The 57,671-nt window shown below is 69.4% G+C and carries 44 protein-coding genes (1 of these 44 cut by a window edge); 10 read left to right on the top strand and 34 right to left on the bottom strand.

Annotation, left to right across the window (positions count from 1 at the left end):
- The 5 genes from ABD134_RS02890 to ABD134_RS02870 form a co-directional block, all read left to right on the top strand.
- Positions 1-737 carry the 3' portion of an ABC transporter permease gene (locus ABD134_RS02890; protein ID WP_344226551.1) on the top strand. It extends 148 nt beyond the left edge of the window, so only the last 737 of its 885 coding nucleotides appear in the window; the start codon falls outside the window, past its left edge; the stop codon is at positions 735-737.
- Positions 737-1,639, top strand: coding sequence for an ABC transporter ATP-binding protein (locus tag ABD134_RS02885; protein WP_344226549.1), 903 nt, complete (start codon positions 737-739; stop codon positions 1,637-1,639). Before ABD134_RS02890 ends, ABD134_RS02885 begins: the two co-directional genes overlap by 1 nt.
- Positions 1,640-1,649: 10 nt before the next feature.
- Positions 1,650-3,467, top strand: coding sequence for a glycosyltransferase family protein (locus ABD134_RS02880; RefSeq protein WP_344226547.1), 1,818 nt, complete (start codon positions 1,650-1,652; stop codon positions 3,465-3,467).
- Positions 3,464-5,935, top strand: a complete 2,472-nt coding sequence (locus ABD134_RS02875; protein WP_344226545.1) for a glycosyltransferase — start codon at positions 3,464-3,466, stop codon at positions 5,933-5,935. The genes ABD134_RS02880 and ABD134_RS02875 overlap by 4 nt, the downstream gene beginning before the upstream one ends.
- Before the next feature lie 92 nt (positions 5,936-6,027).
- Positions 6,028-8,529 carry a glycosyltransferase family 4 protein gene (locus ABD134_RS02870; RefSeq protein ID WP_344226544.1) on the top strand — a complete coding sequence of 834 codons (2,502 nt, stop codon included), beginning with the start codon at positions 6,028-6,030 and terminating at the stop codon, positions 8,527-8,529.
- 68 nt (positions 8,530-8,597) lie between these two features.
- On the opposite strand, the gene ABD134_RS02865 is transcribed toward ABD134_RS02870, so the two are convergent.
- From ABD134_RS02865 to ABD134_RS02815, 11 genes are all read right to left on the bottom strand, one after another.
- On the bottom strand, positions 8,598-10,703 hold the full coding sequence (locus ABD134_RS02865) for a hypothetical protein (RefSeq protein WP_344226543.1): 2,106 nt from the start codon (positions 10,701-10,703) through the stop codon (positions 8,598-8,600).
- The gene (locus tag ABD134_RS02860) at positions 10,700-12,283 is read right to left on the bottom strand and encodes a glycosyltransferase family 4 protein (protein ID WP_344226542.1); all 1,584 of its coding nucleotides are present in this window, start codon (positions 12,281-12,283) and stop codon (positions 10,700-10,702) included. Before ABD134_RS02860 ends, ABD134_RS02865 begins: the two co-directional genes overlap by 4 nt.
- Positions 12,280-13,281, bottom strand: coding sequence for a Gfo/Idh/MocA family oxidoreductase (locus ABD134_RS02855; protein WP_344226541.1), 1,002 nt, complete (start codon positions 13,279-13,281; stop codon positions 12,280-12,282). Before ABD134_RS02855 ends, ABD134_RS02860 begins: the two co-directional genes overlap by 4 nt.
- Positions 13,278-14,393: a DegT/DnrJ/EryC1/StrS family aminotransferase gene (locus ABD134_RS02850; RefSeq protein ID WP_344226540.1), complete on the bottom strand. Its 1,116-nt coding sequence runs from the start codon at positions 14,391-14,393 to the stop codon at positions 13,278-13,280. Before ABD134_RS02850 ends, ABD134_RS02855 begins: the two co-directional genes overlap by 4 nt.
- The gene (locus tag ABD134_RS02845) at positions 14,390-15,034 is read right to left on the bottom strand and encodes an acyltransferase (RefSeq protein WP_344226539.1); all 645 of its coding nucleotides are present in this window, start codon (positions 15,032-15,034) and stop codon (positions 14,390-14,392) included. Before ABD134_RS02845 ends, ABD134_RS02850 begins: the two co-directional genes overlap by 4 nt.
- A 1-nt stretch (position 15,035) precedes the next feature.
- Positions 15,036-16,349, bottom strand: a complete 1,314-nt coding sequence (locus ABD134_RS02840; protein ID WP_344226537.1) for a nucleotide sugar dehydrogenase — start codon at positions 16,347-16,349, stop codon at positions 15,036-15,038.
- A gap of 169 nt (positions 16,350-16,518) precedes the next feature.
- Positions 16,519-18,789, bottom strand: coding sequence for a glycosyltransferase (locus tag ABD134_RS02835; RefSeq protein ID WP_344226535.1), 2,271 nt, complete (start codon positions 18,787-18,789; stop codon positions 16,519-16,521).
- The gene (locus tag ABD134_RS02830) at positions 18,786-19,550 is read right to left on the bottom strand and encodes a hypothetical protein (RefSeq protein WP_344226533.1); all 765 of its coding nucleotides are present in this window, start codon (positions 19,548-19,550) and stop codon (positions 18,786-18,788) included. Before ABD134_RS02830 ends, ABD134_RS02835 begins: the two co-directional genes overlap by 4 nt.
- A gap of 178 nt (positions 19,551-19,728) precedes the next feature.
- On the bottom strand, positions 19,729-21,510 hold the full coding sequence (locus ABD134_RS02825) for a glycosyltransferase family 4 protein (protein ID WP_344226531.1): 1,782 nt from the start codon (positions 21,508-21,510) through the stop codon (positions 19,729-19,731).
- On the bottom strand, positions 21,507-24,128 hold the full coding sequence (locus ABD134_RS02820; protein WP_344226529.1) for a CgeB family protein: 2,622 nt from the start codon (positions 24,126-24,128) through the stop codon (positions 21,507-21,509). The genes ABD134_RS02825 and ABD134_RS02820 overlap by 4 nt, the downstream gene beginning before the upstream one ends.
- Positions 24,125-24,997: a hypothetical protein gene (locus ABD134_RS02815; protein WP_344226527.1), complete on the bottom strand. Its 873-nt coding sequence runs from the start codon at positions 24,995-24,997 to the stop codon at positions 24,125-24,127. Before ABD134_RS02815 ends, ABD134_RS02820 begins: the two co-directional genes overlap by 4 nt.
- A 187-nt stretch (positions 24,998-25,184) precedes the next feature.
- Here ABD134_RS02815 and ABD134_RS02810 point away from each other — a divergent pair, with 187 nt between their 5' ends.
- Positions 25,185-27,086, top strand: a complete 1,902-nt coding sequence (locus ABD134_RS02810; protein WP_344226525.1) for a polysaccharide pyruvyl transferase family protein — start codon at positions 25,185-25,187, stop codon at positions 27,084-27,086.
- Between the two features lie 75 nt (positions 27,087-27,161).
- Here ABD134_RS02810 and wecC read toward each other — a convergent pair whose 3' ends face one another.
- The 9 genes from wecC to coaD all read right to left on the bottom strand — a co-directional run bounded on the left by wecC (position 27,162) and on the right by coaD (position 35,313).
- A complete protein-coding gene (gene wecC, locus ABD134_RS02805; protein ID WP_344226523.1) occupies positions 27,162-28,421 on the bottom strand; it encodes a UDP-N-acetyl-D-mannosamine dehydrogenase in 1,260 nt (419 codons plus the stop codon).
- A gap of 108 nt (positions 28,422-28,529) precedes the next feature.
- On the bottom strand, positions 28,530-29,765 hold the full coding sequence (locus ABD134_RS02800) for a glycosyltransferase family 4 protein (RefSeq protein ID WP_344226521.1): 1,236 nt from the start codon (positions 29,763-29,765) through the stop codon (positions 28,530-28,532).
- Between the two features lie 3 nt (positions 29,766-29,768).
- Positions 29,769-31,037, bottom strand: coding sequence for an LCP family protein (locus ABD134_RS02795; RefSeq protein WP_344226519.1), 1,269 nt, complete (start codon positions 31,035-31,037; stop codon positions 29,769-29,771).
- Between the two features lie 81 nt (positions 31,038-31,118).
- Complete coding sequence (gene mutM / locus ABD134_RS02790) at positions 31,119-32,066, bottom strand: bifunctional DNA-formamidopyrimidine glycosylase/DNA-(apurinic or apyrimidinic site) lyase (protein ID WP_344226517.1); 948 nt, start codon at positions 32,064-32,066, stop codon at positions 31,119-31,121.
- The gene (rnc, locus tag ABD134_RS02785) at positions 32,059-32,856 is read right to left on the bottom strand and encodes a ribonuclease III (RefSeq protein ID WP_378108377.1); all 798 of its coding nucleotides are present in this window, start codon (positions 32,854-32,856) and stop codon (positions 32,059-32,061) included. Before rnc ends, mutM begins: the two co-directional genes overlap by 8 nt.
- A gap of 1 nt (position 32,857) precedes the next feature.
- A complete protein-coding gene (rpmF, locus tag ABD134_RS02780) occupies positions 32,858-33,061 on the bottom strand; it encodes a 50S ribosomal protein L32 (RefSeq protein WP_115930987.1) in 204 nt (67 codons plus the stop codon).
- Positions 33,062-33,063: 2 nt separating this feature from the next.
- On the bottom strand, positions 33,064-33,672 hold the full coding sequence (locus tag ABD134_RS02775) for a YceD family protein (protein WP_344226511.1): 609 nt from the start codon (positions 33,670-33,672) through the stop codon (positions 33,064-33,066).
- 167 nt (positions 33,673-33,839) lie between these two features.
- Positions 33,840-34,751, bottom strand: a complete 912-nt coding sequence (gene galU, locus ABD134_RS02770) for a UTP--glucose-1-phosphate uridylyltransferase GalU (protein WP_344226510.1) — start codon at positions 34,749-34,751, stop codon at positions 33,840-33,842.
- 91 nt (positions 34,752-34,842) lie between these two features.
- A complete protein-coding gene (coaD, locus tag ABD134_RS02765) occupies positions 34,843-35,313 on the bottom strand; it encodes a pantetheine-phosphate adenylyltransferase (RefSeq protein WP_115930985.1) in 471 nt (156 codons plus the stop codon).
- A gap of 23 nt (positions 35,314-35,336) precedes the next feature.
- On the opposite strand from coaD, the gene ABD134_RS02760 reads away from it, so the two are divergent.
- On the top strand, positions 35,337-36,587 hold the full coding sequence (locus tag ABD134_RS02760; protein WP_344226505.1) for an aminotransferase class I/II-fold pyridoxal phosphate-dependent enzyme: 1,251 nt from the start codon (positions 35,337-35,339) through the stop codon (positions 36,585-36,587).
- Here the strand turns inward: ABD134_RS02760 and rsmD are convergent.
- Genes rsmD through ABD134_RS02735 form a run of 5 tightly spaced genes read right to left on the bottom strand, consistent with a single transcriptional unit; the run spans position 36,555 to position 43,079 of the window.
- On the bottom strand, positions 36,555-37,229 hold the full coding sequence (gene rsmD, locus ABD134_RS02755; protein ID WP_344226503.1) for a 16S rRNA (guanine(966)-N(2))-methyltransferase RsmD: 675 nt from the start codon (positions 37,227-37,229) through the stop codon (positions 36,555-36,557). The two genes, ABD134_RS02760 and rsmD, sit on opposite strands and share 33 nt — an antisense overlap.
- Before the next feature lie 19 nt (positions 37,230-37,248).
- On the bottom strand, positions 37,249-39,471 hold the full coding sequence (locus ABD134_RS02750) for an ATP-dependent DNA helicase RecG (protein ID WP_344226502.1): 2,223 nt from the start codon (positions 39,469-39,471) through the stop codon (positions 37,249-37,251).
- Positions 39,468-40,475 (bottom strand): DAK2 domain-containing protein, encoded by a 1,008-nt coding sequence (locus tag ABD134_RS02745; protein ID WP_344226501.1) that lies wholly within the window; start codon positions 40,473-40,475, stop codon positions 39,468-39,470. The genes ABD134_RS02750 and ABD134_RS02745 overlap by 4 nt, the downstream gene beginning before the upstream one ends.
- A gap of 10 nt (positions 40,476-40,485) precedes the next feature.
- Positions 40,486-41,964 (bottom strand): tyrosine-protein kinase domain-containing protein, encoded by a 1,479-nt coding sequence (locus tag ABD134_RS02740; protein ID WP_344226499.1) that lies wholly within the window; start codon positions 41,962-41,964, stop codon positions 40,486-40,488.
- Between the two features lie 29 nt (positions 41,965-41,993).
- On the bottom strand, positions 41,994-43,079 hold the full coding sequence (locus tag ABD134_RS02735; protein ID WP_344226497.1) for an LCP family protein: 1,086 nt from the start codon (positions 43,077-43,079) through the stop codon (positions 41,994-41,996).
- A gap of 173 nt (positions 43,080-43,252) precedes the next feature.
- Here ABD134_RS02735 and ABD134_RS02730 point away from each other — a divergent pair, with 173 nt between their 5' ends.
- A complete protein-coding gene (locus tag ABD134_RS02730) occupies positions 43,253-43,858 on the top strand; it encodes a DUF3515 family protein (RefSeq protein WP_344226495.1) in 606 nt (201 codons plus the stop codon).
- Positions 43,859-43,900: 42 nt separating this feature from the next.
- On the opposite strand, the gene ABD134_RS02725 is transcribed toward ABD134_RS02730, so the two are convergent.
- The 6 genes from ABD134_RS02725 to leuC form a co-directional block, all read right to left on the bottom strand.
- The gene (locus ABD134_RS02725) at positions 43,901-45,055 is read right to left on the bottom strand and encodes a D-alanine--D-alanine ligase family protein (protein ID WP_344226493.1); all 1,155 of its coding nucleotides are present in this window, start codon (positions 45,053-45,055) and stop codon (positions 43,901-43,903) included.
- Complete coding sequence (locus ABD134_RS02720) at positions 45,052-46,089, bottom strand: NAD(P)H-dependent glycerol-3-phosphate dehydrogenase (protein ID WP_344226491.1); 1,038 nt, start codon at positions 46,087-46,089, stop codon at positions 45,052-45,054. Before ABD134_RS02720 ends, ABD134_RS02725 begins: the two co-directional genes overlap by 4 nt.
- Complete coding sequence (locus tag ABD134_RS02715) at positions 46,086-46,823, bottom strand: lysophospholipid acyltransferase family protein (RefSeq protein WP_344226489.1); 738 nt, start codon at positions 46,821-46,823, stop codon at positions 46,086-46,088. Before ABD134_RS02715 ends, ABD134_RS02720 begins: the two co-directional genes overlap by 4 nt.
- Before the next feature lie 10 nt (positions 46,824-46,833).
- Positions 46,834-48,162: a UDP-N-acetylglucosamine 1-carboxyvinyltransferase gene (murA, locus tag ABD134_RS02710; protein ID WP_344226487.1), complete on the bottom strand. Its 1,329-nt coding sequence runs from the start codon at positions 48,160-48,162 to the stop codon at positions 46,834-46,836.
- A 120-nt stretch (positions 48,163-48,282) separates the two neighbouring features.
- Positions 48,283-48,885: a 3-isopropylmalate dehydratase small subunit gene (leuD, locus tag ABD134_RS02705; RefSeq protein WP_344226485.1), complete on the bottom strand. Its 603-nt coding sequence runs from the start codon at positions 48,883-48,885 to the stop codon at positions 48,283-48,285.
- A 1-nt stretch (position 48,886) separates the two neighbouring features.
- Positions 48,887-50,392, bottom strand: coding sequence for a 3-isopropylmalate dehydratase large subunit (gene leuC / locus ABD134_RS02700; protein WP_344226483.1), 1,506 nt, complete (start codon positions 50,390-50,392; stop codon positions 48,887-48,889).
- A 103-nt stretch (positions 50,393-50,495) separates the two neighbouring features.
- Here leuC and ABD134_RS02695 point away from each other — a divergent pair, with 103 nt between their 5' ends.
- Both ABD134_RS02695 and ABD134_RS02690 read left to right on the top strand, forming a co-directional pair.
- Positions 50,496-51,257 carry an IclR family transcriptional regulator gene (locus ABD134_RS02695; protein WP_344226481.1) on the top strand — a complete coding sequence of 254 codons (762 nt, stop codon included), beginning with the start codon at positions 50,496-50,498 and terminating at the stop codon, positions 51,255-51,257.
- 226 nt (positions 51,258-51,483) lie between these two features.
- Positions 51,484-52,902, top strand: a complete 1,419-nt coding sequence (locus ABD134_RS02690) for a UDP-glucose dehydrogenase family protein (protein ID WP_344227625.1) — start codon at positions 51,484-51,486, stop codon at positions 52,900-52,902.
- A 25-nt stretch (positions 52,903-52,927) separates the two neighbouring features.
- On the opposite strand, the gene ABD134_RS02685 is transcribed toward ABD134_RS02690, so the two are convergent.
- The 3 genes from ABD134_RS02685 to ABD134_RS02675 are packed head-to-tail and all read right to left on the bottom strand — an operon-like array spanning position 52,928 to position 57,621.
- Positions 52,928-54,103, bottom strand: coding sequence for a thiamine-phosphate kinase (locus tag ABD134_RS02685; protein ID WP_344226479.1), 1,176 nt, complete (start codon positions 54,101-54,103; stop codon positions 52,928-52,930).
- Positions 54,100-55,842, bottom strand: coding sequence for a GTPase (locus tag ABD134_RS02680; RefSeq protein ID WP_344226477.1), 1,743 nt, complete (start codon positions 55,840-55,842; stop codon positions 54,100-54,102). Before ABD134_RS02680 ends, ABD134_RS02685 begins: the two co-directional genes overlap by 4 nt.
- A 3-nt stretch (positions 55,843-55,845) precedes the next feature.
- Positions 55,846-57,621, bottom strand: a complete 1,776-nt coding sequence (locus tag ABD134_RS02675; protein WP_344226475.1) for a dynamin family protein — start codon at positions 57,619-57,621, stop codon at positions 55,846-55,848.
- Between the last annotated feature and the right edge of the window lie 50 nt (positions 57,622-57,671).

The following is a 57,671-nucleotide window of genomic DNA, read 5'->3' as shown; positions in this document are numbered from 1 at the left end:
AATCACGGATCGCCGGGGGCAACAGCACCAATTCGCTGGGCCAGATCTGGCTGGTGCTGAACCCGATCCTCAACGGCGCCACGTACTTCTTCGTCTTCGGCCTGCTCCTGGGGACCGGCCGCGGCATCGAGAACTTCATCGCCTACCTGATCATCGGCGTGTTCATGTTCCGCTTCACCTCCTCGGCGATCACCAGCGGATCCAAGGCGATCATCAGCAACCGCTCCGTCGTTCGAGCCTTCTCCTTTCCCCGGGCGACGCTGGCCCTGGCCGTGAACGTCCGGGAACTCATGGTGCAGATACCTGCGTTCATCACGATGTTCGTGTTGATCCTCGCCTTCCCCCCGCTCGAAATAGTGTCCTGGAAGTGGCTGCTCTTCATCCCGCTGGTAGGGGTGCAGTTCCTGTTCAACCTCGGTCTGAGTCTGATCCTGGCCCGCCTGGTCACCCGCTTCAACGACGTGACCAACCTCATCACCTTCGGCACCAGGATCTGGCTGTACCTGTCCGCCGTCTTCTTCAGCATCGACCGTTTCGCCGACCACCCCACGATCCTCTTCATCATGCATTTGAACCCGATGTACTGCATCCTGGAGATCGCCCGCGACAGTCTGTTGTATGACACCTGGCCGGACCCGAACCGATGGCTCGTCCTCGGCGCGTGGACCCTGGTTCTGCTGGTCGTCGGGACCGTGTTGTTCTGGCAGGCCGAGGAAAGCTACGGACAGGAGAAGTGATGACGGCAGCAGAGGTCGCCTCCAGTGCGGTCACCTCGCCCTCGGTCCAGGCGGCCGTGGTGATCGACTCCGCCGCCATGACCTATGTGGTGCGGTCGATCCGGCCGGCCCCACGGCACCAGACCTTGCGGGACCGGCTCAGTCGCGCCGGGTCCGGAGTCGAGATCTCCCATCTCGAAGCACTCAAGCCCCTGTCCCTGGTGGTGGAGCACGGCGAGAGCGTGGGGGTGATCGGCACCAACGGTTCGGGCAAGTCCACACTGATGAAACTGGTCACCGGCCAGCTCGCCCCCACCAGCGGATCCGTCTACGCCACGGACACACCCGTCATGCTGGGGGTCAATGCTGCCCTCGTCCCGCAGATCTCCGGGGAGGACAACATCGTCCTGGGCTGCCTGGCCATGGGCATGACGCGGGCGCAGGCGGATGAGAAGTTCGATTCCATCGTGGAGTTGTCCGGACTGAAGGACTCGCTCCATCTGCCGCTCAAGGCCTATTCCTCCGGCATGGCCTCCCGCTTGCAATTCGCCATCGCCACCAGCGTGGACCCGGAGATCCTCGTGATCGACGAGGCGCTGAACACCGGTGACGCCCAGTTCCGAGAACGCACCCGCCAACGCATCAATGTGCTGCGCGAGCAGGCCGGTTGCGTCTTCCTCGTCAGTCACTCCCTCGGCACCATCCGCGACATGTGTACCCGGGCCATCTGGATCGAACGTGGCGAGCTGCTGATGGACGGGACACCGGAGGAGGTCACTGGCCGCTACCAGGAGTACGCCGGCCATATGGGCAAGAAGCATGACAAGAAGGCCGCCGATCTCCGGGACAAGTGCCGCAGCGAACTCGTCCGCACCGAGATCGTCTGGAATGACCAACGCTCCCCGTCCTCGGCCACTCCGTGACCGGTTGCCCATGACTCGTCCGGCCCGCGCCGCGGCCACCCGCCTCCGCCGCGCCGCACAGACCGTGGGGTCGCGATGGTCTGATGCCGTCCTGACCGGCAGGCGTGCTCGCTGGGACCGGGCCGGACGGATCGGCGTTCCCGACGACGTCTGGCCGGCTACGCAGGACTCCCCCGGACGGACAGCGCCCCTCGGCAACCGCGTGATACCCCTGCCGCCCGCCTGGGGACTGGCCCGCTGGCTGTGGGGAGACACCGGAAACAGGAACGACGGCGGCGATCGCTCCTCTGACCTGCTCGCCCTATACGTCAGCCGGACACATCCGCCGGCCGGCGGCGACGGGTGCTTCGACACCACCGACGCCGCGGCCCTCGTCGCCGACCGTGCCGCTGCGGACACTGGGGACGCCGGCCGCGGACCGCACACCCTCGTGGTGGTGACCGACGGCTCTGCTGTCGATGTGGCGCAATCGCTCCGGGATGCCGGGGCACACCGCGGCTGTCTCGTTCTCGACGACCCCGGCAGCGAACGCCGCGCCGACCTGCTCAGCCTGTGCGCCGCCGTCGCCGTCCCCGCCGGCACGGATCCCCTGCAGTCGCCCTGGGCGCGTGAGGCCGGTGCCGCCGGAGTGGCCCTTCTGCCCCATGCCGCCCCCGCACCACTGCCTGGGGATCTTGGTCAGCCCTCCGACCGACGGGTCGCCGGCCGGGTAGCACGCCATACCCTCGTCAGCGCCGATCCGACAGTGCTGGAGCCGGTGCCCGGTCCATGGCCTGAGCGCCCCCGTTCCTCGGGGCTCGTGGTCGGCACTGAGCGACGCCGTGTGGTGGTCGCGGGGCACGACCTTAAATTCGCCAGCGGACTGATCGAGCACCTCCGGGGCGAAGGGCACGAGGTCCGGCTGGACGAGTGGGCCGGGCACGAACGCCACGATCCGCGCCTGAGCCGGGGCCTCGCCGGCTGGGCCGATGCCGTGCTGTGTGAATGGGCCCTGGGCAATGCGGTCTGGTATGCGCGCCACGTCCCGGACGGCACCCGGCTGACCGTTCGTCTCCACCTTCAGGAGGCCGCCACAGATTTCCCCGCCCGGATCCGAGCCGATCGGATCGACGCCGCGGTCTTCGTGTCCGAGCATCTACGCCGTCAGGTGGTCCGCGACTTCACCTGGCCGGCTGCGCGAAGCCTGGTGGTGCCCAACGCCGTCGACATACCCGGGGCACCCGAGGGCCCCGTGGAGCCAGAGCGCCGGTTCCGGCTCGGCCTGGTGGGAATCGTCCCGTCCCGCAAGGGCCTCCACACGGCCCTCGATGTCCTGCGTCGGCTGCGTTCCACCGACGACCGCTACACCCTCAGCATCAAGGGCCGCAGGCCGTCTGAGTACCCGTGGATGGCCGATCGCCCCGCTGAGCGCGACTACTTCCGGGACCAGTTCGCGCGGATCGACAACGATCCGCTCCTGGGGGCGGCGGTGGGCTTCGAGCCGTTCGGCCCGGACATGGACGCCTGGTTCAGCCGGATCGGAACCGCCCTGTCCACGAGTGATTTCGAGTCCTTCCACTTCACGCTCCCGGACGGAGCCGCCCACGGGGTGCTCCCTCGCTCTCTGTCCTGGCCCGGCGCCGACCTGCTCTATCCCCTCCGCTGGTTGGCCCCGGACGCCGTCTCGCTGGCAGATTCCATCTATGAATCCACCCACGACCTGTCCCAGTGGCAGGTTGAGGCGACGGAGGCACGTCAGCTGGTCGCGCAACGGTTCGCCGCATCGCGCGTCCTGCCGGAGCTCGCCGATGTGGTCCTCGGGCGGCGCCGTGTGGAGGATCCCGCATGACCACGGACGTGTCGCGTGTCGAGAAGCCCCACATGGCCATGCTGGTGGCCAATCCCGTGGTGGGCGATTCCCGGGTGGAGAAGAGCGCCCTCAGCGCCGTGCGGGCGGGTTATCGCGTGACGATCGTGGGGGTCGGGAACGCCAGCACCTCTCGCGTCGACCACTACGAGCACATTCCGATCTATCGGATCCCCCTGGACTTCACGCGGCACAAGGCGTGGACGGTCGAGAACCGGCGACGGAACAGCAGCAGAGCACCCAAGGCCTCCGGCACGAGCCTCCTGAACCGGGCGAACAGGGCCCTGCAACGCATGACCCAGCGCCTGAACCACTCGTGGGCCGAGCGATTCCGCACCGCGCGGGATTCCATTCAGGCCGGCCGGCCCGGGGGCTGGCGAACGCTCTGGCCGCAGACACTGGACTACGAGGAGGGCTTCCTCGAGGCCCTCCACCGGCTGAAACCAGACATCATCCATGCCCATGACCGGCATCCGATGGCCGGGGCCGCCGCCTACTCCGCACGCCAACGGGCTGCGGGGACCCCGGTACCCTGGGTCTACGACGCCCACGAATGGGTGCCCGGCACCATCATCGGCGGGCCTCCCAAAGCCAAGACGGCCTGGGTCGCCCTGGAAGCCGAGCTGATCCGCACTGCTGATGCCGTCATCACCGTCACCGACCATGTGGCGGGCGAGCTCCACGCCCGGCACCGGCTCGATGCACGTCCGAGAACGGTCATCAACGCCCCGCGCAGGACCCGGCAACCCCTCCCACCGGACCAACGCCGCCCCCTGCGGGAGGAGTGCGGCGTGGACCCGGAGACGCCCCTGCTGGTGTATGTGGGCATGCTGGCCGAGCACCGAGGGGTCTTCACCATCGTCGATGCCCTGACCGAGATGCCGGGCGTCCACGTGGCGTTCGTCGGCTCGCAGAACGCCACGGTGCGCCAGCAGCTGCACGACCGTGCCATGACGCATGGTGTGAGGGAACGGCTGCACCTCCTGGACTATGTTCCGTCCCATTCCGTCACCTGGTACATCGAGTCGGCGACCTGCGGTGTCAGCGCCCTGATGCCCTACCCGGCTCATGAGCTCGCGATGCCCACGAAGCTGCGTGAGTATGCCCAGGCCGGTCTGCCGGTCGTCGCCAGCGACCTGGACACGCAGTCCGCCTTCGTCACGGACCACGGAGTGGGCACTCTCTTCACCGCCGGAGACGCCACCTCTCTGGCGGCCGCCTTCCACCGCCTCCTGGACGATCACGAGTCGTATCGCCGCGCCGTCCGGGATCCGGACTTCCTTGCCTCGCAGACCTGGGAGGGAAACGAGACGGCCTTGGCGGCGACATGGCACTCCCTGTGCCCGGTACAGCCCCCTCCGGCCGACCCCCGCTCAGCAGCCCCGGTCGACGCCGCCGCATCGCAGCCACTGGTCGGGCGGCATCCCACCCTCGTCGTGGTCGGTGCTTCAGCCGCCGATCCCTGGCCCGAGGCGTGGGCCGAGGCATGGTCCCGGTTTGCCGGTGATGCCCGCTGTCTTGCCGGCTCCACCACCGAGGCTGACGGAGACGGCCAGCCGATGTCGGAGGCCCTGGACTCCTGGCTCGAGATCGACCAGTACGCCGATGCGGCACTGTACTGCGGACTGTCCAGTGCGCATGGGGACGTCGACGGCGGATCCCTGTCCGAGATGCTCTCTCTGCAACGCCGCCAGAAGCAGGTCGGCGTCCTGACGGAGGCGCCCCTCGTGGATGCGGCGGTCCTGAGAGACCGCCCCGGACACGCCTTCAGCGATTGGGACCCGCAGGTCTTCGGGCGATACAGACGGCAGGCCCTGAAACAGGCCCGCCCCTTCCTGACGATGCTGGAGCACGGCATCCCCCTCTTCACCTCCAGCCAGCGCAACGCGCTCATGTTCCCCGGAGTCCACTGGATTCCCGCCCCCCTCCCCTTCCTGTCACCGCCTCATCCGTCATCACCGGGCGAGGCGGGCGACGATGCCCAGGCCCCGGTGAGGATCCTCATCGTGCCGACCATCCGGTCACGAGCCGAGAACAGACAACTCGATCGGCTGGTGGAGGACGCCGCGCGACACGGCTTCTCGGTCCGACGCCCCCGGTCCTCCCGGTACGATCCCTCTCAGGCCGGTCACGCGGATATCGTCGTCGATGCGATCACCCTTGGGGAATGGAGCCACAGTGCCGCACATGCCTGGTCAGCGTCCCGGCTCGTCGTCGGGCACCTCGACGAGTCGCTGAGAACCAGCCCGGACTCCCCTCTCTTGACGGTACCGACTCCACCCCTGTTGGAATCGTCCGTCGACGACATCGTCGACACCGTCCTGGACCTGGCACATGCCCTGGATGGTGAGACTGAGGCGGAGACGCGTCGGCAGGGACGGGATTTCGCCGAGTCGATCTACGGTGGAAAGATGGCCGTTGCGGGTCTGCACGGCATATGGACGGTCTGAGAAGGACGGATCCACATGCCCGCTGCTGAACTAGTGCTAAACCATCTGAGCCCAGCAACCGCTCGCCTTCGAATCTATAGAGGAGTACCCGCGTGACCGACAGCGCCCCGAGAGAGTCCGCCCTCCGACCCCACATGGTCATGCTGGTGGGAAACCATGTGGTCGGTGACTCCCGGGTGGAGAAGAGCGCCCTCAGCGCCGTCAAGGCGGGGTATCGGGTGACGATCGTCGGCACGAGGCACCGAAGCACGTTCCACATCGGCGAGTACTCAGGGATTCCCATCTACCGGATCCCCGCGGACTTCGCCCGCCACGTGACCTCGGGTCAGTGGAAGGAGGTCAAGCCCCGACGGTGGTCGGACGACGATGACCCGCTGGCCGTCTGGGGCCGGGCGCGGGATACGCCGGTGTGGAGCATCCGTTCCACCGTTGACCGGTTGGACCGAGCCACCCACGCCGTGAGGACCCGGATCGAGAAACAGCTTGACGACCGTGCCACGCGGGCAGCCGACGCTGTCGGTCAGGTGCGTGACCGTGCCTTGGCAGCCCTGCCGCGCGGCTGGCGACGGGTCTGGCCGCATATCGCCGACTACGAGGATGCCTTCCTGGACGTTCTCCAGCGTTTGAAGCCGGACATCATCCACGTGCATGACCGCCACCCGCTGCCGGGGGCCGCGGCCTACGCCGCCTGGCAGAGGTCCAGAGGCCAGGACGTGCCGTGGGTGTACGACGCCCATGAGTGGCTTCCGGGTCAGGAATTGCCGGGTCCGGCCGCCGCCCGGACCGGATGGCTCGCCGCCGAGGCCGAACTGATCCACCACGCCGATGCAGTGCTCACGGTCTCCGACGAGCTCGCCACCCGAATGCAGCAGCGGCACCGTCTGAAGGAGCGTCCCGGGACGGTCATCAATGCTCCGGCCGTGACCCGGACGCCCATGGACCCTGCAGTCCGCCGGCCGATCCGCGAGGAGTGCGGGCTGGGTCCTGAGACTCCTCTGTTCGTCTACGTCGGCAAGATGAGTGAGCGTCGCGGCGTCCTCATCATGGTGGAATCTCTTTCCCTGTTGCCAGATACCCACATTGCCTTCATCGGGTCCCGAGACGTCGCGATCCGGCAACGCATCATGGAACGAGCCGAACAGCTCGGTGTCGCCGATCGGGTCCACCTCAAGGACTATGTGCCCTCCTCCTCGGTCACCTGGTACATCGAATCGGCGACGGCCGGCATCAGTCCACTCCTGTCCACTCCGGCTCACCAGTTGGCCATCGCCACCAAGATCAGCGAGTACGTCCAAGCCGGACTTCCCGTCATCGTCAGCGACATGAGGGCCCAGGCTGCCTTCGTCCGGGATCATGCCATCGGCACCGTGTACGCGGCTGAGGACCCCGCCGATCTCGCCGCGGCCACCCGTCGGCTCTTGGAGGGGGTCGACGGATTCCGCCGGGCGGTCCACGAGGGAGAGGTCCGCACGCTGCAGACCTGGGACCACGCCGAACAGGTCCTGATCCACACGTGGACGCGGCTGTGCGTGACCCAGCCACCGGTTCACGCGACGGATGCCGGCGCCGGATCGGTGGAGAGAGCAGCGGGCTCAGCGCTCGATCTGGTCGGTGCCGCCGACCGTGATCCGCTGGCTCAGGTCTGGGTTCGACATGGCGGCTCCGCGGTGACGCACATCGGGCTGGAACCCAGCGAGACGGCGGGCGACGCTGACCTTCCTGAGGTGCTCGCAACGTGGTCTGCCATCAATCGTCATGCCGATGTGGTCCTCTACGCGGGCTGGACCTCCGCCGGAGGTGGAGACGATGGGCCCGTCTCCTCGGAGATGCGCTCCCTGCTGGCACGCGGCAAGAAGGTGGGGATCTGGACGGGTTCGGCCCCCCTTGTGGATCCACGTCTGCTCCTCAGCGCCCATCCGCACCATCCCCTGGCCCAGTGGAGCACAGAGCAGCTCACGCGGTACCGCCGCCAGGTGCACCGTGGTTCCCGCCCCCTGCTGGAGCTGCAGGACGTCGGTATCCCCCTCTTCACCACGGACGCGGTGGCGGCCGAGATCCTGACCGATGTGCACTGGGTACCGTCGCCGCTGGCCGGCCCACGGGCGTTCGCGGACAACGTGGCCACTGCGCAGGCGGACGGCCGCCCGCCGCAGATCCTGATCATCCCGGCGCTTCGTTCCCCGCAGGAGCTGGCGTCACTGGACACCCTGGACAAGACGGCGACGGCGGCCGGCTTCCGGGTGGCGCGTCCCCGAGCCAAGAGGTTCCATCCCTCAGATGCCGTCTTCTCCGACATCGTCGTGGACACCCTGTCGACGGGAGGTTACAGCGAGGCGGCGGCCTGGGCCTGGTCAGCTGGCCGCGTAGTCGTCGGCCGGGCCGGCACTCCGCCCTGTGGACTCGACCTCCGCGAGAGCCCCCTGGTGGCCGCAGACCCGAGCAGCGTGGTTGAGACCGTGATGGACCTGGCCGGGGCGCACGCCAGCGGCCAGCTGGATGGTCTCGACATCGCTGGCCGCGCCTTCGCTGAATCGGTCCACGACGGCCGGCTCACGGTGCAACGGATCATGACGGTGCTGGACGGTCTGAGGTAAGGCGGTCGGGGCCCGGCCCATCAGGCTTGGCCCCGACGAGGTCCGACCCTCCAGGCCCGACGACGCCGTCAGGACTGAGCGGCGAGGCCTTCACGCACGGTGCGGACGCGGCGGTCCCAGGTCTCGCTCGTCCGTGTGTGGTCGAGCCCCGGCGCTCCCTCCGACACGAGGCGCTCAATGCCCTCGCGTATCGCCTCAGGGGTGCGCTCACAGCCGTGGCCGACACGGTTCTCTCGCACGAAGTCCGCAATTCCCATGTCCTGATAGCACAGGACCGGGAACCCTCGCTCGATCATGCTCACGGTCTTGTAGGGGAAGCTGAACCGCGCATAGTCGCTGTCCAGCAGAACGATACCCAGACACACCGCCGTTCTCGGCCGGTACAGGTCGAGCGGGACGGTCAGGATCCGCACCCGATCCTGGCCCAGCAACCCGTGACGGCCCAGGCAGGTGCGCAAGTAGTCGGCCTCCTCCTCCCGGACCACGAAATCGAGGAGATACTCCGTGCCGCCATCACTGACGGCCGCCAGGTAGTCGTCCATGCCGTAGACGCTGTTCATGCCGCCGGCATAGAGCAGGGTCGTCCCCTCGGCCACGGGGTGGACACCTCCGGCATCCACGACGTTCGCCTCGGCCACTGCGGGCGGCAGGGGCACCCATGCGCGTGCCGTCTCCCCGTGGGTGGTCAGGAGCCGGTTGAACCCGTCTCCGGAGGCCTCGCTGGGGGCCAGTAACATCTCGGCACGGTCACCGATCTGCCGCAGCTCCTGCAGGCCGCGGGCCGTCAGCTCGCTGCGCATCTCCTCATCATCGAGGTATCCATCCACCTCGTCGAGCCAATGCAGGTCGCGAACGAACCATGCGCACCGGCCGCCCGCCTGGCGGATCTCGTCCATGAGGCGCTCGAGGTCATCCACGGCGTCCGTGGACGCGATCGGGGAGGTCGAGTTCTCGCCATAGAACACCCCGAACGGGCGGCCTTCGGCGATGAGACGGCGCACGGCCGCCGCGCGCCGGCGGAAGCCACCGCCGCTGGAGTAGAGGCGGATGGCTGCTTCGGGACGGTCAAAGGCCTCGGCCATGTTGCGGATTCGCTGCGGCCGGGCCCCATTGGTTCGGTCCTGCAAAGGTGCCACGGAGTAGAAGACGTCCAACGGGCCCGTCCCCTGGAGTGCCGCGAGCTCCTCGAAGTCGCGGGAGACGGCCCGACCCATGATCCGGTCCAGCGCGGAGAGCAGGTCATCGTCGTGATCGATGGTCCGCGCAGATGCCGTGCGTTCAGCGACGGGGTCCGGGGTCCCGCCCGATACCATCCGCTGCAGCTCGGCCGAGATCCGCAGCCCGCGGGCCGCCCGCGGCAACCCCAGGTCCCGGACCAGATTGCCGTTGCCGATGGTCTCCTCCACGATGACCCGGTCCCACTGGCCCGTCAGGCTCCCGAGCAGGGCAGCATAGTGGCGGGACGTCCCCACGAACACGGCATGGGAGTGGCCCTCCAGCCGCGCCCTCAGGGTCGGGGCCAGGAGACGGCCCCGGGACAGGTCCCGGCCGCGGTAGAGGGATTCTGCCTCCACCGGGACGACGTCGGCTCCGTCCAGGGCGGCTGAGAGGTTCTCCCGGTAGGTCTCCACCCGGCCGGCGTCCATCGCGTGCGGATGGATCAGTGCGACGCGTGTCCCGGCCCCGGCCGACAACACCGGCTGGCCGTCACCGAGCAGCAGCGGCGTCAGGAGGTGCGCAACGGTGGAGCCCTTGGCCCCTGACTTGTCCATCTCCCACTCGTCATCCAACAGCAGCCGGTCGGTCGCGGCGTTGAGAGTCGCGAAATCCTCGGCCAGGGCCGTGCGGGCACTGGAGAAGTCCAGGCTTCCCCGCACCAGCCACGGGACGAAGGGAACCACCACGTTCTCGGCCGCGAACGCCGCCGCCTCCAGGCCGAGGGCGATGACCCGGTCCACGCCTTTGGACTCGATGAACTGCGTCATGTAGGACGTCGCCAGGGCGCTCCGGCGCAGACGATATCCCTTCATCCACAGCGGTACCCTGTCACCGCCACGGAACCACTGGCCATTGACGTCGAAGACGTGAACCTCGTGCCCTGAGTCGCGCAGGGACGAGAACACCTGGGCCTCAGCGGGCCCCGGGCTCCGGGTCAGCAGCAATACCGTGCTCATCGGCGGCGGTTTCCCTTCGTCGGTTCAGTCAGGCCCATCAGCTCCAGCTCACGGCGAACGGTGGCATCGGCCCCGCACTGCCGGTGAGCCCGCTCGGAGGCGGCGCGGGACATGCGCGTGAAGAGCGCGGGGCGGGACAGGACTCGGTTCAGGCCCCGCACCAGTGCGTCCACCTCTTCCTCGCCGGCCAGGATGGCGCAGTCCTCGTCCACGAACTCGGGGATGGCGGTCACGGCGTTCGTCACCGGGATCAGCCCGGAGGACATGGCCTCGTCCCGCGAGACCCCCTGCGAATCCAATCGGGACGGGACCAGGAAGATGCCATGGTCCTTGTGGAGTGCCGCCACGTCGTCCTGCGAGACGAAGCGCCGCTGGATCGTCACGTTGGGGTGGTGGCCGAGGGCATCCTCGAACTCGTGGAAGTACTTCCCGTCACCGATGATCGTCGCCTCGATCCGATGCCAGTGCGGGCCCGTGGCCAGTCGCTCCAGGACCTGGACCGCGATGTCGTTTCCGTACTTCCGGCTGCCGGCATTGCGCACCCACAACAACTTGTACCGCTGGTCCTCGTCCTTCGGGACGTAATCGAACAACTCCGTGTCGATGAAGTTGTGGACGATCCTGGACCGGTTGGCCGGGAAGACCAGTCCCATGTCATCTGTGACAGCTCGCCGCCACCATTCGGACACGAAGATGAACGACGCCGGCCCGTGCGGATGCCGGACCACGCTCCGCCAGAAGCGCTGCAGTGCCAGGGTGCGGTCGATACCCCGTTCCAGGTCCGTGCCCTTGCCGAAGTTGAACACGCGGCGGATCCATCGGTCGCACTCGTACCCGTGCAGGAACACGTGGAGATCGAGGTCGGGCAGGAACGGCACCAGATGGCGCCACATCAAGGCGTTCAGGAAATGCACGCTGACACTTCGGTACTCCTGGCGGGACAGCACGGCCGCGATCTCCGGTCCGCGTCCCACCAGCACCCGCACACCGTCAAAGGTGTAGATGCGCCGCTCCTGGGACGGTGCGGCCAGCACCACGTCCACGTCGATGCCGGAGTCGATGTAGTGCAGGAGGCGACGGTGGACGAAACCGTTCCCGTACTCCCGGCCGATGTCCGGGTAGTCGTTGGCGATCACCAGATGTCTCGGGGCCCCCGGGCGCAGGGTCTGTCCAGACAGGTATTCGTCCGCCAGTTCCTCGGTTGTGGGTCCCTCGGGTTCATCCAGGTCGGGACCGGCGCTCAGGGTCCCGGAATACTGGGCCTCTGGTTCCCGCAGGGTGTCCAACTCGTCCAGCGCCGCCGTCAGCCGCTGCCGCAGCACCGAGTTCTCGAGGGCCAGCATCGGCAGGACCTCATGCTCGCCGTAGGTGGTGCCGACGAACTCGGGCGGAACGGACAGCAATTGGCTGACATTCTCCTCGCCACCGCGCGCCTGGCCGGGCAGTACCGCCCGTCGGACTCGGGCAGACAGCTCATCCGGCAGCAGGTCCAGCGACCTCCGTGCCGAGGACTTCACTGACGGGGGCAGGGAGGACCCGACCCGTCGGAGCTGTTGGCGGGCGGCACGTTTGAAGTTCATGCCCCCTCCGGGGCCGTCTGGTTTTCATTCTGCGGATCCGGACCGGTGGAGAGCATCGTCTCGGCCACACGGAGGATCTCCAGCCCCTCCTCCAGGGAGACGTGCCGGTTGTCCTCGCCGAGGATCGCGTCACGGAATGCCTCGTGCTCGGTCCGCAGCGGCTCCTTCTTGGGAAAGGCGTACCGGATGACATCCCCCTCGGTGACCCCTCGGAAGTTCGCGACGGGCTGCCATTCGGTGGGAACGCTGCCGTTCTCGTAGAACGTGAGGTCTGCCGTCAGGGTGCTGGCGACCAGCACGCCCTTCTCACCGGTGACCACGGTCGTGCGCTCCTTCACCGGGGACAGCCAGTTGACGATGTGATTGGTGATGACGCCGTTGTCCAATCGGCCGATGGCCACCACCATGTCCTCGTGCTCCCGCCCGGCGTTCCGGGCAGTGTGCGCGGAGACGGAGGCGAAACGGGACCGCGCCAACCAGGCCGTCAGGTCGATGTCGTGCGTCGCCAGGTCTTTGACCACACCCACGTCGGCGATGCGGGCCGGGAACGGCCCCTGGCGCCGGGTGGAGATCTGCAGGATGCGGCCCAGCTGGCCGTCGTCGATCCGCTGGCGCAGTTCCTGCAGGGCCGGGTTGAAGCGTTCGATGTGACCCACTGCGCCGACCAGTCCGCGGGAGGAGAATGCCTCCACCAATCGCTCACCGGCTGCCAGTGACGCGGCGATCGGCTTCTCGACCATGATGTGGATGCCGGCCTCGGCCACCGCCAGGCCAACCTCTTCGTGCAGGCCGGTGGGCACGGCACACACGATGGCGTCCACGCCGCACCCGATCAGTTCCTCCACGGTCGAGTACACGGGCAGTCCGTCGGCGACGCCGTGCGGGTCCCCGATCGCGTCGGCCAGGGCCACCAGCTCGGTGCCCTCGATCTCTCGCATCACCCGGGCGTGGTGGCGGCCCATCATGCCCAGCCCGATCAGTCCGGTGCGGATGGTCATGCGCGCGCCTCCCCGACGACGGTGTTCACGCCGTCGACGATGCGCTCCAGGTCCTCCCGCGTCAGTGACGGGTGGACCGGGAGCGAGAAGACGGTCGCCGCGGCGATCTTCGTGTGGGGCAGGTCCGCGGGCTGCTGGAATGACGGCAGCTCGTTGGTGGGGATCGGGTAGTAGACCCCGGTACCGACGCCGAACTCGTTCTTGAGCCGGTCCAGGATCGCACCCCGGGCACCGGCCAGGTCCTCGGACAGTCGCACCGTGTACTGGTGGTACACATGCACGGCGCCTTCGCGGACCACGGGGGTGGTGACACCGCGCAGGCCGGCGTCGAGGAACGCCGCGTTCTCCTGGCGTTGGCGCGTCCAGGCGCCCACCTTCGTCAACTGGACCCGGCCGATCGCGGCGTGGAGGTCCGTCATGCGGTTGTTGAAGCCCACGACCTCGTTCTCGTACTGACGTTCCATGCCCTGGTTGCGCAGCAGACGGACACCCCGGCCCATGGCCTCGCTGTCCACGGACACCATGCCGCCCTCGCCACTGGTCATGTTCTTGGTGGGGTACAGGCTGAACATGCCGAAGGCCCCGAACGTCCCGACTGGTCGCCCGTTCCACGCCGCCCCGTGGGCCTGTGCCGCGTCCTCGAACACCATCAGGCCGTGGGTCTCAGCGATCCGTCCCAACTCGTCCATGGGGGCCGGGTGGCCATAGAGGTGCACCGGCATGATGGCCTTCGTGCGGTCCGTGACCAAGGCCTCGACGCTCGCCGGCTCCAGGCAGTAGGTGTCCAGATCGATGTCCGCGAACACCGGGGTCGCCCCGGTCAGGCGCACGGCGTTGCCGGTGGCGGCAAAGGTGAAGGCCGGGACGATCACCTCGTCGCCGGGGCCGATGCCGGCGGCCAGCAGGCCGAGGTGGAGTCCGGAGGTGCCGGAGTTCACCGCGACGCAGGGGCGTCCGGCCACCAGGACATCGGCGAACTCAGCCTCGAAGGCGGCCACCTCCGGTCCTTGGGCGACCATGCCGCTCTGGAGTACACGGTCGACGGCGGCGCGTTCCTCGTCGCCGATGATCGGCTTGGCCGGGGGGATGAAATCGGGTGTTGCCTGGGTCATGCTCTCGGTTCCTCTCCGTCCAGGACGACGATCGCGTCGCCGTCCTCGCGATACTTCTCGCCCGTGTCCGGGCACACCAGGACGGAGGGTTCCGTCGCCGACGGCTCCAGCTTCCGCCCGGTCTTGCCGACCCATCCGAGGCGGCGGGCGGGAACCCCGGCCACCAGGGCGTGGTCAGGTACGTCACGCGTCACCACCGAGCCCGCGGCCACGAGTGCCCAGGCTCCGATCGTCAACGGCGCCACACAGACGGCCCGGGCCCCGATGGCCGCACCACGACCGATGGACACCCCGACGGCGTCCCAGTCGGAGGCCGATTTCTGGGTTCCGTCCGGGTTGATGGCCCGGGGGTAGGTGTCGTTCGTCAGGACCACGGCGGGGCCGATGAACACTCCGTCGTCGAGGTGCGCCGGTTCGTAGACGAGGGCATGGTTCTGGATCTTGCAGTTCTCGCCCACCGTCACCCCGGTGCCGATGTACGCTCCCCGGCCGACCACGCAGTTCGACCCGAGCAGGGCCTTCTCGCGGACCTGGGCCAGGTGCCAGATCTTCGTGCCGGCCCCGATGACCGCGTCTGCGGAGACATCGGCGCCCGGGGCGACGCTGTACGCCTCGTCCTCAGGGGTGGTGCGATCAGTCATCTCAGACATCGGCCCCGGCCTCCGCGGGCACTCCGATGACGCGGCGGGCCACTGAGGTCCAGTTGGCCGGATCGGTCATATTGCGGCCGTCCACCAGGGTGGCGATCCCCGGGAGCTGGTCCGCGGAAAGCTCCTTGTACTCCGCGTGATCGGTCTGGATGATCGCCGCATCCACCCGATCGCCCCACTGGTACGGGGAGAACCCGAGGCGGGTGAGCTCCTCGTCCGTGTACAGAGGATCGTGGACGCTGACCTGTGCGCCGGCCTCCTCCAGTGAACGGACGGTGGCGAAGACCCCGGAGAAGGCCGTCTCCTTGACACCGCCACGGTAGGCCGCGCCGAGCACGAGGACCTTCTGGCCGCTCAGCGATCCGTGGGCCCCGGCCAGCATGCCGACGGCGTAGGCAGGCATTCCGGCGTTGACGGCGCGGGCGGTGCGGACGATGTCTGCCGCCGGATCGTTCCAGAGGTACAGCCGCGGGTACACGGGGATGCAGTGTCCGCCCACGGCGATGCCGGGGCGGTGGATGTGGCTGTACGGCTGCGAGTTGGAGGCTTCGATGACTCGGTAGATGTCGATGCCGTTGTCCCCGGCGTAGCGGGCGAACTCGTTGGCCAGGCCGATGTTGACGTCGCGGTACGTGGTCTCGGCCAGCTTGGCCATTTCGGCGGCTTCAGCGCTGCCCAGGTCCCACACGCCGTTCGCGCGGTCCAGGTCCTCTCGGACGTCGAAGTCGAGCACCGACTCGTAGAAGGCCCGGGCGCGCTCGGCACCCCGGGCGTCCAGTCCACCGACGAGCTTCGGGTACTTGCGCAGGTCCGCGAAGACGCGCCCGGTCAGGACACGCTCGGGAGAGAAGACCACGTGGAAGTCCTCGCCCGAGGTCAGGCCGGATCCTTCTTCGAGCATCGGCTGCCACCGGGTCCGCGTGGTGCCCACCGGCAGGGTCGTCTCATAGGAGACCAGGGTGCCGGCCGTGAGGTTCACGGCCAGATCACGCGTGGCGGAATCCATCCAGCCGAAGTCCGGCCGGGCCACTTCGTCCACGAACAGTGGGACCACCAGGACCACGGCGTCCGCGCCGGGGATGGCGTCCGCATAGTCAGTGGTGGCGCGCAGCGTGCCGTTGGCCACCGCTTCCGAGAGCTTCTCCTGAAGCTGGTCCTCGCCGGGGAAGGGCTCCTGCCCGGCATTGACCAACTCGACGACCTTCTCGTTGACGTCGACGCCGACGACCTGGTGACCCTTGCTGGCGAATTGGACGGCCAGCGGCAGCCCGATCTTTCCCAACGCCACGACAGCGATCTTGAGCATGGTTCATCCATCCTTTGGTTTGACGGCGGGTTGACGTCGACGCCCACGGAGCAGAGTGCGCCGGTGGTTCGGCCAGATGTCAGCCTAACACCGGGCATCCCGCCGACCGGGGAGCTGTCCCGCGCCTTCCGGGACCGCTGGAACCGTGATCCGTGCCACGTCAGCAGGCTCACAGTCCGGAGAGGAGCACCTGCTGCCACGACGCGGTGACGGTTCTCTCATCGAACCCGGCCACCCGCTCGCGTGCCGTTCGCTGGCGAGCCGCCCTGGCGTCGTCGTCCGCGTCCGTCTCCAGGATCAGCTGCGCCGCGGCGGCCGTGTCCTGCACCACGAACTCGTCGCCGAAGATGTCACGGGCGCCGGGCCGGTCCCACAGCACCGGAAGGGCTCCGGAGGCCATTCCCTCTGCCGGGGCAAGGTGGAAGCTCTCCACCGTGCTCGGCGAGAGCACCCAGCCGATCTTGCGCAGCCATCCGGCCATGTCCGCGCCGAAGGGCTCGAACGCCACAGCGTGGCGCACCGGGTCCCCGCCCAGCCGGGCGAAGAGGTCCATGTAAGCCTCGCGCTGGACCGGCTTGCGCCATTCGTGCGGGTACTCCCACGGCATCCGTCCCCGCAGGTGCAGGGTGTACCGCGGATCGGTGCGGTGGAGCTCCCGCAGCAGGTCCACGGCACGGTCCAGACGCTTGCGCAGGGGCACCATGCCGACCAGCCCGAGACGGTGCCGGCGACCTGGCAGGCCCGGACGGTCCAGGTCGGCCAGGCTCACGGCATTGGGGATGACCGAGACGCGTTCGGCGGGGACGTCCAGGTGCTCGACCACCAGGTCCCGGTAGTGCGCCGAGACCGTGACGAATCGGTCCACGGCGTCCGGGGCCAGCTCGGAGAGCCACCGACCACGCAGCTCGAACATGTGGAGCCGCACCACCAGGCGCTGACCGGCCTTCTTGTGCCGCGCGTACCAGACGGCATTGGGCCCGGCCCATTCGCACATCACGACGTCGGCCCAATCCACGAGTTCCCGTGAGGTCGCCTCATCGTGGTGGTGCAGTGAGGACCACTGGTCCAGCCGCAGGTCGACGTCCGGATGATCGGTGAGCAGGTCCACCAGCTCGCCCGCGAACTTCAGGTCATGGCCGGCGACGACGACGCGTACCGGCCCGGAGCGCCGCGACCGCGCCGGTCCGGGCAGTCCGATCCGGGCCAGCCACGACTTCAGGGTGTCAGCACGTGCGGTCATCCGATAGGGCTCGGCCACGGCCAGGACCCGGGCGGACAACTGCGGCAGCTGTCCCTGGACCGCGGCGATGCGCCGTGCGATCTCCTGCGGGCCGTCCTCCACACCGTCCACGAAGAGGGGGTAGTCGGCACCGAGCAGCGCCTCGTGGGCCGCCGTGCGGTTCACCAGTGGCGGGACGCCGAGTGCGCAACTCTCCAACACCTTCGTGGACAGTTCCAGGCTCAGGTCCAGTTCCTCGTCACGCCACCCGAGGGTGATGTCAGCCCTGGCGGCGGCGTCCAGGGCCGCGGTGCGGTCCAGCGCCCCCCGCCAGACCACGTCCGGGTGGGGCGAGCCCATGACAGCCCGCATACGCTCCGCCCAGTCGGGGTGGTCCGGATCATGTTGGACCTTGTCCCCCACCATGGTCAGCTCGGCGGCCACTCCCCCGGCCCGCAAGTACTCCACGATCTCCGGCATCTGGTCCGTGCGCCAGCGGCGGGCGAACTTGCCCGTGTAGACCAGGCGCACTGGACCGCTTGGCCCTGCAACGGATCCGGCCCCTGAGGCAGCCGAAGCTGAGGCAGCGGACCGGCCGATGCTGTCCGGCACCATCGGTGAGAGCACCACGGTCCGGCCGGCCGCGGCCGGGACCATGGCCTCCAGCACGGCGCGAGCCGGCTCGGTCTGGGCCAGCATGAGGCGGCTGGCCGCGGCGATCTCGCCGAGCTGCCGCCAACGCTCGGCGCCGGTCTCGGCGCCGCTGTCCGCGGTGCCGTGTGGGTATCCGAACTCCGTCACGTAGGACCAGAGCCGCCCCGCGAAGGCCCCCCGACGGGCGACCTGGCGGCAGATGCGGATGCCGCGAACCATGACGACGTCATAGGGATCCTGACCGTCCAGCTTCTGGAGGGCCTCGGCGGCCGGTACCGGGTCCAGTGCACGGCGTCCCTGCGGGGGTTGGGCCGGCCGCACAGTGACCCCGGGCATGCTGCGGAGCTCTCCGGACAACAGGGTGCGGTCCTCGACGGCCTTGAGCTGGACGTCCACCTGGGCACCGGCCAGGGACCAGGTCTGGGCCATGGAGGTCAGCCAGACGGCGGAACCGTCGATGATGTTCAGGTCCACGTCGCCGTAGAGCAGCACCCGGACCTGCCGCTGTGGTCGCAGAGTTCCGGACGGGTTCGCCGGCTCGCTGCCGGCGGTCTCGATGCCGCTCATCCGCGGGCCTCCTGGATTCCATGGGTCGGTGCGCCCGACGCCGGCCGGGTTGCGGGCTGGTGGGCTGCGGGCTGATCGGACGGCGGCTGGACGGGGTCCAGGTCCCGCAGCAGATCCACCACCCCGGTGGGGGCATCGCCCGGATCCTCGGTGATGTGGTGTTGCGGGCCCGCCGCACCGGGGCGCACGGTCAGGAGGCCCTCGTCCCGCCGCAGGGCCACGGCTCCGAGCCGGAACCGGTCCGGGCCGCGATCCACGAGCCAGGCGCTGACGCCCTGGGCGCGGGCGTGGGCCAGGGCCTCCTGCAGCTCCTGATACAGGGCCACTCCTTCGGCATCCAGTGCACCGGCCCAGGTCCCGGCAACACCGGCCAAGTCGATCACGGCCACTTCGCTGAGGTCGATGATCGCGCGTGCCGTCCCGGGCAGCAGGTGATGGACCTCATGGCCCGCGGACTCCAGCTGCGCCACGAGGTCGGCAGCGGCGAGGACGGCGATGCGGCGGCCGCCCCCTGCCGGACGCGGTGCCCGACCGCCCAGCAGCGCACGGTTCAGCCGGTGGGCGGACTCGGGGTCCCGCGCGGTGACGGCGGCGGCCCTGCCGGTGGCCACGGTGGCCACGGCTGCGGAGGTGCCCCGGCCGGGGGCCAGTCCGAGCGGATCACCGGCGGGCGCGGCGCCCCGGGGTGTACGGGCGGGGGCGCCGCGGCCCACGGCCCGGCGGACGCGCCGGGACAGCGAGTCCGGGAGGTAGTCGTCCACCGTGCGGAGGGTGCCTTTCAGCGCCCGGCGAAGAGGGGCCTTCACACGGGCAGGGAGGGCTCGACGTGCTCTGCTGTAAACGCTCATGTCCTGCTTTCATACACCGTGCGTGGTCTGCCGGGCGCACACAGGGGGCTGCGGGCACCGGCCCTGCGGCGCACTCCGGCCAGGGTCCAGCCTACGCCGGGGCGACCCCGAGTCCGCGGTACATCGACAGGTAGCGCTCGGCGTTGCCGCTCCAGGTCCGCGTCCGAAGCGCCCACTGTCGCCCTGCCTGTCCGAGGTGCCGAGCGTGCCCGGGATCCTCGAGCAGGCCCTGGAGGGCGGCGGTCAGCGAGTCGAGGTCCTCGGCCCGGAACAGCACTCCGGTCACCCCGTCCTGGACCAGCTCGGCCAGCGCGGGCAGGTCAGAGGCCACCACGGGACGGCCCACGGCTGAGGCCTCCACGGATTTCATGGGCGTGACCGTCCGGGTCACGGACAGATCCTTGCGGGGCACCACGAACACGTCCAGTGCGGCGTGGTTCATCAGTGCCTCGGTACGCGGAACCCGCCCGGGGAAGTCACACCGGTCCTCGATGCCCAGCTCCCGGGCAAGCACCTTCAGTCCGGGCAGTGCCACCCCGTCTCCGGCGAGCCGCAGCCGCAGTCCGGGGTGCCGGGGTGCGAGCGCCGCCGTCGCCCGCACCAGCAGGTCCAGCCCCTCGTAGTCCACGATGCTGGAGACCGTGCCGATGATGGTGTGCCCGGCCCCCAGGCCGAGGGACGCCCGTGCCTCGTCCCGGGTGGGCGGCTCCTGCAGGAACTGATCCCCCACGGCATTCGGGCAGATGATCATCCGATCCGGGTCGACTCCGGCCGCCACCAGGGCGGACCGCATGCCCTCACCGAGGGTGACCACCCGGTCCGCGCTGCGGGCCACTTCCGCCTCCCGTGCCACGAACTCCCGGTAGCGCCGCGAGGACCGGGCGTCCTCCCCCCGGGTGGCGGCCCAGGTGTCCGCCAGCTGGCCCCGGACCTCGTAGACCCACGGAATTCCAGTCGCTTCGGCGACCGCCCTGGTCACCAGTCCGTTCGTGAAGTGCGTGGTGGTGTGGAGGAGGGAGGGACGGCGGCGGCGAACATGGTCCTCCAGAAGCTCCGCATGCTGGACCAGTCGGTCCTGTAGCCCCTGATCCATCCGGTACGGCAGCAGCCGGGCATAGTCCACGGTGTCCACCGTGTCCAGGGAGGCGGCCCAGGGGACCCCCACCTGGACGGGGTAGCCGGGGCGGGTGACGGCCGAGACCTCGAGACCGGCCTGCTGCAGTGATCGGAGGATCGAATGGCTGCGTTGTGCGTAGCCACTGGAGGTGTGCGGCAGGGAGTTGGTCAGGACATGGAGCACCCTGCCGGGCACCGGATGGATCGGTCCGAGTCCGGAGGACCGCGGTCCGTGGCCGGTGAACCCGGCCAGCTCCCCGGCGGCCCGCTTCGCCAACGACCGGTTACGTGGGTGTTGGGCGGCCAGTGCGGCCGCCCCTTCCAGGTCTCCACGGTAAGCGGCCACCCGCGAGGCGGCTGCGAACCACGCGGCCCGCCGCTTCGCGGGATCCACGTCATCCAGCAGTGCCTCCGCCCTCACCTCGTCGGCCAGGCCGAGGGCGGCATCCGCCCGGTAGGGAACCGTGCGTGCCGACACGCCGCGACGGGGTCGCTCCAGCGCCTGCCAGGCCGCGGCCCGGTCTCCGCGCATCTCATGGCCGATGGCCTCCATGACGTCCGCGCCCAGGCGCCCCGAGGCGATGAATCCCGAGGCCAGCGGCCGGGACACGGCTGCTGGCAGCCGGCGGGACACCTGCAGGGCCAGCAGGACGGGATCGTCGACGATGTGCTCGCGCACGGTCTGGGCCGTCAGGGCCAGGTTCCTCAGCCACGGGGTCTTCCCGGCGCGGGGACCAGGGATCTCTGAGCGGGTCACGGGTGTTGCCTTTCCGGGGGTCCGGGATGGTGCGGAAGTCGAGGTGAGCCGGGTGGGGCCATCGGCCGCGGTAACAGGTGGATGGCCAGGCGCGGGGTCCTGGTCGCGGACACCAGCCTGGTCCCGTGGTGGACCCGCATCCGCAGGCGCACCCGGGCCACCCGGTGCAGCCGATGGGCCGGGTCACCGAGCAGTTCCACGGACACCGGCTCCCGCTCGGGTTCCGGAGCCCCCGTGGCGATGAGGTCCACAGCCTGCGTGGACCCTGCCGGGAACCGCGTCTCGGCCAGCAGCCGGCCCCCCTGGAGGACGCGCATCCCACGGACCAGGTCTGCCCCGGTGTACGAGAGTTCCAGGGTCAGGTACTCGCCGGCGGCCCAGGCGAAGGCGGCCGCGTCCAGGGGGCAACCATAGTCCAGGAGCACCATCCGGTCCGTATCAGGGGTTAACGGGGACGGCGCGCCTGTTGGATCGCCCGGATTCCTCAGACCTTCCGGATCAGCTGAGCCATCGACCCGTTCGGTCGCCCGGTGAGCCTCGGCCCGGCGGAACCAGTCGTCGAGTTGCCGGCGCGCGTCCAGCCGTCGACCTCGGACTTCCGCCTCGGGCACCCTCGACGCTGCGGGCGCCCCGGACAGACGCCCCAGCTTCAGGGCCGCTTCCTCCGCGGAGCCGATCTTCAGCAGCCATTCGCTCCACAGGTCGTCGAACCGATTGGCCGGGTGCCGGGACGTCAGGACGACAGGGCCGGCGCACACCGCATACGGTGTCACGGGAGCGTGTGACCGCTGCCGGCCTGATCCGGCCGGCTGGAGGTAGACCGCCGTGCCGGACAGTGCCGCGGCGAGCCCGTCCGGGCCGGCATCTCTGAGTTCACCAGCAGCCAGGTCACGGATCGCCAGGTCTCGGGTGCTCAGGTCCCGCGCTGAATCTGACAGCACGTGCCTGATGGAGTCGGCCACGGGATCGGCGGAGGCCCCCGCTCCGGTCCCGGCCTGTGAGACGTCATCGGACCGGATCACCGTGAGTCCGGCCCAGGCGGCACTGCAGTCATGGGGCTGAGCGGTCCGTCGTCGCACCGCCGCCAAGAAGGCGGATTCCACCACGGCCGGCGTGTGCAGGGCGTTCTTCGCCGGTGCCAGCAGGTTCACGCGGTCCAGCGGGGCTGCACCGATGCGGACCACGAGGTCGTAGCCCGCGGCGTCCGAGGGGCTGAAGGCCTCCTCCGAGAGTAAGCACACCGTGGACAGGCCCGCATTCCGGACGGCGATCGCCTCCCGCGCCGAGAGCCGAAGGCCATCGGCGAGCACCAGATGGCGAGCCGGCCCTCCCTCGAGGGAGGCCAGCAGTGGCTGGAGGTCGCCGTCGTCGGGAATCCACACCGCCGCCAACCGGCCCCAGTCCTCCAGCTCCCGGCGGATCACGTCAGTGGCGTCGAAGCGCCGTGGCGGGTAGCGGTACGCCAGGACCACATCGTCGGCCCTCTCCGCAGCAGGCGAGTTGTCCCGCGTGTCCGGGGCATCTCTGATCTCAGGGGCGACGGGGACGGCAGGGGCGTCCAGGACAGGGCGGCCGTCGAACTGGAGGAACCAGACCGTCCGCTCGGCCGCATCCAGCGAGCGCCAACTGTCGTCCTGTAGCAGCACCTCGAGGGCCTGGACGCGGGCCGTGGCGCTGAAGGAGCGCTCGAAACGGTCGAGGGTCTGGGCCGCCAACACGGGCAGGCCGCCGGATTCCAGCATGTCGGTGATCCACCGATCGGCCTCGTCGATGCTCCCGCAGACCTCCATCTCCGGGAACGCCCGGCTGCGGGGCGCCCCCGGCACCACGCTGACCACGGGCAACCCCATGGCGGCGTACTGGACCACCCGGCTGGGCAGGTCGAAATGACCGAGATCCTCCAGGCCTGGGAACCAGGTGGGCTGCCCGCGGTAGGCACTGAAGAACTGGGGGATGTTGAGCGCGACTCGAGCCCGGCCACCGGCCTCGGCCACCTCGGCGTCGGAATCCAGGAACCCGCCGCCCATCCCGGCGGGGTCTGCCTCCATCCGGCCATACACCTTCACGGAGTGGCCCATGGCGGCGAGTTGTTCATACCTCGCCCGCCGCACCGGACCGACCATGTTCCCCAGGAACATCACGGTGGACTCGGGCTCGTGCTGCCCGTACACGGCCGGGAATGCCGTGTGGTCCGTCCAGAAGGGGAGGTTCACCCCGGTCGGCCGCCCGAACCGCTGTTCGTAGAACCGCAGGACGGACTCGTTTCCGCAGTGCAGGACGAGGTCATAGAGGTCGATGACCGGTCCGTAGGAGTCCTTGAAGAGCACCGGGTCGTCGGACAGCCAGGTGGCCACCACGGCACCGGTCCCGCGCAGGGCCTGCAGGACGGGATAGGGGGCCGAGGCCGGTCGGAACACGAGCACCAGGTCCGGCTGGAAGGCCGTGATCAGGTCCAGGTGGGAGGCGATGGAGGGCAGCAGCTCGCCCGTGTCCCGGAACAGGTACCCGGAGCCGAAGCGGCCGGTGTTGTAGACCTCGTGGCCGCGGGCCCGCAGCGCGCGTTCCAGGGAGGAGGCGACGTGTGTCTCCTGGATCCCGTCGTACAACACCACCCTCATGCCCGGCCCTCCGTGGTCCGTGCGGTGGAGGGTTCAGTGGCCGGGTCGGTGCCGTGATGGGAACCGGGTTCAATGCCCCGGTCGAAACGCACGGTGGTCGGTGCCTCGACCACCGGCAAGAGGACGCCTCCCGTGGCCCGGGCCACGCCGGCAGCGCCCAGGGAGAGCCGCTCCGGCACGCGGCTGAAGCCGAGCACCGGGACATCGGACCGGAGCCACCGGGCGAAGCTTGACCACGCCTCTCGGCCACGGTCCGTCTGACCGATCGCGAAGCGGTCGAGGTCGATGAGGAGGGCGCCCACGGCATGGGCCGGCGTCGCGGGAAGGCCTGTGGTCGATGTGGGCTCTTCTGCGGATCTCTCTCCATCGATGCCCCCGGTCACCGGGTCCAGCACCTCAAAGGCCGCCCCGGTCCGGTCCGCGGCCAGGATGGAGGAGGCATCGTGTCCGTCCACCACCAGGCACACCATCCCCTCGCGCCGGCGGTCTCCGAGCACCTGCCAGGCCCGGAGGGCGGCACGGTCCCGAAGCGCCGCTACGTCCTCGGCCAGGGTCCGGATATCGTCCCGCATCCCGTCCAGAGAAGCCGCCAGTTCCTGTCCGGACACGTCCTGACCGGGACTGCCCGGCCGGGGCCGATCGGCGGCCAGCTGCTGACGGCGGGAACGCTCCAGATTGCCGGCCAGCGTCCTCAGATCCCGTTGGGTGGAGCGGAGGCCCGTCACCAGGTACGCGGCGACGCCCAGCAGTCCGGTGGCCAGCAGGGCCGGCGCCCATCGGTCCAGCCCCCCGGCGTACAAGGGCACACTCGCAGTGATCAGGACCAGGCCCGACACCGCCGCAGCACCCGGGAGACGGCTCATCCTCATGGTGCGGGCAGACCTTCCGTTCTGGCGTTCCGGTGCACCCCTCCATGGGGACTCGTTGGGTGTCCGGCCGACGTTCCGGTCCGGACCCCGGACCAGTCAGGGCAGGGCTTCACGGCGACTATACCGTTTCCGGGTCCGCCCGCCCCGTGCTCCCCGGGGTGCGCCGCCCGCCCTGCTAGGTTGAACGATGGCCGAGCCCCGAGCCACGGCCACTGTGCGCGGCGAGCAGGAGAAGCGAGGACACCAGGTGAGTCACGAGTCGATCCCGAGCCATCCGAACCAGGAGGCCCCCCGGTACAGGGTGGTGCTGGTCCGCCGCCGCGGTTCGCGCCACCAGACCCGGGACGCTGGCATCCTTCGGGCCCTCCACGTGCTGGGTCACACTGTCTTCGACCTCGATCTCCGACTGCACTCGGCCTGCCTGGTCCCGGAGCCCGGAACCGAGGGCCAGCGCTTTGACCACGGGCCCGTTGAGGCGGTCTTCCGGCGCCATGCACCGGACATCGTCCTGATGGCCGACGCCGGCCTGGTCCCCTCGGAATCGACGTCCGCCTACTTCGCGCAGCACGGAATCGTAGCCGTCGACCTGAGCGACATCGCCCCGGACGATGCCGCCAAGCACAGCCTCGAGGCACTCTTCGGAGACCTCCGGTCGGCCGGACTCGTGCGGACCGGAGAGACACCCCTTCCGCGCACCGTGCTGTTCTCGGGTTACTACGGTGCCGGAAACCGTGGGGACGAGCTGCTCCTGGACACCTTGGTGTCCCATCTGCAGGACACGCTGCCCGGGTTCCACCCCGTCGTCGCCGGCTCGAAGCCCGCGGCCGTGGAGCGCGAGCACGGGCTCCAATCTCTGGCCCGCGCCGACCTCGAGGCCGGTGAGGAGTACGCCGAGCGGGCCTCCTCCCTGGTCCTGGGCCCAGGAGGCCACTGGCACGACTACTCCATCGAGCTGGCGGGCGGGGCAGCCGGCATCGTCCGAGGGGCCCACGTCTCCCCCGCCCACATGGCCCAATTGCCACTGCTCGTCTGCGCCTACGGCGGCGCGGTCCATGTGCGCGGCATGGGGGTCGGCCCGCTGACGGACCCCGCGGCACGCGCCGCCGTCAACCTGACGGGCCGCCTGGCCCGCACCATCACGGTTCGCGACCCTGAATCCGCAGAAGTCCTGGAACCGATGTCCGAGACCTGGCCGGCCCGCGTCGAGGTCTCCCCGGACGTCGTCTATGGGCTTACCCTGCCTGCTCCGGGAACCGGAACGGTACCGGAGGCCCTGCCGGACCGGTACCTCGCCGTGAATCTCCGGCCTTGGTCCGACCACCCGGACCAGCGCCGGGAACTGCACCAGATCCTGATCGACGCCGCACAGTCTCACGGCCTCGGGATCGTGGGCGTCCCGATGCAGGCCACCGACGAAGCCGCCCTGCAGGATCTGGTGGAGACTGCCGAGAAGTCAGGATCCAGGGTCGCTGTCACGGTGGTACCCACGGGGATCGACCTGCCGAGTCTCCTGGAAGTCCTTCGCGGTGCCGAGGCGCTGGCCGCCATGCGGCTGCATGCCAACCTGTTGATGCACCGGTTGCGCCGCCCCACCGTCGGCCTCGTCTACGACCCCAAGGTCGGCTCCCACTTCGCCGAACTCGGCCGCTCGGGCTATGCGCTGGATCTTGCGGTCGCCGGAGCCGACCTGCGGGGAATCCTCGACCAGGTGTTGCGGGACACGGAGCTGCCCCTCGCCACCCGCGCGCACGTGGACGGGCTGGAGGAGCGCGCCCGCGGGGAACTGGACCGGCTCACCGAGGCACTGGCGTCCGATCCACTGCGGATTCCGGATCCGGCCTGGGTCCGGTACCCGGCGCCCGCCGCAAGAAAGCCCCCACCGAAGGCACCGGCCGCAACCACAACCCCCGCGACGGAGAACCGGGCGACATCAGAGACGGCGACGGCGAAGCCGACGCGCGAGCCATCGACCGCCATCGTGACCTCAGACTCCGACTCTGGCCCTGCGGCTCCGTCCCGACCTCTCCAGCCGAGGTGGCGGCGGGCGGCCCGCCGCGTCTACCGCGGCGTGAGGCGCCGGCTGCGCTGACGCTCCCCTCGGGACGGTCCGGGCCGGAAAGCCCGGTCCGGACCGTGGACCAGACCGCCTCGGACCGGACGGAGCTCAGAGGACGCGGGCCTCGCGCCACTGGCCTCGGGTGTCCACCACGTGTTTGCCCGCGGCCAGCGGTTTGAGATCGGCGAACGCGGCGTGGTCCACCAGCAACACCACGATGTCGGCACGCTCGATCGCGGTCATCGGATCCACCAATTCCACGTTGTCCCGGCCGGCCAGGGAGGCCGGCAGCTCGTCAACGTGGGGCTCCACGGCCAGGATCGTGCTGCCGGTGAACTGCTCGGCCATGGCCGCAGCGATGTTCAGGGCCGGAGACTCCCGCAGGTCATCGATGTTCGGCTTGAACGCCAGGCCCAGGGCCGCGACCACCGGAGCCCGTCCGGTCGCCTGCTGGACGTCGAACGCCTTGACCTTGACCTGATCGATCACCCACTCGGGCTTGGAATCGTTGACCTCACGGGCGCTGCGGATGATCCGCGCCGCGCTCGGAGCAGCGTCCACGATGAACCACGGGTCCACAGCGATGCAGTGCCCGCCCACGCCCGGGCCGGGCTGCAGGATGTTGACCCGAGGGTGGTGGTTGGCCAACTCGATCAGCTCCCAGACATCGATGTCCAGGTCCCGGCTGATCATCGACAACTCGTTGGCGAAGGCGATGTTCACATCCCGGAAGGAGTTCTCCACGAGCTTGGCCATCTCCGCGGTCCGCAGGTTCGTCAACAGGATCTCACCGCGGCAGAACGTCTCATACAAGCCCTTCGCCGCTTCGGCGGCAGCTTTGCTGGACCCGCCCACGATGCGGTCGTTGGTGACCAGCTCGGTCATGACCTTGCCCGGCAGCACCCGCTCCGGGCAGTGCGCGAACAACAGGGTTCCGGCCTCTGCCAGGTCCGGACGCGCCTCGTGGATGACCTCGGCCAGACGCTCGGTCGCCCCCGGGGGCGACGTCGACTCGAGGATGACCAGTTCGCCGCCACGCAACCGCGGGGCAAGGCTCCGCCCGGCGGCCTCGATGTAGGACAGGTCCGGGGACTTGTCCGCGTGGAAGGGGGTGGGCACCGCCACGATGAAGGCGTCCGCGGCCGGGGCCTGCGTCGCGGCGGACAGCAATCCCCCGGCGACCGCCTTCTGCACGAACCGGTCCAGGTCCGGCTCCACGAACGGGACTGATCCCGCATTGACCGCATCGACCGTGTGCTGGTTCACGTCCACCCCGTGGACACGGAGCCCGCTCCCCGCGAGGATGGCCGCCGTCGGCAATCCGATGTAGCCCAGGCCGATCACGGCAACGCTGGAAATCTCAGTCATGGAGTACGTCCTTCAATCGATGGAGCCCTTCAGGCGGTCGTCCCGGACACGATGGGCGAGGAAACGGCGACCGTCGGTGTTCGGGTCCACGACCGCGGGCAAATCCGGTCAGTGGCGATTATAGGCCGTGGCCCGTGGGCCACGGCGCAGCACGGTCTCTCGGGCAAGTCCGACGAAGCGCCGGCCGAGCTCCGGCAGGTCGGCGTGGGTGTGCGCCCAGTCTCGGCCGCGGCTGCCCACGGCAGTGCTCTCCGGGCGTGCAGCGAGGCGCCGCCAGTGTGCCGCCAGGGAGGCGGCATCGGCCGGCACCAGGCTGGCCGCGCCGGACTCCTCCAGCACGCGGGCGGCCTCACCGGTGACCACCCCGGTGACGTGCCGGCCCACGGCCAGCAGCTCATACGTCTTGGACGGTATGGTCCAGTCGAAACTCGGCCAGTCCGGGCGCAGGCTCACCAGGCAGGTGTCCGCCCAGGCGTATTGGGCGCGCAAACCGGCCCCGTGCACCGCCTCCATCATGGCGACCGGAGCGCCCAGGGAGTCGTTCAGGACGGACAGGGCATCCCGCTGGGTCCCCGATCCGACGAAACGCACGGAGATGCGCTCCGGCCCCTCCCGCACCAGGGCAGCCGCCCGGATTACGGTCTCCAGGCCCTGGCTTTCTCCATGGTTGCCGAGGTAGAGCACGTTGAGCTCTCCGGGCTCGCGGTCCCGCGTCGGAACCGGTTCGATACGGCTCAACGGGACGCCGTTCCCGACCACCTCCACCCTGCGGATACCGCGTTCCGAGAGCCGTTCGGCGAAGCCCTGGGTCACCGTCACCACGAGGTCAGCCGAACGCTGGGTCCCCGTGACCAGATACTCCATCAACCGGCTCAGCAACCCGGTGGAGACCCCCGAGTCCCGGGCCAGGTCCGGCCAGGCGTCGCGCATCTCCACGATCAGCGGGGTCCGGCGGAGCTTGGACAGGGTCCAGCCGGCGACGACGGTCGGCAGAGCCGGCACGGTGACGACCAGGACATCGGGCCGCTCGGCGCGCAGCGCCACCGGAATGGCCGCCAGCGCATGGGCAACATGGCCGAGGAACCGGCCGTCACGCGTGGCGCCGAGGGCGGGGATCGTCCAGGTCCGCCAGACGCGTTCCCCGTGGCTGCCCCAACGACCGTCGGCGTCGGCCGAGGTCCCCGGCTCCTGCGCCCCACCCGGGATGTGACCCGGATCGGCCTGCGGGACGACGACGTCGACGTCCCAGCCGGCATCACGGAACGCCTCGACGAAGGCGGCCCACCGCCGTTGGGGCGGGGTCCGTTCAGGAAGGTAGGAATGCGTGATCAGCTGGACGCGCATGAGTCAGGCCCCGGCGCAGACAGCGACGGGTTCGGTCGCCTCACCGGAGCCACTGGCACTGCCGTTGGCCGAGGCGGTGGCGTCCGTGCCGCCGTCCGTGGCAGAGGGTTCACCGGATTCGGAGGACGCACTGGAGCCGGATGGCCCGCCGGAGGCATCGGCGCTGACATCCGGGGTGGCACCGCTGTCAGTGGCCGCTCCAGTGGATCCGGCCGAGGCATCGTCCCCAGACGTCCCCTCAGTGCCCTCATCGCCCGAGAGATAGCTGTCCAGGTCGTCGGCTTCCAAGGCCTGGCGCAATTCTTCGACGCCGGCTTCGTCCTGGAGCACGATCGAGGCCCCCCCGGGGCCCTCGGCCGGATCGCCATGGGGAACCGTGAAGGTCTCGATGTCATCGCTGCGGATGCCGTTGAGCTGGAGGCCATAACCCGCGATGGTCGCCGCGTCCAACCCGTCGTCCACCGTGATGAAGGGGACGATGCTGTTGACAACGCCCATCAACTTCTGGGGATTGGCCAGCGTGTCCACCGTCAGGATCTGGTCCACCATCGCCGAGACGAAGCGCTGCTGGTTGGCCACCCGCTCGAAGTCGCCGCCCAGGAAGGCCTTGCGTTCTCGGACGTAACGCAGCGCGTCAGAACCCTCCAGGAGGATCTCGCCCTGGGGGAAGAAGGAGGGGTTGACCTGGCCCGAGGAGAAGGACTGTGGATTGCAGACCCGGACGCCACCGAGGGCATCGGTCAGGCCGTTGAAGCCCTCGAAGTCGATCACGGCCAGGTGATCGATGTTGACGCCCAGCAGGTTCTCCACCGTCGCGGTCACCAACGGGTAGCCGCCGAGTCCGAGCGCGGCATTGACCTTGCGTTCACCGTTGCCGGGGATCTCCACCCACAGGTCACGGACGATCGACATGACGTAGACGTTCTGACGGTTCTCGGGGATGTGCACGAGCATCAAAGTGTCCGAGCGTTCACCCTCCTCGCCCTTGTTCTCGGCGGTGTCCATGCCCTCACCCCGGGAATCCGACCCCATGACCAGGACATTCAGGGCGCCGTCCCTGGTGGCCTCGGAGGTCGCGATGCCGGCGTCCACCGTCTGGCGCTTGTCATTGAAGGTCGAGGCGATGGAGGCTACATAGAGGCCGACGAACACGAGGACGACCACCAGCAGTGCGGCTACCACGATGAAGGCGTTACGGACGGTATGGCGCCGCCGCCGTGCCCGGCCGCTCGAGCGGCGTGGCAGATAGTCGTTGTTCTCAGTGTGAGACAAAAGGGGTTCCCATCGAGACGTCAAAGTTCCACATCATCTTAGACCGCCACGGCGCGGCACCCGACCCTGCCGTGCCGGACACTACCAGCGGGCGCGGCGCGGAACCGGCTGGCACCGCGGGCAGTAAGCCGAAGACCGGTTCATGAACCGGTCCTTGACGATCAGGCGCTGATGCCCCTCGGACGCACAGCGCGCGCAGGGCCGGCCGGCCTGGCCGTAGACGTTGAGGGAACGGTCGAAGTACCCCGACTCTCCATTGACGTTGACGTAGAGCGAGTCGAAGCTCGTGCCGCCCCGGGCGAGGGCCTCCATCATCACGGCATGCACCGCCGCCAGCAGGCGTTCCGATTCACGTCGGTTCAAGGTCTCGGTCGGTCGGGCGTAGTGCAAACGCGCCAGCCAGAGGGCCTCGTCCGCATAGATGTTACCGATGCCGGAGATCAGCCCCTGGTCCAGTAACGCGCGTTTGAGGCCGGTCTTGCGGCGGCGGAGCCGCTGGTACACGTCTTCCGGGTCGAAGTGGGGGTCCAGGGGGTCGCGGGCGATGTGGGTCACCGAGGCGGGCACCAGCTGCTCCGGACGGTCCGACGCCGGCACCAGACGTTCCACGAAGAGCCCACCGAAGATCCGCTGGTCCACGAAGCGCAGTTCCAGAGCGGTCGGGCGGTCGCCGCCCTCGCCCTCGCCCTCGCCCTCGCCCTCGCCCTCGAGCAGGATCCGGATGCGCAAGTGCCTTGGGTCCGGATCCTCCGGAGAGTTCACGAGGAGCTGACCGCTCATGCCCAGATGCGCCACGAGAGCCCGGTCGGGCTGCGAGTCGGCGGCGGACAGGGGAACCCACAGGTATTTGCCGCGCCGCTCGGGGGCCGCCAGGCGCAGTCCGGGCAGCTGCGATTCGAACGCGACCGCGCCGCCGTCGTGCCGGCGGATGGACCGCGGCTCCACCACCTCGACGCCGGAGACCGGCCGTCCGGCGGCCCAGGTCTCGAGCCCCCGGCGGACGACCTCCACCTCGGGCAGTTCAGGCACCGGAGGCTGCCTCGGTACTGGCGGCGGCCGTCTGTGCGGCGTCCGAGACCCGGTCCCAGGAATGGGCGGCGGCCTGGCGTTCGGCCTCCTTCTTGGAGGGGCCGGTGCCGGTGGCGTAGGGCGTGCCGCCCACCAGGAGGGTGGCGGTGAACACCTTGTCATGGTCGGGGCCAGCGGATTCCATCCGGTACTCGATGGCGCCGAGTCCGCCGTTCGCCGCGGCCTCCTGGATATAGGTCTTCCAGTCGGTGCCGGCACCCATGGCCAGCTTGTCCGCGAGCAGTGGGATGATCAGCCGGTGCACGAGGTCATGGGCGGCGGGCAGACCCTGGTCCATGTAGGTGGCACCGATGAGCGCTTCCATGGTGTCCGCCAGGATGGAGTCCTTGTCCGCACCGCGGGTTCGCCGTTCGCCCTCGCCGAGCAGAATGGCGGGACCAACGCCGATGGTGCGGGCCACGGAGGCCAGGGCCCGGGTGGAGACGACGGCGGCACGCATCTTCGCCAGGTCCCCCTCGGGGAGGTCCGGATACGTGCGATAGAGATGGTCGGTGACCACGACGCCGAGCACCGAGTCGCCGAGGAACTCAAGGCGCTCGTTGGTGGGCAGCCCACCGTGCTCATAGGAGTAGGAGCGGTGCGTCAGGGCAAGCACAAGCGTCCCGGGGTCGATGGTGACCCCGAGACGCTTGAGCAGGTCTTCAGTTATCGGCTGATCCAACTGGACCGGCCGGCGCCGCCCGGACTGCTGTCCGGACGCCTGGACCGATTTCCGTGGCGCCATGGGCACCTCAGGCGTCGGCGACCTTGCGGCCCTTGTATTCCATGAACAACGGCGTACCGGCAGAATCGGTCACGACCTGGGCCTGGTGCGGCAGGCGGTAGGTGACGCGGCCGTTTTCCACGGACTTCACCAGCGGGGGCACAGTGGCCTTCCACTGGGAGCGGCGGGCACGGGTGTTGGAACGGGACATCTTCCGCTTCGGAACTGCCACGGCTATCTCTCTTCTGTCTCGTCGGATGAGGTCTTCGTCTCCGGACCGGCGGCGCCGGACTCGGAGGTCTTCGTCAGTTCGGCCAGAGCCGCCCAGCGTGGATCCAGCTGTTCGTGGACGTGGTCGTCCGGTGCGTCCTCCAGTCGGATGCCGCATTCGGAGCACAGGCCCTGACATCCCGGCCGGCAGACCGGCTGGAAGGGCAAGGCCGTGACCACGGCGTCCCGGAGGACTGGCTCCAGATCCACCGTCTCGTGGACCACCAGGCGCTCTTCGTCGCTCCCACCCTCCGGGGCGGACGCGAGGAACAGCTCCTGCAGGTCGACGGTGATCCCGTCCTGGATCGGGTCCAGGCAACGACTGCACTCTCCCACCAGGTCGGCGTGAGCCTCACCGGTGACCAGGATGCCTTCATGGACCGACTCCAGACGCAGGTCGACGTCCACGGCTGAACCAGCCGGGATGCCGATGAGCGGAGTGGACAGTGCCTCGGGGGCTGGCCACTGCTCCTCCAGGGTCCTCATGGACCCCGGACTGCGCACCAGGTCCTTGACGGAGACCACCCAGCCACCAGTTGCACCGGCTACGGTCGGGGACGATGACGCGGACATCAGCATTCCTTCTTCAGCGGGCGGTGGCGGCGGAACGGATCCCTGCGCCTGGCTTCCACCGTACGCTGGGATCCAGGCAGGGCAGAACCCTCAGGACCGACTCACCAGTCTAGCCGTTCCGCTCCCCCGTTCCAAATGACCCGCCGGACGGAGCAGGGCCGTGGCGCTCAGAGTTCCGCGGCGAACTCCTTGAGCCAGGGGCGCAGGGCCGGGCCGAGGTCGTCACGGGCGCTGGCCAATTCGATCACGGCCTTCAGGTAGCTCAGCTTGTCACCGGTGTCATAGCGCTTGCCGCTGAACACCACGGCGTGCACACCGAAACCCTTCCCCTGCCCCTCGGCCAGGACCTGCAGGGCGTCGGTCAGCTGGATCTCATTGCCGCGACCCGGCTCGGTGCGCTCGAGGATGTCGAAGACCGCTGGGTCCAGGACATAGCGGCCGATCACGGCCAGAGTGGACGGGGCCTCCTCCGCCGAGGGTTTCTCCACGAGTCCGGTGACACGCACCACGTCCTCTGGCCCCCCGGCCACCGCGGAGACCTCGGCCACCCCGTAGGCGGAGATGTTCTCACGGGGCACCTCCATGAGAGCGATGACCGAGCCGCCCTTCTCCTGCTGGACATCGACCATGCGCTTCAGGAGGTCTTCCCTCTCATCGATCAGGTCGTCACCGAGCAGCACGGCGAACGGCTCGCGGCCCACGTGCTGTTTGGCGCACCACACCGCGTGCCCCAGACCCTTGGCGTCGTTCTGACGCACGTAGTGGATGTTGCCGAGGTTGGTGGCCTCCTGGATCTTGTCCAGTTTGCCGAAGTCTCCCTTGAGCTCCAGGCTGCGCTCCAGGGCAGGAACCCTGTCGAAGTGGTCCTCCAGGGCACGCTTGCTGCGGCCGGTGATCATCAACAGGTCCTTCAGCCCGGCTGCCTTGGCCTCGGCCACCACATACTGGATGGCCGGCTTGTCCACCACGGGGAGCATCTCCTTGGGCATGGCCTTGGTGGCGGGCAGGAACCGGGTCCCCAGTCCGGCGGCGGGGATGATGGCCTTCTTGGTGCGGGGATTCTGCGAGCGCTCAGTCATGGCTGCAGGATAACCCGTCCGGGTACTTCCTTGGCGACCGTGGTGCAACGGATCTGGCGCCGCAACGGCCCACGGCCGGCTCAGGATCGGCTCACGACTCGTTCAGCCGCCGCATGACAGCCCGCGGAACGAATTCCGAGACGTCCCCACCGAGCTGGCTCACTTCCTTGATGAGCGTGGAGGACAGGTGCGCGTAGCGACTGTCGGTGGGCAGGAACACGGTCTCCACGCCGGTCAGATGTCGGTTCATCGCCGCCATCGGCATCTCGTACTCCAGATCGGCGGTGTTGCGCAGGCCCTTGATGATGGCATTGGCCCCGGCCTTGCGGCAGAACTCGGCCAGCAGCCCCTCGCCCATGGGCACCACGGAGATCCCCTGGAGGGATGAGACGGTCTCCCGGATCATCTCAATCCTGGTATCCACGTCGAACCGGTACTTCTTCGCGTAATTCGTGGAGACCGCGACGATGACATCATCGAAGAGGTTCGTGGCCCGTGCGATCACCTCCACGTGACCGTGATGCAAGGGGTCAAAGGATCCGGGGCAGACGGCTCGACGCATGCACCGAACATACTATGGAGCCCATGCCCGCCGCACGACAGCCGCACCACCGAGGTGCCGTCCCCCACGTTGCCGCACGTACCCACGTCACACCCCGTCACCCGCCCTCCATCTTCGAGACCATGACGCGGTTGGCGCGCCAGCACGGAGCGGTCAACCTGGGACAGGGCTTCCCGGACGCCGACGGCCCGGAGTGGATCCGGTCCCTGGCGGCCGAGGCGATCGTCACGGGTCGGGCGGAGGGAGTCGAGCACGCCAACCAGTACGCTCCGGGCCGGGGCGACCCCGCGCTCCGCCGGGCGGTGGCGGATCACCAGCGCCGTCACTATGGGCTGGAGGTGGACCCGGACCGTGAGGTCCTGGTGACCACAGGCGCCACCGAGGCCATTGCCGCGGCGCTGCTGGCCCTCGTACAGCCCGGTGACGAGGTCCTGACCTTCGAGCCGTACTACGACTCCTATGCGGCGATCGCGACCCTGGCCGGAGCCCGGTTCGTCACCGTGCCGCTCGCCGCACCGGACTTCCAACCGGACCTCGAGGCCCTGGAGTCGGCCATCACGGGACACACCCGGATCCTGCTGCTCAACACGCCGCACAATCCCACCGGGGCCGTGATTCCGCCCGCAATCCTCTCGCGGATCGTGGCGATCTGTGCGCGGCACGACGTCCTCATCCTCAGCGACGAGGTCTACGAGCACCTGGTCTACGAGGGCCGCCACCAGCCCGTCGCCTCCGTGCCCGCCGGATGGGAGCGCACGCTGACCGCCTCGTCCGCGGGCAAGAGCTTCTCCCTCACCGGCTGGAAGGTCGGGTGGCTCACGGGTCCCGCAGATCTCGTGGAGGCGGTGTACTCGGTCAAGCAGTTCCTCACCTATTCCTCCGGCCCCGCCTACCAGGCGGCCATCGCCCGGGCCCTGCCGGACGGCGACGGCTTCCTGGCCGCGCAGCGCGACCGCTACCGCTCCGCCCGGGACATCCTGGTGGCCGGCTTGCGCGCAGCCGGACTCGATCCCGTGGTGCCGGCCGCCGGGTACTTCACCGTGGCCGACCTGGCCGACCTCGGAGTGGACGACGCGCAGGCCGCAGCCGCGGTGCTCGCCGAACGGGCCGGCGTCGTGGGAATCCCGGTCGGAGCCCTGTGCGGGCCGCCGGCACACCCGGGTGGCCCCGCTCCGTTCGGGTCCTGGATGCGCTGGACCTTCTGCAAGTCGCCCGAGGTCCTGGCCGAGGCGGTGGCCCGGTTACAGGGGCTGGGCCGGGTCCTCTCCGGGTGACGTTCCGGCCCCCGCAGCCCGATCCCCTCGGACATCCCGCGGGGTATGCTCCACCTCGTCCTGAGACTCGTCCGGAGCAGATCTCAGGCAGAAGTACAGGATGGTCTCCCCGTAGGTCCGGGACTCCAGCAATTCGAAGGCCTCGGGCCAGTCCGGTGCGGCCGACCGGGCCGAGCGTTCCAGCACCAGCAGTCCGTCCGGGACCAGGACGGCGGAGATCCGCTGAAGCGTCTCCGCCAGGTCGGCCCCGCCCAGCGCGTACGGCGGATCGGCCAGGACCAGGTCCCAGGGGCCGGCGCCGGTGGGCCCGGAGAGCACTCGGTCCACGTCCCCGGCGGCCACCTGGACCACACTCCGGCCCACCCGCTGGTTGACGGCGGCCGCGTTCCGCCGGCAGACCGCGGCGGCCCGCCGATCCCGCTCCACCAGCAGCACCGTCTCCGCGCCCCTGCTGGCCGCCTCGCCACCCAGGGCGCCGGAACCGGCGAACAGGTCCACGACGGCGGTGCCCTCCAACCAGCCCCGGCTCGCCAGCCAGGAGAAGAGCGCCTCGCGGGTGCGGTCGGTGGTCGGCCGGGTGGTCTCTCCCGGGACGGACTCGAGCTGCAGTGATCCGGCTTGGCCGGCAATGATCCTTGGCATCTGTCTCCTTCGGGCCCGGTCAGCCCTTCTCGATGTAGTCACCGTCGTCCTCATGGCCGGCCTCCCACGCCTGCACGGCCGCGGCCAGCTCCGGGTGGTCCAACGTGCCCGCGGCGGACTGGTGCAGGGCAACCCATCCGGCGGCCAGCTCGATGAGGTCCGCGTGCTGGAGCACCCGCAGGATCCTCAATCGGCTCCCGCCGTGCTGGGCGGCTCCGAGCACGTCACCCTCGCCGCGGTGCTGGACGTCGGCGCGGGCGATCTCGAGGCCGTCCTGGGTGCCGGCGACCACCTCGAGGCGGTCGATCGCCGGATGCCCGTCCGGCAGCCGGGTGACGAGCAGGCAGGTGGCCGGCGCAGTGCCACGGCCTACCCGACCGCGCAGCTGGTGGAGGGTGGAGAGGCCGAAGGCATCCGCATCGAGGATGGCCATGATGGTGGCGTTGGGCACGTCCACGCCGACCTCGACCACGGTGGTGGCCACCAGGACGTCGAGGTCCCCGGCCACGAAGCGGCCCATGGTCTCGGCCTGGGTCTGCTGGTCCTGCCGGCCGTGCAGTCCGGCGATGCGCAGGCCTGCCAGCACGGGCAGGGCGGCGAGGCGGGGCACCATGTCCTCGACCGCAGCGTCGTGACGGTGGTCCCGGTCCGTGCCGGCCGGACTGTCAGAACTATCCGGATTGTCAGCGTTGTCCCGGCGGTCGGTCGGGTCGATCTTGGGGCACACCACGAACGCCTGGTGTCCCGCGGCCACCTGTTCGGCGATCACCTCCCAGACGCGACCGATGATCCGGGGGCCCTGGGCCATCCGGGCGAGGTGGGTGGTCACCGGCTGCCGACCGGACGGCAGCCCGGGCAGGAGGGTCAGGTCCAGGTCACCGAAAACGGTCATCGCCACGGAGCGAGGGATCGGGGTCGCGCTCATGACCAGCAGGTGAGTACCGGGATTCTCCCGGCGCAGCGCCTCGCGTTGGTCCACACCAAAACGATGCTGCTCGTCCACGACTGCCAGCCCCAGGTCGGCGAAATGCACGGTCCCGGAGAACAGGGCATGAGTACCGACCACCAGACCTGCCTGGCCGGAGGCGATCTTCAGCAACGCCTCGCGCCGCTGGGCGGTCGTGAGAGAACCGGTCAACAGGACGACCTCGGTGGCGGGTCCGTCCGGGGCGTCGAGCCGGCCGGCGTGCGCGAGGGGTCCCAGCGTGGCCGTCAGGGAGCGGTAGTGCTGCGAGGCCAGCACCTCCGTGGGGGCGACCAGGGCAGCCTGCCCGCCGGCATCCACGACTTGTGCCATGGCGCGCAGGGCCACGAGGGTCTTGCCGGAACCCACCTCACCCTGCAGCAGCCGGCTCATGGGCCGGTCACGGGCCAGGTCTGCGGAGATCGTCTCCCCGGCGGTGATCTGGCCGTCGGTCAGCGTGAAGGGCAGCCGAGCGTCCAGGGCGGCCAGCAGGCCGTTCCCGACGGCGGCGCGAGACACCGCATCCGGCCTTGCCGCCGCATGGCGGCGCACGGCCAGCGCCCCCTGGAGCACCAGAGCCTCCTGCAGGGCGAACCGACGCCGGGCCCTGAGCGCGTCCGCCACCACAGCCGGGCGGTGGATGTCCCGGTACGCGGCGGCGAGTCCAGGCAGGGGGACACCGTCCGTGGCCGCCTCCTCGAGCAGGTCGGCCGGGACTGGATCCCGGAGTGCGTCCGCGTCGAGGGCGTCCAGGACGGTGCCGATGCTGGCCCGCAGGACCCAGCTGGGGACCTTGGCCGTGGCCGGATAGAGCGGCACCGGGGCCAGATCCTCCTCGCCGGGCGCCTCTGCCTCGTCCAGCACGGAGAAGTCCGGGTTGTTCAGTGTCTTCTCACCACGGTAGAGCGCGGTCTTCCCCTGGAACATGGCCCGGTGGCCCGGCTGTAGCCGGCGCAATGCCTCGTAGCTGTTGAAGAAAGCCATATCAAGGGAGGCCGGACGCAACGGGTCGTCGTCCGTCACCGTGACATCCACGATGAACCCCCGCCGGGAGTGCATGTTCCGGCGGTCCACGGACACCACCCGGGCGACCACGGTGACCTGGTCGCCGACGGGCAGGGAGGTGATCGGTGTCAGCTCCCCGCGTTCGATCCAGCGTCGAGGGAAGTGCTCCAACAGGTCCCGGACGGTGCCGAGGCCCATCTCCCGGTCCAGGCGCTGGCCGGTGCGGCCGCCCAGGAGCCGGTCGAGCGGCTGGTTGAGCGGATCGGGTCTCACCCGGCGGTCTCCGGGTCCTGTAAGGAGGTGATCACCAGGTTCTCCGGTTCGCCGGCCTTGCGGACCAGGGCCTCCGCAGCCGCATGGTCGTCCACGTGCACGTGCAGTCTCCACCGCACGGGGGCATTGGCCTCGCCGATCTCCCCACCGGAGGTGCCGACGGGACTCATGATCACGGAGTCCCCCATGTCATTGAGCTCGAACCGCAGGGTGGCTGCGGTGAGCGGATCCAGCGAGATGCTGCACATCAGCTCATAGCCCACCGGTGAGTCCAGGCCCTCATGGATGTGCGGGTCAGAGGCGGAGAACCCGTGCAACCCGTCCAGCAAGCCCGGATCTATGCTGGTGCCCATCACCGTGGCCCGCAGGGAGTCGAGCACCAGCAACAGACCCATGCCGCCAGCATCGACCACGTGTGCTGCCGTCAGGGCCGGCAGCTGGCCCTCGGTCTGGACCACGGCCTGCCAGGCCGCGCCCACGATGGCGTCCAATGCGGCACCGAGTTCACGGCGGCTCATGACCTGGTCATCCGGTTGGCCCCGCAGCCCGGCGACATGCTCGGACGCCGCACGGGCAGCCGCCGCGAGCACCGTCAGCATGGTGCCCTCCTGCGGATCGGAGAGCGCGGCCCAACAGCTGGTCTGGGCGCGTTCGAGAGCCGAGGCCAGGGTCGGAGCCGCGAGTCGCTCCTGGCCGGTCAACGGTTCGGACATGCCGATCAGCATCACGGCCAGCAGCGTCCCGGAGTTCCCTCGGGCCTGGTCCAGCGCGGCGCGGCCGGCGAGGGACATCAGGGCACCGACGTCCTCTGTGGTCTCCTCGGCCACCGCGGCACGGGCCGCGCGAACGGTTCCGTACAGGTTGCTGCCGGTGTCACCGTCCGGGACCGGGAAGATGTTGATGGCATCCATCCGGTCGGAGGCATTGCCCAGGACGGTCTCCGCCAGCTCCAGCCACTGGTGCACCCGCGAGGGACTCCGGCGTGGGGTGTCGTCCATGGTCATGCCCGGTGCCTCACCGGAATCGCATACCCGTCAGGGCCTTCTGGTTGGACTGCCCCTTGCCCCGGGTGGAGGCGCCACCGGCGCCGGAGGAACGGCTGCCCTGAGATCGGCGGGCAGACGTGGGTTCCACGGCGTCCGACTCATAGGCGTACTGGTACGCGTAGTACGTACCACGCTTCTGCGGAACCCGGGTCAGCACCAGGCCGAGCACGCGGGCGTCCACGGAGGCCAGGCTGTCCAGACCCCCTTGGAGCTGCTCACGGTGGACGTAACCGTCCACGCGGTTCACGAGCATGACGCCGGAGGCTATCGAGGCCAGCACCGTCGGATCCGTGACCGGCTGCAGCGGCGGTGCGTCGAGGAGGACCACGTCGTAGCGTCCCTCGAGCTGGCGCAGCAGGCGGCGCATGGCCTCGGAACCGAGCAGCTCGGACGGGTTCGGCGGGATCTCGCCGGAGGTGATGACATCCAATTCACCGTCGGGGCCCCAGGACTGGATGGCCTCCTCGAGGTCGATCTGGCCGGACAGGATCGTGGACAGTCCCACTGCCCCTTCCAAGCCGAGCGTCTTCGCGACGCGCGGACGGCGGAGGTCGGCGTCGATGATGACGACCCGGCTGCCCGACTCGGCCATCATGACGCCGAGGTTGCACGAGGTGGTGGTCTTGCCCTCGCCCGGGATGGAGGAGGTCACCACCACGGATTGGGTGCCGCCGTCCATGTTGGTGAACTTCAGGTGGGTGCGCAGTTGACGGTAACTTTCTGCGCGCGGATCGAACTGATCATCCAACGAGATAATCGGCTCGTCCTCGGCCGCCTTGTGGTCGGCGAAGGCACCCAGGATCGGCGCGTCGGTGATGCGCTCGACATCCTCGCGGTTGCGGATGCGGGAGTCCAGAAGCGTGCGGAGCAGGGCGAAGGCCACACCGAGTGCGGCGCCGACCACCAGTCCCAGGACAAGGTTCAGCGCCACGCGGGGGCTCGACGGGGTCAGCGGCACGGAGGCCTGCTCCACCACGGACAGGTCCACCAGCGGGTTGTTGGCGCCCTCCGGATCCTCCACCTCATACACGGTCGAGATCAGCGACTCTGCTACGGAGTTGGCGATCTCCGCCGACTGGGCAGGGTCCTCGTGACTGGCCGAGAGGTTGATCAGCACGGTCTGCGGCGGGGCCGTGGCGTCGATCGTGGCGGCCAGCTCCTGCACGGTCAGGTCGAGGCCGAGGTCTTCGATGACGGGCGCCAGGACGCGAGGACTGGTGGCGAGGGTGACATAGGACGTGACTCGCTTCTCCGAGAAGCTGGAGCCCTGCAGGATATCGCTCGCCGTGTCTCCGGAGTTCACGGCCACGAAGATCTGAGTCCGGGCGGTGTAGGTCGGCTTCGTCAGTGCCGTGGCACCGGCGGCGATGGCCACCCCCAATAGGGTGATCAGCAGAATCGACAGCCAGTTGTTCCGCAGGATCCGGATGTAGTCGCGAAGGTCCAAGTCGCGATCCTTTCGTAAGTGTGTGCCGGTCACTGACCGGAGAGGTATGAGGCCACATCGTCTTGGCTCAACGCCGAGCCGATCTCCTCAATCGCCCGTTCGTCCGGCCAGACGACTGACTGGCCCCTCGCGCGGCCCACGCCATTGGTGGGCACCGTGAACATCTCCAGGTCGTCCGAACGGATGTCCGTCATAGTCCTGCCGATGGAGATCAATTCCCCTGAGTTAAAGGTTTCATCGAGCGTCAGGTATGGAGACAACCCACCAACCATATCCGAAATCCTGCCGGGATTTGTCAGCGTTTCAGCGGTCAGGACCTTTTGCGCCACCGCCTTCAGGAACAGCTGCTGATTTCGGACGCGCGAATAGTCGCCGTCGGAGAAGGCATAACGCTCGCGGACGAAGGACAATGCCGTACCCCCGTCCATGTGTTGGGCCCCCGCCTGGAAGGACCGACCGCCATTGCCCGACTGGAAGGACTCCGGCACGGTGATGTCCACGCCTCCGAGCGAATCCACCAGGCCTTCGAATCCAGCCATGTCCACGGCGGCCACATGGTCGATCCGGGTACCGAACAGGCCCTCCAGGGTCTGGACCGTCTTCGGCACGCCACCGAAGGAATAGGCGGCATTGAGCTTGTGGGTCCCCTCGCCCGGGATCTCCACCCAGAGGTCGCGCATGACGGACATCACGTAGACCGCTTCCCGGTCGCCAGGGATGTGGACCCACATCATCGTGTCGGACCGACCCGACTGGGGCACCCCGGCCAGGTCCTCCGTCTCTCCCGAGCCGCCACCGGAGTCGGAACCGAGCAACAGGATGTTCAGCGGCTCCTCTTTGCCGTCTTCGGCCGGGGCCTTGGTCGGACGGGACTCCGCCTCCGGGAACGTCGTCTCGAAGCGCTGGGTGTCGTTGTCGAACGTGGAGGCGAGGTTCGCCAGGTATCCGATGGCCACGGCGCCGGCCCCGATGACCAGGACCAGCACGATGCCGAGCGTCAGCCAGACGGCCCGGTTCTTACGCTTCTTGCGGTGACCGCGGCCGCGTGAGCCTTTTGAACCGTCGTCGCCCATGTCATCCATGGTCTCGGCGAGATCAGACGAGGGTTCAGACACAGAGGTCCTCCAGGGTTGGTCGGTATCGGCGGCAGTGGCTCTCACAGGCAGTCACGGTGGCCACGGGGACCTTCGGTGCGCGCACCATACGGAACCTGCCTGTCGCGGCCCCCGCCTGTGGTGCTCGTCCCATGATAGATCACCGTCACAGGCCCTCATCGTAGGCTGTCAGCATGCTTTCCCCTGGCGTGCCGCCCTGCCGTCCTGTGACGTTCACCCCTGCCGAGCGTTCCACCGCACTGTGTCTGCCCCGGCGGCCCCGCCCGCGGCTGCCCAGGGGTCGCAGCTTCCGGTCCGCCGGGGCCGTCGCCGTGGTGGGCCTCGGCCTGATCATCAGTGGGTGCGGTGCGCCCATCGCCGATGTCGAGGCCGCCCCGGAGGCGACCGACCCGGTGTGCGCCGAGGCCATGGTGTCGCTGCCGGACGCCGTCGCTGGCTTCGACCGACGGGAGACGGACAGCCAGGCGACGGCAGCCTGGGGCGAGCCCTCTGCCGTGATCCTCCGCTGTGGCGTCCCCGTCCCGGGGCCCACCACCGAGCACTGCGTGACGGCCAACGGCATCGACTGGGTCACGCGGGACGAGGGGGAGTTCTGGACCCTGACCACCTATGGCCGCTCCCCCGCGATCGAGGTGCTGTTCGATGACACGCGGGCGGCGTCGAGCTCGGTCATGGTGGACCTCTCGTCAGCCGTGGGACGCATCCCCGCCACCGGCGGGTGCACCACCTCGGCCCCCACTCAGGCGCCGATCCCGGAGACGGACGCGCCGTCGTCGTAGTGGCGGCGGTCCCGGTGCTCTGAGAACGCTGCTGCGCCTAACCTAGCGGAGCCCGGTGCCGCGTTCGAGGGCCAGCCCCAGGAGTTCGTCGATCAGTTCGCCGTAGGCCAGCCCAGACCGCTCCCACATGGCGGGGTACATGCTGATCGGCGTGAATCCCGGCATCGTGTTGATCTCGTTGATGACGAAACCGCCGGCGGGAGTGTAGAAGAAGTCCACCCGGGACAGACCCTCGGCATCCACGGCGTCGAAGGCCACGACGGCGAGCCGGCGCACCGTGTCGATGGCCGTCTCAGGCAGGTCGGCCGGGCAGGACAGGTCTGCCGCGGTGTCGTCCTGGTACTTGGCCTGGAAATCGTAGAACTCATGCTGGCCGGGGCCCCCGTGGACCACGATCTCACCGGGCAGGGAGGCCCGTGGAGCCTGGGTTCCACGGCCATCCAGCACCGCGCACTCGATCTCGCGGCCGACGATCCCGGCCTCGACGACGACCTTGGGGTCGAAGCGGCGGGCCTCCTCGATCGCGCCTGTGAGGCCCTCAGCATTGACGACACGAGTGATTCCGAAGGAGGAACCCGCCCGGGCCGGCTTGACGAACACGGGGAAGGTCAGGGCGGCGACCCTCTCGAGAACGGCGTCCCGCTCACCACGCCACTGACGGTCTGTGATGGTCTCCCACGGCCCGACCTGCAGCCCGGCGGCCTGGAAGGCCACCTTCATGAAGTGCTTGTCCATGCCCACGGCCGAGGCGAGGACGCCGGCTCCCACGTAGGGCACGGCGGCCATCTCCAGCTCTCCCTGCAGGGTCCCGTCCTCGCCGAACGGCCCGTGCAGCAACGGGAACACCACATCGATGGCACCGTGTGATTGACCGCTGGCCACGGAGACCAGCTCATGGCCGCCCCCCTCGGTACAGCGCAACGCGAGCGGATCGGCCGGCTCCGGGACCTGCGGCAGGTCCCCGCCGGGCAGATTCCAGTGCGCCGGGTCTGCGTCGAAGCCGTGCCAACGGCCGGTCACCGTGATCCCGACGGGCACTGCCTCGTAGCGGTCCGGGTCCATGGCGTTCAGCACGCCGGAGGCGGTGATGCAGCTGATCGGGTGCTCGCTGGAGCGGCCTCCGAAGAGCACGAGCACGCGGAGCCGGCCGTGGGCGCCCGACCCGAGTCGTGCATTGCGGTCTGGTTCCGTGGTCATGATCGTCCTTCCGGTTTGAGATCGCGGGCCAGCAGCAGCCCAGCCAGGGTGTCGACATCGAGGGCGCCTGCGATCACGGCATTCATGGCCTCACTGATCGGCATCTCCACACCGTGTCGCCGGGAAAGGTCGACCACCGCGGAGACCGACTTCATGCCCTCGGCCGTCTGCTTGAGCCGAGCAGTGGCCTCCTCCACGCTGAGTCCCTGGCCGAGGTAGCGGCCGGCCGTCCTGTTGCGGGACAGAGGCGAGGCACACGTGGCCACGAGATCGCCCAGTCCGGCGAGCCCGGCGAGGGTCTCCGCCTGGCCACCGAGGCTCTCGACCAGGCGCGCGGTCTCGGCCAACCCGCGGGTGATGACGGAGGCCTTGGAGTTGTCCCCGTAGCCCAGTCCGTCGCAGATCCCCACGGCCAGCGCGATCACGTTCTTGACCACGCCGCAGATCTCCACGCCCGTCACGTCCGAGTTGGTGTAGGGCCGGAAGTACGGGCCCGAGGTACGCACCGCGATCCACTCGGCCGTGGCCGGGTCCGAAGAGGCCACCACGGTCGCCGTCGGCTCCTGGCGGGCGATCTCCAGCGCCAGGTTCGGCCCCGACACCACGGCGAACCGTTCCTCCGGCAGGCCGAGTTCCTCAGCGCACAGCTCGCTCATCCGGGCGTCGGTACCGCGTTCCAGCCCCTTGACCAGGGACACCACGACGGCGGCCGGGTCCAGGTGGGCGCGAATGGACGGCAGGTGCCCGCGGACTTCTTGGGCGGGGATGGCCAGCACCACGAGGCCGGCACCGGCCACGGCCTCCGCCAGGTCGGTGGTGGCTCTCAGGCAGGCAGGCAGGTCGATGTCCGGGAGGTAGTCGGTGTTGCGCTTCCGGGCGGTGATGTCCTCAGCCACCTCTGAACGGCGGGCCCAGAGCACGATCTCCGGCTCAACCACCCCTCGCTCGATGGCACTGTCCGCCAGGACCTTCGCAAAGGTGGTCCCCCAGCTGCCGGCTCCCACCACCACCAGCTTCTCGGGGCGCGCGTTCATGAGCTCCCCTGGCCCCGGTGGCCCGCTTCCCGTTGACCGGTGCGCGGATTCCACCGTCCCTCCGGCGCATCCTCGCCACGGAGAACCTCGAGTTCGCCGGTGATGGCCGTCATGATGCGTTCGCTGGCGGTCTCCAGCACGGACCGCGTCAGCGTGGACTCCCGCAGGTCCTCCAGGGGCACGGGGGCGCCGATGCGGATCCGTCCCGTCCCGCGGGGTCGGAGCCGGGGCGCCTTGGCCGTCTTCGGCAGCACCTCATGGATGCCCCACTGGGCCACGGGGATGACCGGGACCCCGGCCTTGAGAGCCAACCGCGCCGCCCCGGTCTTGGCCTTCATGGGCCACAGGTCCGGATCTGCGGTCAGGGTTCCCTCGGGATAGATGATGATCGCGCCGCCATCGGACAGGACCCGGTCTGCGGCCACGAGCGATTCGTTGCCGCCACGGGCGCGGTCCACGGGAATCTGCCGCAACCCGGTGATGAGCCCGCCCACGACCGGCAGCTGGAACAGCTCGGACTTGGCCAGGAAGTGCGGCAGGTTGCCCAGGCTGTAGATCATGTGCCCCAGGGCCAACGGATCCAGGTTGGAGATGTGGTTGGCGCACACGATGAATCCCGATTCCGGGATGTGGTGGGCGCCCTGCCACTCCTTGGACATGATGGCGTTGAGCGTGGGACGGACGAGAGAGGCCGCCGCGAAGTAGCCGGCACGCAGTCCGGTGGATTCGGTCACGAGTGGTCCCCTACCGGCCCGCGCTGCTCAGCTCGACGTCTGCCCCGAGGCCGATGAGCTTGTCCATGAACTTCTCGTAGCCGCGGTTGATGATCTCGATGCCGGTGGCCCGCGAAGTACCCTGGGCCGCCAGGGCGGCGATGAGGTGGGAGAACCCGCCTCGCAGATCGGGGATGTCGAAGTCAGCGCCGCGCAACTCGGTGGGTCCGGAGATGACGGCGGAGTGCAGGAAGTTGCGCTGGCCGAACCGGCAGGGCACGGATCCGAGGCATTCACGATGCAGCTGGATGGAGGCACCCATGCGCACCAGGGCATCGGTGAACCCGAAGCGCTCCTCGTAGACGGTCTCATGCACGATCGAGACACCGTCCGCCTGGGTCAGCGCCACGACGAGCGGCTGCTGCCAGTCGGTCATGAAACCCGGGTGCACGTTGGTCTCCAGCACGAGGGGCTTGAGCCGCCCCCCGGCATGCCAGAAGCGGATGCCGTCGTCATCGACCTCGAACTCCCCACCGATCTTGCGGTAGGTGTTCAGGAAGGCGGTGAGGTCCCGCTGCATGGCGCCTTCGACGTAGATGTCACCCTGCGTCACGAGAGCGGCGGAGGCCCACGAAGCCGATTCGTTGCGGTCCGGAATGGCGCGGTGGTTGAAGCCGCTGAGCTGGTCCACGCCCTCGATCCGGATCGTCCGGTCGGTCTGCACCGTGATGATGGCGCCCATCTTCTGCAGGATATGGATCAGGTCGTGGATCTCCGGCTCCACGGCGGCGCCCTTGAGCTCGGTGATGCCCTCCGCTTTCACGGCGGTCAGCAGCACCTGCTCCGTGGCCCCGACCGAGGGGTACGGCAGTTCCAGTTTCGCCCCGGTCAGCCCCTTCGGCGCGGAGATGTGGATGCCACCGGGGCGCTTCTCCACCACGGCACCGAAGCTGCGCAGGACAGTGAGGTGGAAGTCGATCGGCCGGTCGCCGATCTTGCAGCCGCCCAGGTCTGGGATGAAGGCCTCGCCGATGGAGTGCATCAGAGGACCGCAGAACAGGATCGGGATGCGGGAGTCGCCGGCGTGGGCGTCGATCTCCGAGCTGGTGGCGGACTTGGTGGCCGCCGGGTCCAGGCCGAGGTCCCCGGTCTTCGGATCCTTGGTGACCTTGACCCCGTGGACGGAGAGCAGACCGGTGACGATCTCGACGTCCCGGATCTCCGGGACGTTGCGCAGGACCGACGGTTTGCTGCCTAGAAGCGAGGCCACCATGGCCTTCGGCACCAGGTTCTTGGCGCCACGGACGGTCACGCGTCCTTCGAGCGGCTTACCGCCGTTGATCGTCAGCAGATTTCCCATAGACAGTGGCATTCCTCCGTGGCCCGCCGGGACGGGCCGTCGCTGGTGTGCGGATGGCCGGGACGGGCCCGGCGCAGATCCGCACACCAGCATACGGGGCGAAGCCGGATCAGTCCGGGATCAGGCGGTCCGGGCCGGAAGCGTGGCGGGCTTGTAGGCCGGTCGGTTCGCCTCGAAATCGGTGATCTCCTGCTCCGTGCGCAGGGTGATGCCGATGTCGTCGAGCCCCTCCCTCAGGCGCCAGCGCGTGTAGTCGTCCACCTGGAAGCCGGTGCTGAACGAACCGCAGGTCACGGTGCGACCCTCCAGGTCCACCGTCACCTCCGTGCCCGGATGGTTGTCGAGCTCCTTCCAGATCAGCTCGATGTCCTGCTGGTCCACCTCGGCGGCCAGCAGGCCCTGCTTGCCGGAGTTGCCACGGAAGATGTCCGCGAAGCGGGCGGACAGGACCACCTTGAACCCGAAGTCCTTCAGCGCCCACACCGCGTGCTCGCGGGAGGAACCCGTGCCGAAGTCCGGGCCCGCGACGAGGACGGAACCGGCAGAGTAGGGCTCCCGGTTCAGAATGAACTCCGGGTCTTTGCGCCAACCGGCGAACAGGGCGTCCTCGAAACCGGTGCGGGTGATCCGTTTGAGGTAGACAGCCGGGATGATCTGGTCCGTGTCCACATTGGACTGCCTCAGCGGAACGCCGATCCCGGTGTGGCTGGTGAAGGGTTCCATGTCAGGCCTCCTGGAGTTCGGATTCGAATGCCGCCAGGTCGGACGGCGAGGACAGCGTGCCGCGGATCGCGGTCGCAGCCGCGACCACAGGGGAGACCAGGTGGGTGCGGCCACCCTTGCCCTGGCGCCCCTCGAAGTTGCGGTTGGACGTGGACGCGCACCGCTCTCCCGGCGCCAACTGGTCCGGGTTCATCCCGAGGCACATGGAGCAGCCCGCGAAGCGCCATTCGGCACCGAAATCCTTGAACACCCGGTCCAGGCCCTCGGCCTCCGCCTCCAGGCGCACCCGGGCGGAGCCGGGGACTACGATCATCCGCACGTTCTCGTCCTTGGTCCGGCCCTCGATGATCGAGGCAGCGGTGCGCAGGTCCTCGAGCCGGGAGTTGGTGCAGGAGCCGAGAAAGACGGTGTCCACCCGGATGTCCTTCATCGGCATGCCGGCGGTCAGGTCCATGTAGTCCAACGCCCGCTCGGCGGCGGCCCGGGCGTTCAGGTCGTCGAAGTGCTCCGGGTTCGGAACCGTGTCACTCAGGGACACACCCTGCCCCGGGTTCGTGCCCCAGGTGACGAAGGGCTCCAGCTCGTCGGCGTCCAGGAAGACCTCGGCGTCGAAGGTCGCGCCCTCGTCCGTGGGCAGGCTGGACCAGTAGTCGACGGCGGCGTCCCAGTCCTCGCCCTGGGGGGCGTGGGGACGGCCTTTGATGTACTCGAAGGTCGTCTCGTCCGGCGCCACCATGCCGGCGCGGGCACCGGCCTCGATCGACATGTTGCAGATGGTCATGCGCGCGTCCATGGACAGGGCCCGGATGGCCGAACCCCGGTACTCCAGGACATATCCCTGCCCGCCACCGGTGCCGATCTTCGCGATGACCGCGAGGATGATGTCCTTGGCGGTCACGCCCTCCCGGAGGGTGCCCTCGACGGTGATGGCCATGGTCTTGAACGGCTTCAGCGGCAGGGACTGGGTGGCCAGCACATGCTCGACCTCAGATGTGCCGATGCCGAAGGCCAGCGCTCCGAAGGCGCCGTGCGTGGAGGTGTGCGAGTCACCGCACACCACGGTCATGCCCGGCTGGGTGAGGCCCAACTGCGGCCCCACCACGTGGACGATGCCCTGCTCGGCGTCACCCAGGGAATGGAGCCGGATGCCGAACTCCTGGGCGTTGTCCCGCAGGGTCTGAATCTGCTTGGCCGAGACCGGGTCGGCGATCGGCTGGTCGATCTCCAGCGTGGGGGTGTTGTGGTCCTCGGTGGCGATCGTCAGGTCGGGGCGCCGGACGGTGCGGCCCGCCAGGCGTAGTCCCTCGAAGGCCTGCGGGCTGGTGACCTCATGCATGATGTGCAGGTCGATGTACAGCAGGTCCGGGGTCTGGGCATCGCCGGCACCGTTGCCGGAGACCACCACGTGATCCTGCCAGACCTTCTCGGCCAGCGTGCGCGCGACTGCTGCTGTTGAGGCCGCTGCGACTGTTGCGGCTACGTTTTCAGGGGATGCCTTGGCTACCATCTCGTGTCCTTCCACCAGTGACATTCATACTCTGGCACCGCGGCGCCGACGGTGGCCATCACGAACGCGAATGTCTCACATACTGAGACGCTAGTATCAGAGTATGGACACTCCGGAGCATGAGACACCGCAGGCTCTCCACACCCCGAGCGGGGTCGGAGTGGTGGACAAGGCCGCTGCCATTCTGGATGCCCTCGAGGCGGGGCCGACGTCGCTGGCCGAGCTGGTGTCCGCCACGGGCATCGCCCGGCCGACCCTGCATCGCCTCGCCTCGGCACTCGTCCATCACCGCCTGGTCGGACGTGACCTCCAGGGTCGCTACGTCCTGGGCAGCAGGCTCTCCGAGCTGGCCTCCGCTGCCGGTGAGGACCGGCTGACGGCGGCCGCCGGCCCGGTGCTGTCCAGGTTGCGGGATGCCACCGGGGAGAGCTCCCAGCTCTTCCGCCGGCAGGCCGACGCCCGCGTGTGCGTCGCCAGTGCCGAGAGGCCGGTAGGGCTCCGCGACACCATTCCGGTCGGGACGCGGCTGTCCATGAAGGCCGGCTCCGCCGCACAGGTGCTGCTGGCGTGGGAGGACAATGAACGGCTCGTCGAGGGCCTCAACGGGGCCGTCTATACCCCCACGGTGCTGGCCGCCGTCCGGCGCCGCGGCTGGGCCCAGTCACTGGGGGAACGCGAGCCGGGAGTCGCCTCCGTCTCGGCACCGGTGCGCGGTCCGAGCGGACGGGTGATCGCCGCCGTGTCCATCTCCGGGCCCATCGAACGTTTGACCCGCCAACCCGGACGGGTCCACGCGGAGACGGTGATGCGCCACGCGCACAACCTCACCGAACTGATCCGTACGACGCACACCCAGTCGCGCTAGCCACCCCACCAGTCACCCAGCCGCTCGCCCCGCCAGCAACGAAGTGTTCGCGTAGTGGAGGCATGGTGTTCGTCTCCCAGCCGTGACCTCGGACGCAGTCGACCCTACGATGGGCCTCGTGACCGAGCCAGCCATCGTCTCCGCCCCGACCGAGCCTGCCCTCCGTAGTGAGGCTGCAGCATCCACTGATCCCAGGCAGGACAGTGACACTGGCGGGGAGCCACCGCTGCGTGTCTCAGTGATCGGGACGGGATATCTGGGGGCCACGCATGCGGCGTGCATGGCCGAGCTGGGGTTCGAGGTCCTGGGCCTGGACATCGACCAGGCGAAGATCGACGCGTTGACCCGCGGGGAATTGCCCTTCCACGAGCCCGGCCTGCCGGAACTGCTGACCAAGCACGTGAACTCCGGACGGTTGCGTTTCACCACCTCCTACGAGGAGGTCGGCACCTGGGCCGATGTGCATTTCATCGGGGTCGGTACCCCGCAGAAGCCCGGCGAGACCGCTGCGGACCTGCGCTTCGTGGACGCCGCCGTGACCTCCCTGGCCGAGCACATCACCCGGGACGCCCTGATCGTGGGCAAGTCCACCGTCCCCGTCGGCACCGCCGAGCGCCTCCGCACCCTGCTGACCGACGCCCGCGCCAACGCCGGCCTGCCGGGCACGGTCGAGCTGGCCTGGAATCCGGAGTTCCTGCGCGAGGGCTATGCGGTCAGGGACACCCTGACCCCGGACCGCCTGGTCGTCGGCGTGGAATCGGACCACGCCGAGGACATCCTGCGGCAGGTCTACGCGCAAGCCCTGGCCGCGGACACCCCGTGGATCGCCACGGACTTCGCCACCGCCGAACTGGTGAAGGTCGCCGCCAACGCCTTCCTGGCCACCAAGATCTCCTTCATCAACGCCTTCTCCGAGATCACCGAAGCCGCCGGCGGGGACATCGGCACCCTGGCGGACGCGATCGGCCACGACCCTCGGATCGGGCGGAAGTTCCTCAACGCCGGCGTCGGCTTCGGCGGGGGCTGCCTGCCCAAGGACATCCGGGCGCTGCAGGCCCGGGTCTCCGAACTCGGGCTGGACCGCACCATGCGCTTCCTGGCTGAGATGGACGACATCAACCTGCGCCGCCGCGACCGCGTCGTCGACCTCGCCGTGCAGGTCCTTTCCCACAGCGTCAACGGTTCGATCCGCACCACCGGCGTAGGCGAGGGCTCCGGCACCGTGCCCTCCCCGGCCGCCGTCGAGGTCCTCAACGGAGCGAAGATCGCGATCCTCGGAGTCACCTTCAAGCCTCATTCGGACGATGTTCGTGACTCCCCCGCCCTGGACGTCGCCAACCGGCTCTTCACCGCCGGGGCCGAGGTAGCCGTCTATGACCCCCAGGGCAACGCCAATGCCGCCCGCCGCTTTCCCCGCCTGGGCTACGTCAACACCCTCCAGAAGGCCGTCATCGGTGCCGATCTGGTGATCCTGCTCACCGAATGGGACGAGTTCCGCCGCATGGACCCCGAGGACATCGGCCGGCTCATGGACCGCCGTGCCCTCATCGATGCCCGCAACGTCCTGGACCCCGCCCCCTGGAAAGCGGCCGGATTCACCCACGCGGCGCTTGGACACCGATTCGCCCCGGGCACGTCCGTGTGAAGCCGAGGGGAACGACGACGGATGGTCACCGGTCCGTGAAGTGATCCCACCCGCCTGTGCTGCCTCCGTTGTCCGCTGCCGCGGGTGCACCCGACGCGGTGACCAGGCGTCCGATCCGCCGGAATCCCGTGGGCACCGCGGCCCCCGTGGGCAAGGCGGCGAGGAGGCCGTAGTCCTCTCCCCCGGCAGACACCCAGCGTTCGGCAGTCCGCTGCCCGCTCGCGGGGTCCAGGGCGCGCGCCAGGGGCACGAGGACCGAGGCCTCGCGTCGCACCCAGTCCGGATCGAGCTCCGCCCGCAGGCCGTTGGCCGTGGCCAGGCGACCGGCGTCCTTCAGCACGCCATCGGAGACATCCATCATGGCCAGTGCCCCTGCCTCGGCGGCCACCCGTCCTGCTCCCAGCACTGGCCGGGGCCGGAGTTGGGCGGCTGCCGCGACCGCGGCAAGTCGCCGCACGCCGTCTTCCAGCTGTTCCGCCTGTTCGGCAGCGCGCAGACGTTCATCTAACAGCCCACGGGGCGTCTCCAGCACGTCCAGACCGGCGGCGGCCCAGCCCGTCCGGCCGCACAGGACCAAGTCCAGGTCGACACGACCCGTGACTGCGCACACTGCCGGCGGCAGGGTGCGCCGCACCGCCAGCCGGCCGTCCAGGTCGCCCGTGGCGGTGACGGCCACGGTGATGCGGTCGTCCGAACCCAGATCTCCGCCGACAATCCGGCAACGGGCCGCTCCGAGGTGACGTACCGCCCCAGCGATCCCTGCGGCGAGGCCGTCGATCCAGGCCACCGGGGTGGCGGGTGGCATGGTCAGGGCCAGGAGCAGACCGGAGGGTTCGCCCCCCATGGCGTTGATGTCGGAGAGGTTCTGAGCGGCAGCCTTCCAGCCGGTGGAGTAGCCGCCGGGGAAACCGTGACCTTCGAACGTCCCACGGTCAGAGTGGGCCCGCCCACCGTGCACGGCCGGCCAGTCCAGCCGGAAATCACGGTCCTGCGCCATGGCATCCGTCGTGATGACGAACCGGCCGTCCGGGGCGGCCACGACGGCGGCGTCATCCCCGGGGCCAACCGTTCCCTCCGGCCAGTCTCCCGCTGCCGGTACGGCGGCGAAACGGCGGTTCAGGATCCGCAGGATCCCCGACTCGCCCAGCCCGCCGACGGTCTCGTGGACTGGCGGGGTCGGTGTCCTGCCACGTGCCGTCAATGACGCCCGCTGGCCGCCGCCAGCGCCTCCCGGAACGCACCGTAGCGTTCGATCTCCGCCGTCACGGGCTCGGCGATGCGCTCCCGGGCGACCCCTGAGACCGCGGCGCGCAGCCGGCGTCGGGCACGGCGCGCGCGGTTCCGCGCCACCAGCCGCACCAGCGGGGCCATCAGCAGTGCCAGCAACAACCCGAAGGCCAGTCCACCGAACACGAGCAGCGTGGGAATCGGGAAACTCTCCACGTCCGGGGCGGGAGGCAGCTCGAACTGGAAGTACCCGGCCAGAGCCAGGACGCCCAACCAGGCGAGACCTGCCACAGCGGCCACCAGGGCGATCCACTGGAGGGCATTGGCCACGTGCCACCACCAGGAACCCTTCCCGGCCCCCAGGTCGGTGGAGGTGATCGCCTGGTCCAGTTCGTCCGGGAGCGTGTCCGCATGGCTGCGGGCGGCACGGCGGATGGAGGAACGCCACGCATCCGGGGCTCCGGAGCCCGTGACCTCGGCGAAAACGCGGATGGCACCGTCGCCCTGCGCCCGCTGGGCCGGGCTGCGCTCGGGCAGTGAGCTCCGGTGCAGTCGCGGATCGTCCACCGCGGAGACCGGGCCTCGGTTCGATGCGCGCTGCGGAACGTCCCCGCGGCGCAACCCGAGCCGGCGCAACGGGTCTTGACGAAGGCGCGTGGCCCACCGGACCACAGGCCATCCGGTGCGGCGGCCGCCCTCGAGCCGATAGGACCGCTGCACGGCCCGCACCACGGTGGTGACGCCGGCAGCCTCGGTCAGCGCGTCCACGAGCCTGGCCTCATCCGCCTTCCCGACGCCGGCTGGAACGCCTCCCGCGTCCCCGGCGCCAAGGGCCCTGGCGGCCGTGCGCACATCCGAGATCAGCCGTTCACTGGCGGCGCTCCGCCGTGCGGCGACTTCCGCGATGGCGGATCGGACGGGCTCGACTCCGGCGCCGGTGGTGGCCGACGTGGGATAGACGGGCACCCGGGCGAGGCCGTCCTGGGCCAGGATGCCCTTCAGGGACGCGATCACCGCCCCCACGTCCGCCTCAGCCAACCGGTCGATCTGATTCAGGACTACGAGGGTGACGCCGCGGTGGGCGGCCAGCGGCTCGAGGAATTCGCGGTGCAGGGCGGCATCCGCGTATTTCTGCGGGTCCACGACCCAGACCAACACGTCCACCTGGCCGGCCAGCCGGGCCACGATCTCCCGGTGCCGTGCGGCGATCGAGTCGAAGTCCGGCAGGTCCAGCAGGATCAGGCCCCCGGGCTGGTCGTTCTGTCGACTGTTCGTGCGTCCGTTCTGCCGGCCGTCCTTCCGGGTCCAGCGCTGGCCGAGCAACCGGGACCACGGCCCCGAGGGCTCAGCTCCGGCCGCGGGACCGTCCAGCTGGTGACGGTGGGAGACCTCCAGCCAGTCGAGCAGCGGTTCGGACCCGTCAGCACCCCACACGGCGGCCAGGGGCTCGGAGGTCGTGGGCCGCGTGGCCGCGGCCCGGGCAAGAGGATGACCGGTGACCGCATTGAAGAGGCTGGATTTACCGGAACCGGTGGCGCCGAAGAAGCCGACGACCGTGTGGTCGGCCGAGAGCCGGCGTCGTTCCCGGGCCCGTTCCACCACCTGACGGGCGGAGGCCAGCGCCTGCGCGCTCACCCGGCCCTCACCCAGCCGTGCCGCGGTCTCGAGCGCAGTGAGTTTACGGTCCAGCGGACCAGAGTCGAGAGTCGTCATGGGTCAGCCCTCCCGTCCGGCCAGCCGGTGCAGGTCGGGAACGAGGGAACGCAGCTGATCAGTCGCCTCCTGGCCACGGACGCCATCCAGCAGCGCAGTGAACCGGCGGGCGTCGGCTTGCAGCAGTCCGGTGATCCGGTCCACGAGATTCTCCTGGGAGCGTTGGGCCAGCCGGCGGACGGCGTCCTCGCCGAAGATCGACTCGAGCAGCTTCTGCGCCACCACCGCGGTCCCGCCGGCGATCCCGACCTCGATGCCCAGCAGTCCGCCGGTGGAGGCGAAGGAGGCGATCATCAGGGTCACGGCCACGCCGTTCACCCCCAGGGCGGAGATCCGGGCCATCGTCCGCTTGCCGGCGCCTTCCTGTTCGATCAGCGAGATCAGATCCCCCTGCCAGCCCCGGATCTCTGCGGCCGCGCGGTCGCTGAAGTCGGCGGGGAGCCTGTCTGGGTCCTGGCCGGTGAAGAGCGTACGACCGGCTGCGTCCTGACGCCAGCGCTGGGCGGACTCCTCGGAGGCTGCAGCAGCCTGTTCCACGAGGACGGCGTGCAGACCCGTCTCGATGGCCGTCTCGACGTCTTCCGGTGGGACCGGCCGGCCCCGGAAGAAGGAGGTGATCCGGTCCCTCAGCCGCCCGATCCCCGATTCCAGGGACCGGAAGAATTCTCCCGTGCCGACGAAGTCCTGCCAGCGGGAGAGCACCTCGCCGCGCAGCAGCGTCCCGTCCTGGGTCGAGGCAAGGACGCCCGCCAGCGCTTGCTCGTAGGCGGAGTCCACGTCACCGGACAGTCGGGCCACCGCGTGGCGCTGGTCGTCTTCGGCCTCCGCCAGGATGGAGATCTTCTCAGCCAGCTGCCGAACCACCCCGTTGAGGGTGCGGCGGGCGATCTCCGCACGGGAACCGGCATCGCCGGCAATGGACTCCAGCCACTCGCGTAGCGGCCGCGCGGTGCCCACCGGGAGCATTCCCTGGGCGTCGAGGGCGGACTCAGTGACGACGAAGAGCCCGGCTGAGGCCAGCCCCTGACGCTCGAGGAGTCCGCGCAGGTCCGTGGCCACCTCCTCCTCCACGCCGGCCGGAACGCGGTCCAGCACCACGGCGACCGTGATGTCTCGCGCGGCGGCGTCCAGGAGCAACTCCCAGGGGACGGCATCCGCATAGCGGTTCGCGGTGGTGACGAAGATCCACAGGTCGGCGGCCGAGAGGAGCTGACCGGCCAGCCGGCGGTTCTCGTCCGCAATGGAGTCGATGTCCGGGGCGTCCAGCAGGGCCAGTCCGGCGGGCAGGGCCGGTTCGGCCACCAGGACCAGGGAATTGATGGCCTCTGGATCCGGATCCACCCCCACGCGTTCCGCGGGCACCGTGGTCCCCGGCATGGCGCGGTGGCCGGTGGTCCGGGAGAGATTCGGCAGCACGCGGGTGGTGGTGAACCAGTCGACGTCCTCCGGGTGATGCAGGAGGATCGGTTGCCGTGTGGTCGGACGGATGGCGCCGGAGCGAGTCACAGCGTGCCCCACCAGGGCATTGACGAGAGTGGACTTGCCAGCACCGGTTGATCCCCCGACGACGGCCAGCAGCGGTGCGTCCAGGTTGCGGTACCGCGGGAGGACATAGTCGTCCAGCTGGGCGATGGCGGCGTCCCGCACTCGGACGGCCCCGGCAGCTGCGTCGACACCGAGCGGAAGGGATACCCCGGCCAGTTCGCTGCGCAGCCGACTCAGCAGGTCCACGGCCTGGGCCGCTGGCTGTGGCGGGACGAAGGTGGGATCAGTGCTCACGCATCCCATCATGGCACCGGAACAGGACACGGGAGCACAGCAGACTCCAG

It is taken from the genome of Citricoccus alkalitolerans (assembly GCF_039528175.1).
In the GTDB taxonomy this organism is placed as follows: Bacteria; Actinomycetota; Actinomycetes; order Actinomycetales; family Micrococcaceae; genus Citricoccus; species Citricoccus alkalitolerans.
The sequence above is the reverse complement of the archived record's forward strand: the minus strand, read 5'-3'. Positions and strand labels throughout refer to the sequence as shown.

What these genes read in the sequence shown, in the direction of transcription:
- ABD134_RS02885 (WP_344226549.1), top strand. Translation starts at nt 737, where the DNA reads ATGACGGCAGCAGAGGTCGCCTCCAGTGCGGTCACCTCGCCCTCGGTC.
- ABD134_RS02880 (WP_344226547.1), top strand. Translation starts at nt 1,650, where the DNA reads ATGACTCGTCCGGCCCGCGCCGCGGCCACCCGCCTCCGCCGCGCCGCA.
- ABD134_RS02875 (WP_344226545.1), top strand. Translation starts at nt 3,464, where the DNA reads ATGACCACGGACGTGTCGCGTGTCGAGAAGCCCCACATGGCCATGCTG.
- ABD134_RS02865 (WP_344226543.1), bottom strand. Translation starts at nt 10,703, where the DNA reads ATGAGCACGGTATTGCTGCTGACCCGGAGCCCGGGGCCCGCTGAGGCC.
- ABD134_RS02860 (WP_344226542.1), bottom strand. Translation starts at nt 12,283, where the DNA reads ATGAACTTCAAACGTGCCGCCCGCCAACAGCTCCGACGGGTCGGGTCC.
- ABD134_RS02855 (WP_344226541.1), bottom strand. Translation starts at nt 13,281, where the DNA reads ATGACCATCCGCACCGGACTGATCGGGCTGGGCATGATGGGCCGCCAC.
- ABD134_RS02850 (WP_344226540.1), bottom strand. Translation starts at nt 14,393, where the DNA reads ATGACCCAGGCAACACCCGATTTCATCCCCCCGGCCAAGCCGATCATC.
- ABD134_RS02845 (WP_344226539.1), bottom strand. Translation starts at nt 15,034, where the DNA reads ATGACTGATCGCACCACCCCTGAGGACGAGGCGTACAGCGTCGCCCCG.
- ABD134_RS02840 (WP_344226537.1), bottom strand. Translation starts at nt 16,349, where the DNA reads ATGCTCAAGATCGCTGTCGTGGCGTTGGGAAAGATCGGGCTGCCGCTG.
- ABD134_RS02835 (WP_344226535.1), bottom strand. Translation starts at nt 18,789, where the DNA reads ATGAGCGGCATCGAGACCGCCGGCAGCGAGCCGGCGAACCCGTCCGGA.
- ABD134_RS02820 (WP_344226529.1), bottom strand. Translation starts at nt 24,128, where the DNA reads ATGAGGGTGGTGTTGTACGACGGGATCCAGGAGACACACGTCGCCTCC.
- ABD134_RS02815 (WP_344226527.1), bottom strand. Translation starts at nt 24,997, where the DNA reads ATGAGGATGAGCCGTCTCCCGGGTGCTGCGGCGGTGTCGGGCCTGGTC.
- ABD134_RS02810 (WP_344226525.1), top strand. Translation starts at nt 25,185, where the DNA reads ATGGCCGAGCCCCGAGCCACGGCCACTGTGCGCGGCGAGCAGGAGAAG.
- wecC (WP_344226523.1), bottom strand. Translation starts at nt 28,421, where the DNA reads ATGACTGAGATTTCCAGCGTTGCCGTGATCGGCCTGGGCTACATCGGA.
- ABD134_RS02800 (WP_344226521.1), bottom strand. Translation starts at nt 29,765, where the DNA reads ATGCGCGTCCAGCTGATCACGCATTCCTACCTTCCTGAACGGACCCCG.
- ABD134_RS02775 (WP_344226511.1), bottom strand. Translation starts at nt 33,672, where the DNA reads ATGTCCGCGTCATCGTCCCCGACCGTAGCCGGTGCAACTGGTGGCTGG.
- galU (WP_344226510.1), bottom strand. Translation starts at nt 34,751, where the DNA reads ATGACTGAGCGCTCGCAGAATCCCCGCACCAAGAAGGCCATCATCCCC.
- coaD (WP_115930985.1), bottom strand. Translation starts at nt 35,313, where the DNA reads ATGCGTCGAGCCGTCTGCCCCGGATCCTTTGACCCCTTGCATCACGGT.
- ABD134_RS02760 (WP_344226505.1), top strand. Translation starts at nt 35,337, where the DNA reads ATGCCCGCCGCACGACAGCCGCACCACCGAGGTGCCGTCCCCCACGTT.
- rsmD (WP_344226503.1), bottom strand. Translation starts at nt 37,229, where the DNA reads ATGCCAAGGATCATTGCCGGCCAAGCCGGATCACTGCAGCTCGAGTCC.
- ABD134_RS02745 (WP_344226501.1), bottom strand. Translation starts at nt 40,475, where the DNA reads ATGACCATGGACGACACCCCACGCCGGAGTCCCTCGCGGGTGCACCAG.
- ABD134_RS02730 (WP_344226495.1), top strand. Translation starts at nt 43,253, where the DNA reads ATGCTTTCCCCTGGCGTGCCGCCCTGCCGTCCTGTGACGTTCACCCCT.
- ABD134_RS02725 (WP_344226493.1), bottom strand. Translation starts at nt 45,055, where the DNA reads ATGACCACGGAACCAGACCGCAATGCACGACTCGGGTCGGGCGCCCAC.
- ABD134_RS02720 (WP_344226491.1), bottom strand. Translation starts at nt 46,089, where the DNA reads ATGAACGCGCGCCCCGAGAAGCTGGTGGTGGTGGGAGCCGGCAGCTGG.
- murA (WP_344226487.1), bottom strand. Translation starts at nt 48,162, where the DNA reads ATGGGAAATCTGCTGACGATCAACGGCGGTAAGCCGCTCGAAGGACGC.
- leuD (WP_344226485.1), bottom strand. Translation starts at nt 48,885, where the DNA reads ATGGAACCCTTCACCAGCCACACCGGGATCGGCGTTCCGCTGAGGCAG.
- leuC (WP_344226483.1), bottom strand. Translation starts at nt 50,392, where the DNA reads ATGGTAGCCAAGGCATCCCCTGAAAACGTAGCCGCAACAGTCGCAGCG.
- ABD134_RS02695 (WP_344226481.1), top strand. Translation starts at nt 50,496, where the DNA reads ATGGACACTCCGGAGCATGAGACACCGCAGGCTCTCCACACCCCGAGC.
- ABD134_RS02680 (WP_344226477.1), bottom strand. Translation starts at nt 55,842, where the DNA reads ATGACGACTCTCGACTCTGGTCCGCTGGACCGTAAACTCACTGCGCTC.